Annotated in this window: 42 protein-coding genes and 3 pseudogenes (1 of these 45 running past the window's edge); 29 read left to right on the top strand and 16 right to left on the bottom strand. The window is 57.8% G+C overall.

Annotation, left to right across the window (positions count from 1 at the left end; all coding sequences use genetic code 11):
- Nucleotides 1-436, top strand: the 3' end of a protein-coding gene (locus tag AO277_RS23610; RefSeq protein ID WP_044318531.1) for a hydroxymethylglutaryl-CoA lyase. Its footprint begins 464 nt before the window's first position; the window shows 436 of its 900 coding nt (coding positions 465-900); its start codon lies off the left edge, out of view; it ends in the stop codon at nt 434-436.
- A 283-nt stretch (nt 437-719) separates the two neighbouring features.
- On the opposite strand, the pseudogene AO277_RS23605 reads toward AO277_RS23610, so the two are convergent.
- Nucleotides 720-976: pseudogene (locus AO277_RS23605) on the bottom strand (hypothetical protein).
- 206 nt (nt 977-1,182) lie between these two features.
- On the opposite strand from AO277_RS23605, the gene AO277_RS23600 reads away from it, so the two are divergent.
- From AO277_RS23600 to AO277_RS23585, 4 genes are read left to right on the top strand one after another with little or no spacing between them, the layout of a single operon-like run.
- Nucleotides 1,183-2,346: an isovaleryl-CoA dehydrogenase gene (locus AO277_RS23600; protein WP_044318530.1), complete on the top strand. Its 1,164-nt coding sequence runs from the start codon at nt 1,183-1,185 to the stop codon at nt 2,344-2,346.
- Nucleotides 2,347-2,359: 13 nt separating this feature from the next.
- On the top strand, nt 2,360-3,967 hold the full coding sequence (locus AO277_RS23595) for a carboxyl transferase domain-containing protein (protein ID WP_044318529.1): 1,608 nt from the start codon (nt 2,360-2,362) through the stop codon (nt 3,965-3,967).
- Nucleotides 3,968-3,981: 14 nt separating this feature from the next.
- The gene (locus tag AO277_RS23590; RefSeq protein ID WP_044318542.1) at nt 3,982-4,842 is read left to right on the top strand and encodes a gamma-carboxygeranoyl-CoA hydratase; all 861 of its coding nucleotides are present in this window, start codon (nt 3,982-3,984) and stop codon (nt 4,840-4,842) included.
- Complete coding sequence (locus AO277_RS23585) at nt 4,839-6,788, top strand: acetyl/propionyl/methylcrotonyl-CoA carboxylase subunit alpha (protein ID WP_044318528.1); 1,950 nt, start codon at nt 4,839-4,841, stop codon at nt 6,786-6,788. The genes AO277_RS23590 and AO277_RS23585 overlap by 4 nt, the downstream gene beginning before the upstream one ends.
- Nucleotides 6,789-6,856: 68 nt before the next feature.
- Here AO277_RS23585 and nfuA read toward each other — a convergent pair whose 3' ends face one another.
- The 3 genes from nfuA to AO277_RS23570 all read right to left on the bottom strand — a co-directional run bounded on the left by nfuA (nt 6,857) and on the right by AO277_RS23570 (nt 10,856).
- Nucleotides 6,857-7,450, bottom strand: coding sequence for a Fe-S biogenesis protein NfuA (nfuA, locus tag AO277_RS23580; protein WP_044318527.1), 594 nt, complete (start codon nt 7,448-7,450; stop codon nt 6,857-6,859).
- A 70-nt stretch (nt 7,451-7,520) separates the two neighbouring features.
- A complete protein-coding gene (locus AO277_RS23575; protein ID WP_044318526.1) occupies nt 7,521-8,543 on the bottom strand; it encodes an acyltransferase family protein in 1,023 nt (340 codons plus the stop codon).
- Between the two features lie 180 nt (nt 8,544-8,723).
- Nucleotides 8,724-10,856, bottom strand: coding sequence for a fatty acid cis/trans isomerase (locus AO277_RS23570; RefSeq protein WP_044318541.1), 2,133 nt, complete (start codon nt 10,854-10,856; stop codon nt 8,724-8,726).
- 332 nt (nt 10,857-11,188) lie between these two features.
- On the opposite strand from AO277_RS23570, the gene metH reads away from it, so the two are divergent.
- Nucleotides 11,189-14,908, top strand: coding sequence for a methionine synthase (gene metH, locus AO277_RS23565; protein ID WP_044318314.1), 3,720 nt, complete (start codon nt 11,189-11,191; stop codon nt 14,906-14,908).
- A gap of 6 nt (nt 14,909-14,914) precedes the next feature.
- Here metH and AO277_RS23560 read toward each other — a convergent pair whose 3' ends face one another.
- Nucleotides 14,915-16,015, bottom strand: coding sequence for an ABC transporter substrate-binding protein (locus tag AO277_RS23560; RefSeq protein ID WP_044318313.1), 1,101 nt, complete (start codon nt 16,013-16,015; stop codon nt 14,915-14,917).
- 554 nt (nt 16,016-16,569) lie between these two features.
- Here AO277_RS23560 and AO277_RS23555 point away from each other — a divergent pair.
- Together AO277_RS23555 and AO277_RS23550 are read left to right on the top strand one after the other, a co-directional pair.
- Complete coding sequence (locus AO277_RS23555) at nt 16,570-18,228, top strand: nitrite/sulfite reductase (protein ID WP_002553658.1); 1,659 nt, start codon at nt 16,570-16,572, stop codon at nt 18,226-18,228.
- The gene (locus AO277_RS23550) at nt 18,212-18,706 is read left to right on the top strand and encodes a DUF934 domain-containing protein (protein ID WP_044318312.1); all 495 of its coding nucleotides are present in this window, start codon (nt 18,212-18,214) and stop codon (nt 18,704-18,706) included. Before AO277_RS23555 ends, AO277_RS23550 begins: the two co-directional genes overlap by 17 nt.
- 508 nt (nt 18,707-19,214) lie before the next feature.
- On the opposite strand, the gene sohB is transcribed toward AO277_RS23550, so the two are convergent.
- A complete protein-coding gene (gene sohB, locus AO277_RS23535; RefSeq protein WP_044318311.1) occupies nt 19,215-20,237 on the bottom strand; it encodes a protease SohB in 1,023 nt (340 codons plus the stop codon).
- Between the two features lie 205 nt (nt 20,238-20,442).
- Between sohB and AO277_RS23530 the strand changes: the two genes are divergently transcribed.
- The 6 genes from AO277_RS23530 (at nt 20,443) to AO277_RS23505 (ending at nt 25,725) form a co-directional block, all read left to right on the top strand.
- Nucleotides 20,443-21,153, top strand: a complete 711-nt coding sequence (locus AO277_RS23530) for a histidine phosphatase family protein (RefSeq protein ID WP_044318310.1) — start codon at nt 20,443-20,445, stop codon at nt 21,151-21,153.
- A 55-nt stretch (nt 21,154-21,208) separates the two neighbouring features.
- Nucleotides 21,209-21,526 (top strand): SCP2 sterol-binding domain-containing protein, encoded by a 318-nt coding sequence (locus tag AO277_RS23525; protein WP_002553652.1) that lies wholly within the window; start codon nt 21,209-21,211, stop codon nt 21,524-21,526.
- Between the two features lie 213 nt (nt 21,527-21,739).
- Complete coding sequence (locus tag AO277_RS23520) at nt 21,740-22,807, top strand: phosphotransferase family protein (RefSeq protein ID WP_002553651.1); 1,068 nt, start codon at nt 21,740-21,742, stop codon at nt 22,805-22,807.
- Nucleotides 22,808-22,834: 27 nt separating this feature from the next.
- Nucleotides 22,835-23,602, top strand: coding sequence for an SDR family oxidoreductase (locus tag AO277_RS23515; RefSeq protein ID WP_099259132.1), 768 nt, complete (start codon nt 22,835-22,837; stop codon nt 23,600-23,602).
- A gap of 102 nt (nt 23,603-23,704) precedes the next feature.
- Nucleotides 23,705-24,853: a Gfo/Idh/MocA family protein gene (locus tag AO277_RS23510; protein WP_044318309.1), complete on the top strand. Its 1,149-nt coding sequence runs from the start codon at nt 23,705-23,707 to the stop codon at nt 24,851-24,853.
- Between the two features lie 92 nt (nt 24,854-24,945).
- Nucleotides 24,946-25,725, top strand: coding sequence for a TSUP family transporter (locus AO277_RS23505; RefSeq protein ID WP_044318316.1), 780 nt, complete (start codon nt 24,946-24,948; stop codon nt 25,723-25,725).
- Here the strand turns inward: AO277_RS23505 and nudC are convergent.
- Together nudC and AO277_RS23495 are read right to left on the bottom strand one after the other, a co-directional pair.
- Entirely contained in the window at nt 25,693-26,529 is an 837-nt protein-coding gene (gene nudC, locus AO277_RS23500; RefSeq protein ID WP_005732807.1) for an NAD(+) diphosphatase, read from the bottom strand. The genes AO277_RS23505 and nudC overlap by 33 nt on opposite strands.
- A gap of 39 nt (nt 26,530-26,568) precedes the next feature.
- Nucleotides 26,569-27,380, bottom strand: a pseudogene (locus AO277_RS23495) (crotonase/enoyl-CoA hydratase family protein).
- Between the two features lie 220 nt (nt 27,381-27,600).
- On the opposite strand from AO277_RS23495, the gene AO277_RS23490 reads away from it, so the two are divergent.
- A complete protein-coding gene (locus tag AO277_RS23490) occupies nt 27,601-29,085 on the top strand; it encodes an ATPase domain-containing protein (protein ID WP_044318308.1) in 1,485 nt (494 codons plus the stop codon).
- Nucleotides 29,082-31,112: a hybrid sensor histidine kinase/response regulator gene (locus AO277_RS23485; RefSeq protein WP_044318307.1), complete on the top strand. Its 2,031-nt coding sequence runs from the start codon at nt 29,082-29,084 to the stop codon at nt 31,110-31,112. Before AO277_RS23490 ends, AO277_RS23485 begins: the two co-directional genes overlap by 4 nt.
- A 69-nt stretch (nt 31,113-31,181) precedes the next feature.
- Here the strand turns inward: AO277_RS23485 and AO277_RS23480 are convergent, their stop codons facing one another.
- From AO277_RS23480 to AO277_RS23460, 5 genes are all read right to left on the bottom strand, one after another.
- Nucleotides 31,182-31,559 (bottom strand): response regulator, encoded by a 378-nt coding sequence (locus AO277_RS23480; protein ID WP_002553644.1) that lies wholly within the window; start codon nt 31,557-31,559, stop codon nt 31,182-31,184.
- A 144-nt stretch (nt 31,560-31,703) separates the two neighbouring features.
- Nucleotides 31,704-32,885, bottom strand: coding sequence for a hybrid sensor histidine kinase/response regulator (locus tag AO277_RS23475; RefSeq protein WP_099259130.1), 1,182 nt, complete (start codon nt 32,883-32,885; stop codon nt 31,704-31,706).
- On the bottom strand, nt 32,879-33,493 hold the full coding sequence (locus tag AO277_RS23470) for a chemotaxis protein CheB (RefSeq protein WP_044318306.1): 615 nt from the start codon (nt 33,491-33,493) through the stop codon (nt 32,879-32,881). Before AO277_RS23470 ends, AO277_RS23475 begins: the two co-directional genes overlap by 7 nt.
- A complete protein-coding gene (locus tag AO277_RS23465; RefSeq protein ID WP_005730077.1) occupies nt 33,490-34,311 on the bottom strand; it encodes a CheR family methyltransferase in 822 nt (273 codons plus the stop codon). The genes AO277_RS23470 and AO277_RS23465 overlap by 4 nt, the downstream gene beginning before the upstream one ends.
- A gap of 49 nt (nt 34,312-34,360) precedes the next feature.
- Nucleotides 34,361-37,879, bottom strand: coding sequence for a response regulator (locus AO277_RS23460; protein WP_002553640.1), 3,519 nt, complete (start codon nt 37,877-37,879; stop codon nt 34,361-34,363).
- 334 nt (nt 37,880-38,213) lie between these two features.
- On the opposite strand from AO277_RS23460, the gene AO277_RS23455 reads away from it, so the two are divergent.
- Both AO277_RS23455 and AO277_RS23450 read left to right on the top strand, forming a co-directional pair.
- Nucleotides 38,214-38,573, top strand: a complete 360-nt coding sequence (locus AO277_RS23455; protein ID WP_002553639.1) for a response regulator — start codon at nt 38,214-38,216, stop codon at nt 38,571-38,573.
- Nucleotides 38,566-39,900 carry a glycosyltransferase gene (locus tag AO277_RS23450; protein ID WP_044318305.1) on the top strand — a complete coding sequence of 445 codons (1,335 nt, stop codon included), beginning with the start codon at nt 38,566-38,568 and terminating at the stop codon, nt 39,898-39,900. Before AO277_RS23455 ends, AO277_RS23450 begins: the two co-directional genes overlap by 8 nt.
- Here AO277_RS23450 and cobF read toward each other — a convergent pair.
- The gene (gene cobF, locus AO277_RS23445) at nt 39,897-40,655 is read right to left on the bottom strand and encodes a precorrin-6A synthase (deacetylating) (protein WP_002553637.1); all 759 of its coding nucleotides are present in this window, start codon (nt 40,653-40,655) and stop codon (nt 39,897-39,899) included. The genes AO277_RS23450 and cobF overlap by 4 nt on opposite strands.
- Before the next feature lie 129 nt (nt 40,656-40,784).
- Between cobF and AO277_RS23440 the strand changes: the two genes are divergently transcribed.
- The 8 genes from AO277_RS23440 (at nt 40,785) to AO277_RS23405 (ending at nt 50,205) form a co-directional block, all read left to right on the top strand.
- The gene (locus tag AO277_RS23440) at nt 40,785-41,690 is read left to right on the top strand and encodes an AraC family transcriptional regulator (protein ID WP_044318315.1); all 906 of its coding nucleotides are present in this window, start codon (nt 40,785-40,787) and stop codon (nt 41,688-41,690) included.
- 240 nt (nt 41,691-41,930) lie between these two features.
- Nucleotides 41,931-43,253, top strand: coding sequence for an ABC transporter substrate-binding protein (locus AO277_RS23435; protein WP_010214724.1), 1,323 nt, complete (start codon nt 41,931-41,933; stop codon nt 43,251-43,253).
- An 87-nt stretch (nt 43,254-43,340) separates the two neighbouring features.
- Complete coding sequence (locus AO277_RS23430) at nt 43,341-44,273, top strand: carbohydrate ABC transporter permease (protein WP_002553634.1); 933 nt, start codon at nt 43,341-43,343, stop codon at nt 44,271-44,273.
- A gap of 10 nt (nt 44,274-44,283) precedes the next feature.
- Complete coding sequence (locus AO277_RS23425) at nt 44,284-45,117, top strand: carbohydrate ABC transporter permease (protein WP_002553633.1); 834 nt, start codon at nt 44,284-44,286, stop codon at nt 45,115-45,117.
- A 30-nt stretch (nt 45,118-45,147) separates the two neighbouring features.
- The gene (locus tag AO277_RS23420) at nt 45,148-46,254 is read left to right on the top strand and encodes an ABC transporter ATP-binding protein (RefSeq protein WP_044318304.1); all 1,107 of its coding nucleotides are present in this window, start codon (nt 45,148-45,150) and stop codon (nt 46,252-46,254) included.
- Nucleotides 46,255-46,271: 17 nt separating this feature from the next.
- A complete protein-coding gene (locus AO277_RS23415; RefSeq protein ID WP_044318303.1) occupies nt 46,272-47,753 on the top strand; it encodes a mannitol dehydrogenase family protein in 1,482 nt (493 codons plus the stop codon).
- Between the two features lie 9 nt (nt 47,754-47,762).
- Nucleotides 47,763-49,244 (top strand): xylulokinase, encoded by a 1,482-nt coding sequence (xylB, locus tag AO277_RS23410; protein ID WP_044318302.1) that lies wholly within the window; start codon nt 47,763-47,765, stop codon nt 49,242-49,244.
- 22 nt (nt 49,245-49,266) lie between these two features.
- A complete protein-coding gene (locus tag AO277_RS23405; protein ID WP_002553629.1) occupies nt 49,267-50,205 on the top strand; it encodes a carbohydrate kinase family protein in 939 nt (312 codons plus the stop codon).
- A 221-nt stretch (nt 50,206-50,426) separates the two neighbouring features.
- On the opposite strand, the gene AO277_RS23400 is transcribed toward AO277_RS23405, so the two are convergent.
- Nucleotides 50,427-50,981 carry a hypothetical protein gene (locus tag AO277_RS23400; protein WP_044318301.1) on the bottom strand — a complete coding sequence of 185 codons (555 nt, stop codon included), beginning with the start codon at nt 50,979-50,981 and terminating at the stop codon, nt 50,427-50,429.
- Between the two features lie 178 nt (nt 50,982-51,159).
- Nucleotides 51,160-54,042: pseudogene (locus AO277_RS23395) on the bottom strand (bifunctional diguanylate cyclase/phosphodiesterase).
- A 268-nt stretch (nt 54,043-54,310) separates the two neighbouring features.
- On the opposite strand from AO277_RS23395, the gene AO277_RS23385 reads away from it, so the two are divergent.
- The 3 genes from AO277_RS23385 (at nt 54,311) to AO277_RS23375 (ending at nt 57,257) form a co-directional block, all read left to right on the top strand.
- Nucleotides 54,311-55,387, top strand: a complete 1,077-nt coding sequence (locus AO277_RS23385) for an NAD(P)-dependent alcohol dehydrogenase (protein WP_044318300.1) — start codon at nt 54,311-54,313, stop codon at nt 55,385-55,387.
- A gap of 318 nt (nt 55,388-55,705) precedes the next feature.
- Nucleotides 55,706-56,068, top strand: coding sequence for an NUDIX hydrolase (locus tag AO277_RS23380; protein WP_044318299.1), 363 nt, complete (start codon nt 55,706-55,708; stop codon nt 56,066-56,068).
- Nucleotides 56,069-56,195: 127 nt separating this feature from the next.
- A complete protein-coding gene (locus AO277_RS23375; protein WP_044318298.1) occupies nt 56,196-57,257 on the top strand; it encodes an SDR family oxidoreductase in 1,062 nt (353 codons plus the stop codon).
- Nucleotides 57,258-57,671 lie beyond the last annotated feature (414 nt).

Raw genomic sequence — 57,671 nt, 5'->3', positions numbered from 1 at the left:
GCCGCAGCAGGTCGCAGCCGTCGCCAACGAACTCTACGCGATGGGTTGCTATGAAGTTTCGCTGGGCGACACCATCGGCACCGGCACGCCGGGGGCCACGCGAGCGCTGTTCAACGCCGTCTCTGCGCAGATCCCGCGAGGCAAGCTTGCCGGGCACTTCCACGACACTTACGGTCAGGCGCTGGTGAATATCTACGCCAGCCTGGAGGAAGGTATCCAGGTCTTCGACAGTTCCGTGGCAGGCCTGGGCGGCTGCCCGTACGCCAAGGGTGCCAGCGGCAATGTTGCCACTGAGGACGTGCAGTACATGTTGCAGGGCATGGGTATTGAAACCGGGGTAGATCTGGACCAGGTCATCGCCGCAGGCCAGCGCATCTGCGGCGTACTGCAACGCAGCAATGGCTCGCGCGTGGCCAGGGCCCGGCTGTCTGCGTAACGACTATCACCTGTCGGTAACAGGGTGCGACAACTTGTCACACAGTGTTACCCTGCCCCGCGTACAGTCGAGACAAACGGGTAACACAGAAACACTCGGCAACTGAATCAGATGGCCCGATGCCCGAAAAAGACGTTCAGCTCCCGGTATTACGGGGCTTTTAAAAAACTGGCACGGGTCCTGCTATATCCTTTGTACAACAAAAATAAAAACACGCAGCAACCCAATAAAAACAACACGTACCGGCTCTGACACAACAAGAACAACACGGACAGAGACGTAGCTAACAGATTTTTTTGAAGTGGACAGCTTTTCTGAACTGCTTGCGTTGCAAGTCGTTCTGCAGCCAGACAGAGAATAACAAAACTGCCCCGAGGCAGCTCCCGAACTGGTGGATCACATGATGAAAGCTTGATCAGCGCTCAAAAAAATACGTTTGCTCTTGGTCCCGCATGCGGACCGCTCAAAAAAGCAGTAAAGGGCCAGGTCGCCAAAAACAACAACAGGCCACCCGAAAAACAAAAAAGAGCATAGAGACATACCTTGAAACATACCTTGAAACATACCTTGAAGGGGAGCCCAGGCTCCCCTTCGTGCTTTCCAGCGTTTGCTTTTGCCTCCCGACTCTCCCCCACCCTCTGCGCACAAGCCTGATTGACAGCACACATCCGCAGGTTTACGTTAACGTAAAGGTCATAGCCAGTCCGCATAGAATCATCTCCAAGAATAAAACAGGAACGCTACCCATGAGTTACCCCAGCCTGAACTTCGCCTTGGGCGAAACCATCGACATGCTGCGCGACCAATTGCAATCCTTCGTCGCCGCAGAGCTCGCCCCGCGCGCCGCGCAGATCGACAAGGACAACCTGTTCCCAGTCGACATGTGGCGCAAATTCGGTGAGATGGGCGTGCTCGGCATCACGGTCAGCGAGGAATACGGTGGCGCAGGCCTGGGTTATCTGGCGCATGTCGTGGCGATGGAAGAAATCAGCCGTGGCTCGGCATCGGTGGCACTTTCCTACGGCGCACATTCCAACCTGTGCGTGAATCAGATCAACCGCAATGGCAGCCCGGCGCAGAAAGCCCGATACCTGCCCAAGCTGATCAGCGGCGAGCACATTGGCGCGCTGGCCATGAGCGAACCCAATGCAGGCTCGGACGTGGTATCGATGAAGCTGCGCGCCGACAAGCGTGGTGATCGCTATGTGTTAAATGGCAGCAAGACCTGGATCACCAACGGGCCTGACGCCAATACCTACGTGATCTACGCCAAGACCGATCTGCAAAAGGCTGCGCATGGCATTAGCGCATTCATCGTCGAGCGTGACTGGAAAGGCTTCTCGCGCGGCAGCAAGTTCGACAAGCTGGGCATGCGCGGTTCCAATACCTGCGAGCTGTTTTTCGATGATGTCGAGGTGCCCGAAGAGAACCTGCTGGGCGCGCTTGATGGTGGTGTCAGAGTCCTGATGAGCGGCCTCGATTATGAACGCGTCGTGCTCTCTGGCGGGCCGACCGGAATCATGCAGGCCTGCATGGACGTGGTGGTGCCCTACATTCACGACCGCAAGCAGTTCGGCCAGAGCATCGGCGAGTTCCAGCTGATTCAGGGCAAGGTCGCAGACATGTACACCCAGCTCAACGCCAGCCGGGCCTACCTGTACGCCGTCGCCCAAGCCTGTGATCGTGGCGAGACCACGCGCAAGGACGCAGCGGGCGTGATCCTCTACAGCGCCGAACGCGCCACGCAGATGGCGCTGGATGCCATCCAGATTCTGGGCGGCAATGGCTACATCAACGAATTCCCGGCCGGTCGACTGTTGCGCGACGCCAAACTCTACGAGATCGGTGCAGGCACCAGCGAGATCCGGCGCATGCTCATCGGTCGCGAACTGTTCAACGAAACCCGTTGATTGCGGAGCTACCATGACCATTCTGCAGACTCGCATCAACGCCCGCTCGCCGGAATTTGCCCTTAATCGCACCACGCTGCTCAAGCAGGTCGAAGAGCTCCGTATGTTGCTGAGCATCGTTCGCCAAGGCGGCGGGCCCAAGGCACAGGAACGTCATACGTCACGCGGCAAGCTGCTGCCGCGCGAACGTATCAACCGTTTACTGGACAGCGGCTCGCCGTTTCTGGAGATCGGCCAACTGGCCGCCCATGAGGTATATGGCGAAGAGGTTCCGGCCGCCGGGGTAATAGCCGGTATTGGCCGGGTCGAGGGCGTCGAGTGCATGATCATCGCCAACGACGCGACGGTCAAAGGTGGCTCCTATTACCCGCTGACCGTCAAAAAGCACCTGCGCGCGCAGACCATCGCCCAGCAAAACCGCCTGCCGTGCATTTACCTGGTGGACTCCGGTGGTGCCAACCTGCCGCGCCAGGACGAAGTGTTTCCGGACCGCGAACACTTCGGGCGAATCTTCTTCAATCAAGCCAACATGAGCGCACAAGGCATTCCCCAGATTGCCGTGGTCATGGGTTCCTGTACCGCAGGCGGGGCCTATGTTCCGGCCATGGCCGACGAAGCGATCATGGTGCGTCAGCAAGCCACCATCTTCCTCGCAGGCCCGCCACTGGTAAAAGCTGCCACCGGAGAAATAGTCAGCGCTGAAGACCTGGGCGGTGCCGATGTGCATTGCCGCACCTCCGGGGTGGCCGATCACTATGCCGACAGCGACGAGCACGCGCTGGCATTGGCGCGACGCAGCATCGCCAATCTGAACTGGCGCAAGCAGGGTCAACTGAACACTGTCACACCGATTGCGCCGTTGTACGCAAGCGATGACCTGTACGGCATTATCCCGGCCGACACAAAGCAGCCGTTTGACGTACGCGAAGTCATCGCGCGGTTGGTGGATGGCTCGGTACTGGATGAATTCAAGGCGTTGTTTGGCACCACGCTGGTCTGCGGCTTCGCTCGCCTGCATGGCTACCCGATCGCGATTCTAGCCAACAATGGGATTCTGTTCGCAGAAGCTGCGCAAAAAGGCGCGCACTTTATCGAACTGGCCTGCCAAAGGGGAATTCCCCTGCTGTTTCTGCAGAACATCACCGGTTTCATGGTCGGTCAGAAGTATGAAGCCGGGGGCATCGCCAAGCATGGTGCCAAGCTGGTGACCGCCGTGGCCTGCGCGAAGGTGCCGAAATTCACGGTCATCATCGGCGGCAGTTTCGGCGCAGGAAATTACGGCATGTGCGGCCGCGCCTACGACCCGCGCTTCCTGTGGACGTGGCCCAACGCGAGAATCGGCGTGATGGGCGGCGAGCAGGCAGCGGGCGTGCTGGTGCAGGTCAAGTGCGAGCAGGCGGAACGTGCCGGCCAGGCCTTCAGCGCCGAGCAGCAGGCTGAACTGAAGCAGCCGATTCTCGATCAGTACGAGCATCAAGGGCATCCTTATTACTCCAGCGCCCGACTGTGGGACGACGGAGTCATCGACCCGGCACAAACCCGCGACATTCTTGCGCTGGCCCTGTCCGCCTCGCTCAATGCGCCCATCGAACCTACCACCTTCGGCCTGTTCCGGATGTGAGGCGGGAAATGACCATGACTTCGACCTCATTCGCGACCATAGAGTTGATCACCGACCCACGTGGTTTCGCCACGCTGTGGCTAAATAGACCGGACAAGAACAATGCCTTCAATGCGCAGATGATTCGCGAGTTGATCCTCGCGCTGGACCAGGTGCAAAGTGATGTCGGCCTGCGCTTTCTGCTGGTGCGCGGGCGTGGCAGGCATTTCAGCGCCGGTGCCGATCTGGCCTGGATGCAGCAGGCCGCAGAGCTGGACTACAACACCAATCTGGATGATGCCCGTGAACTGGCAGAGCTGATGTACAGCCTCGCCAAATTGAAAATCCCGACGCTTGCGGTGGTGCAAGGTGCAGCGTTCGGTGGCGCGCTGGGCCTGATCAGTTGCTGCGACATGGCCATTGCGACGGCAGATGCGCAGTTCTGCCTGTCAGAAGTACGCATAGGTCTGGCTCCAGCGGTTATCAGTCCGTTTGTGGTACAGGCCATCGGCGAACGCGCCGCGCGGCGCTACGCCCTGACCGCCGAGCGTTTCGATGGCCAGCGAGCGCAGCAGATGGGGCTGATAGCTGAGTGCTACCCGGCTGCCGACCTGCAAGCCCGCACGCAGGAGTGGATCGACAACCTGCTGCTTAACAGCCCGCAGGCCATGCGAGTCAGCAAGGAGTTGCTGCGCGAAGTCGGTAGCGGCGAACTCACACCCGCATTGCGTCGCTACTGTGAAAGCGCCATCGCGCGCATCCGCACCAGCGCCGAAGGCCAGGAAGGCCTGCGCGCCTTCCTGCAAAAACGTACACCCGGCTGGCAGCCACACGGCGATCAAACGCCAGCAGCGCTTGCAGCCCGGCAAGAATCACAGAAGGACTCGCAATCATGAGTACCCCAGAGCTGACCACGCTGCTGATCGCCAACCGCGGTGAAATTGCCTGTCGCATCATGCGGACCGCGAAAACCATGGGGCTCACCACAGTCGCCGTGCACAGTGCCATTGACCGTGACACACGGCATAGCCGAGAGGCTGATATCCGTGTGGACCTTGGAGGCAGCAAGGCAGCAGAAAGCTACCTGGCGATCGACAAGCTTATCGATGCGGCCAGGGCAAGCGGTGCACAAGCGATGCACCCCGGCTACGGTTTTTTGTCCGAAAATGCCGACTTTGCCCGTGCCATTGAAGAGGCAGGGCTGATTTTCCTCGGCCCATCCGCCTCGGCCATCGACGCCATGGGCAGCAAATCTGCCGCCAAGGCGCTGATGGATCAAGCTGGCGTGCCATTGGTGCCTGGCTATCACGGCGACGCACAGGACATCGAGACGTTCCGCAGCGCCGCTGAACGCATCGGTTACCCCGTGCTGTTGAAAGCCACGGCAGGCGGTGGCGGCAAAGGCATGAAGGTGGTGGAGCACAGCGGCGAAATGGCCGAAGCGCTGGCCTCTGCGCAACGCGAGGCGCTCTCATCGTTCGGCGACGCGCGAATGCTGGTGGAGAAATACGTCCTCACTCCGCGCCACGTCGAGATTCAGGTGTTTGCCGACCGCCATGGTCACTGTCTCTACCTCAATGAGCGCGACTGCTCCATTCAGCGCCGACACCAGAAGGTCGTCGAAGAAGCACCTGCGCCCGGCCTGACACCCGAACTGCGCAAAGCCATGGGTGAAGCGGCGGTCAAGGCCGCACAGGCAATCGGCTACGTGGGTGCAGGCACGGTGGAATTCCTGCTGGACGCGCGCGGCGAGTTTTTCTTCATGGAGATGAATACCCGCCTGCAAGTCGAGCACCCGGTGACCGAGTACATCACGGGCCTGGATCTGGTGGAATGGCAGATTCGGGTGGCCAGAGGCGAACCGCTGCCTATTACTCAGGAACAAGTGCCACTGATCGGTCACGCCATTGAGGTCCGGTTATACGCCGAAGACCCGGCCAACGATTTTCTGCCTGCGACCGGCACGCTGGAACTCTACAGAGAATCCGCGTCCGGCCCCGGCAAGCGTGTGGACAATGGCGTTAGCGAGGGTGACAACATTTCACCCTTCTATGACCCCATGCTCGGCAAACTGATTGCCTGGGGCGAAAACCGTGAGCAGGCCCGTTTGCGCCTGCTCGCTATGCTGGATGAGTTTGCAGTGGGCGGTGTCAGAACCAACCTCGCATTTTTGCGCAGAATCATCGCCCATCCGGCGTTTGCCGCCGCGGAACTGGACACCGGCTTCATCCCCCGCTATCAGGATCAATTGCTGCCGCAAGCGGGTGAACTGTGTGAGGAATTCTGGCAGGCCGCCGCCGAGGCCTTCAGCCAGAGCGAAACGGCACGCGTCGATCAAGCCGACCTGCACTCGCCCTGGGCGGTCACGACAGGCTTTCGCGCAGGCCTGCCTGCAGAGACGGATCTGCGACTGAGCTGCAATGGTCAAACCCGAACCGTCTACCTGCGCAACAGCAGCGACTCACCGTTCAAACTCAGCAACGAACATCTGGCTGTCGAGCACAACGGTGTGCGCCGCTCGCATCTGGCGATACGCCGTGGCAATGCGCTTTACCTCAAATGGCAAGGCGACCTACACACCATCACCCGACTTGACCCCATCGCGCAGGCCGATGCCAGTGATAGCCAGCATGGAGGCCTGACAGCCCCCATGAATGGCAGCATCGTGCGCGTGCTGGTTGAAGTGGGTCAGACGGTCGAGATCGGGGCGCAACTGGTGGTGCTGGAGGCCATGAAGATGGAACACAGCATCCGCGCTGCCAGTGCCGGCGTTGTCACAGCGCTTTACTGCCATGAGGGAGAGATGGTCAACGAAGGCGCAGTACTGGTGGAACTGACCTGACCACCAGCGACGGCCGCACACGAAAACGCCCTGAACAGTCAGGGCGTTTTTGCGCAGCAGAGAAAGGCTTAGTAGTAAGCGTTTTCTTTCTGCGTATGGTCGGTCACATCGCGAACACCCGACAGCTCGGGAATGCGCTCAAGCAACGTACGCTCGATACCTTCCTTCAACGTGACATCGGCCTGACCGCAACCCTGGCAACCGCCACCGAATTGCAGAACGGCAATGTTTTTCGCTTCTTCTTCAACCACATCGATCAGCGTGACCTGACCACCGTGACTGGCAAGGCCGGGATTGATCTCGGTTTGCAGATAATAATTGATGCGCTCGTTGATCGGGCTGTCGGCGTTGACCATCGGCACCTTGGCGTTTGGTGCCTTGATGGTCAACTGGCCGCCCATGCGATCAGTGGCGTAGTCAACCACGGCATCATCCAGAAACGCTTCGCTGAAACCATCGATCCAGGCGGTGAAGCTCTTCAGGCCGATAGCCTTGTCTTCCGGCGTTTCTTCACCCGGCTTGCAGTAGGCAATGCAGGTTTCAGCGTACTGAGTGCCGGGCTGGGTAATAAATACGCGGATGCCAATGCCCGGGGTGTTCTGCTTTTCCAGCAGATCGGCCAGATAATCGTGGGCGGCATCGGTAATAGTGATAGCGGTCATGAAAATTCCTCGCAGACGTGCCAGCAGTTTACGCCAATCGGCACCGTCACACAAAGTCCTAGTATTTTTGTCAGGTTAATGCCTGCGCCCGGCTGACCGCTCGGCGCCCGTCCAGCCAGCTCTTCATCCTTCGGTAAAGGCCCTTCTCGATCCATTCATAACTCACCCAGGCACCTATGGCGATGATCGGCACGCAGAACGCGAACACCACATAAGGACTGAGGCCAAAGCGTTGCGCCATCAGCAACCCGCCGTACAGCACCAGAACGTGCAGCAGGTACACCGAATACGAGCAGTCACCCAGCACCTTGAGCAGGCGGTTGCCCTGGAAATACGGTTCCAGCGAGATGCACGACAGCACGATCAATGCACTCGGCAGGCCCCAGTTGAGCAGACGCTGCTCATTGGTCAGGTGATTGATCGCATACAGCCCTACCGCAATACCCGCCAGCGGCAGCCATAGCGCCTGTTTGATCCAGCCACGGCGATAGAGGATGCCGATGCCGATACCCAGCAGGAATTCGTAAATGATGTCATTGCCGTAGAAGCGGCTGATCAGCCCGGCGCGAGCCAGAACCTCACTGACCGCAAACAGCGCTGCGGCAATGATCAGCGGCCGGTGACGCTGTTGGAAGAGGAATACCACCGAGAACAGCAGGTAGAAAAACATCTCATAGTTGAGCGTCCAGCCGACGTTAAGCGTCGGGTAAAGGCCATAACCACCGGGGTTTTCGGAAGGAATGAATACCAGTGACAAGAGGAAGTTCTGCCAGCCGATGACCTGATGCGGGAGCATCGGTGCTGCAATCAGCAACAACAGAGCCATGGCGGCGGTGTACAGCCAATAGGCCGGAACAATTCGAATCAGACGATGCAGAATGAAGCGCCGTGCAGGCATATCGCTGTTCTGCGTCGACAAAAAGATAACCAGACCACTGATGACAAAGAAGATATCAACGCCGACCGCGCCCTTCGACACAAAGAACTGTCCCACCGGGCCGCTGGCCTTGAAATCGAAAAAAATCTGCATGAAGTGATGACACACCACGACCCACGCTGCGAACGCCCGTAGCGCCTGAACTGAAATCAACATCACAAAAAACCTCTACTGCCTGACTTTCAATCATGGGTCGTTTGATAAACCGGCCTATGACGCGCACCATTTCGGACCACCTTTTTGGAAAAAAGATCGCACGAGATACATTTCGTTCAGGAAGTAAAGATGGCCGCAGGCCATGTTGCACAAGGGCCTGCGGCGTGAAGCCCCGGTTTTTCAGAGGTTCTCGTAGCGATTCATGTCCAGCACACCCGCTTCGCGTGGTTCAGTTTCCTGAACGTAGCGATTCAGATCGTGGAAGTAACTCCAGAACAGTGGATGAGTACGACGGATGCCCCAACGCTGGACGATTTTTTCGAAACTCGCCTGATCCTTGCTCTGCTGCATGGCATCGACAAAGGCCGGCACCTGTGCGACCGGAATATTGAAGATGAAATTCGGATAACTGCTGAGCACGCCCGGGTAGACGGTCAGTGTGTCCAGCCCCGGTATATAGCGATAAGACTCGCCCAGCAGAAACGCGACGTTACTGTGCGCACGGTTGCGCAGCATGCTGTAGATCATGCGTTTGCCGTCGCTGCCCTCGATGCGCAGCATGCTTGCTTCCGGCAATTGATCGATGACTTTCAGGCCCGCCGCCGGGCGTGAGGTCAAACGGCTCAGTGCCTGTTCCGCCTGGGCAAAACTGCTGTCGAGGTTTGGCCGAGAACAATACGCCCCGCTACAGCGGTTGATTGGATCAGGCGCGGCATTCAGGCTTCCGGAACGCTCGATCAGCTTGAACGCAAAGTCACGCTGCGGGGCCTTTTCATCGAGTTTGATACCGGTTGGCGTATCGTCATCGATCTTCTGGTAATCCAGCCACATCTTGATCTTGCCGCCATCCTGATAAAGATTGCTGAGTATGTCTTCCCGGCGATCGGCGGGCATCAGGCGCAGGAAGTTGATCTCGGCACCGTTGCGGATCAAATCGAAATACAGCCGGGTCTGTGCCTGATGTGAAACGTTGCCATAGACATCGAAGTTCACCGCCAACTGGTAATAGGTACGCTCCAGCAACGGGAAGTCGAACAACCACATGGAGTGCGGCACGTCGCCAATCAGGCCTTTATTGACCGAAGCGCTGTCGAAATGACGGAAAACGGTCAGCAAGGCATTGTCGTTGCCAGCCCACAGCGTGCTCCACCCCGGTGCCGGCATTTTTGCGTAACTGTCGCGGCGCATGTCTTCATATTGATTACGCCGGTCCCGGTACGACAGCCACAGGCTGAGCACGCTGCCGACGTCATCGTTCTGCCCCGGCATGGCCAGTAAAGGCGTGGCCTGCCCGCGATAAGCCGCATCGGTGATGTAGTGGTCGTGCGCCGGGGCCTGGAACAGTACCCAGAACTGATCGCGAATCACATCGGTCGCGATCTGCCCGCGACAGACCGGCCCGCGAATGAAGGTGCGGACGAAATACTCGGCGTTGTCGAGCATGAACTGATAACGCGCCGCTGCCGGGATCGCTTCAAAGGTCAGGAACGGATTGGCCCGATGGCCAGGGCCATAGCCAGGCAGTGCGTTGACCTTCCAGTCTTTACCGTAGAACAACTGCCTGACCCGCATCAGTTTCTGTGGGCTCATGGCATAGGTAATGTGGGTCTTGTGAACGATCACGCCCTGCACAGGGATCAATCGATAATAGAAGTCACTGCCCGGATCATCGTCGGGGCGACGAGTAGCGATCAGGTCCACAGGCTTGCCGCTTGGAGTTCGCGAGCGCACCCACTGGAAGAAGTGCCCCGCCTCACCGCCTTCGAAATAGATGTGCGCCAGGAACAGGTGCTCGAACAGCCAGCGACCGACCAGCGCCTGATTCGCGCCAGGCTCGTTGAGCTGCGCCTCCCAGGCATTGATCTGCGCGGCCTCGGTGACACTCGGGGTAATGGTCTGCTGCTCCACCGGCGCACCGGCAGCCAGCCAGCGCTGCAGCGTCTGGTATTCGGCATCGGTCAGGCCATCCACCGCCAGTGGCATGCCTTGTTGCGCATGAGCTGCGGCATAGGCGTTGAATTCGCCGGGCAGCGGGCAGACATTTTCGCGATTGATGCCCAGCGCGATCTCGTCCGGAATTTTGCTGTTGGCCGGCAACGGCGCGCTGCGCCCCAGATCGAGCATGCGCGCCATCAGGGCAGCCTGACTGCCCTGGGCCTCCAGCACTGAGTAAAACCCCTTGCCGCGCCAAGCCTCGGTATCACGCGCATCATAAAACAGTCGGGTCGGCGCTACCGCCTCACTGCGCTCGCCCTGGTAAACCGGGATCTTGCTGGCACCACGGCTCACGCCTTCCCCGCTGCCCAGGTTCAGCTGGCAGGGAGCGTCGTTGCAGGCATGGCAGGCAACGCATTTCTCGGTAAGGATCGGCTGAATATCCTTTACGTAGGAAATAGCCGGGCTTGCGGGTATGGCTGAGGGTGTCTGGGCCTGTGCAGCACAGCAGATAAAAAGCAAGGCGATGCTTGCCAACAAACGGTGCGGCATATCCCGTAGGCTCTGTCATTAAGAATGGCACAATTCTACTAGGCCGTAATTGCCTCCAACATGAATGATTTTCATGCAAAAGCCGCAGCACCACCAAAACCGCTCCAGTTTGCTATCATCCCGTCCTTTAAAGTATCGACCTTCTCAAGGTAGCCCCCATGTCTGACCGCAGCGCCCGCCATCAAGCCTTTCTCACTGCTCTGAAACAGAGGATTCTAATCCTCGATGGCGGCATGGGCACCATGATTCAGAGCTACAGGCTTGAAGAGCACGATTATCGGGGCAAGCGCTTCGCCGATTGGCCAAGCGATGTCAAGGGCAACAACGACCTGTTGATCCTGACTCGGCCTGACGTGATCGGCGCCATTGAGAAGGCTTATCTGGATGCCGGTGCCGACATTCTCGAAACCAACACATTCAACGCCACCCAGGTGTCTCAGGCCGATTACGGCATGGAATCGATCGTCTACGAGCTGAACGTCGAAGGCGCGCGCCTGGCGCGCAAGGTCGCAGACGCCAAAACCCTTGAAACGCCGGACAAGCCGCGCTTCGTGGCGGGCGTGCTGGGCCCTACCAGCCGCACCTGCTCGCTGTCGCCGGACGTCAACAACCCTGGCTATCGCAACGTCACGTTCGACGAGCTGGTCGAGAACTACAGCGAAGCCACCAAGGGGCTGATCGAGGGCGGTGCCGACCTGATCCTGATCGAAACCATTTTCGACACCCTCAACGCCAAGGCGGCGATCTTTGCCGTGCAGGGCGTGTTCGAAGAAGTGGGTTTTGAACTGCCGATCATGATTTCCGGGACCATCACCGACGCTTCGGGACGTACCCTGTCGGGACAGACCACAGAAGCCTTCTGGAACTCGATCAGCCACGCCAAACCGATCTCGGTCGGTCTGAACTGCGCGCTGGGTGCCAGCGAGCTGCGCCCTTACCTGCAAGAGCTGGCCAACAAGGCCAACACCCATGTATCTGCGCACCCCAACGCCGGTCTGCCCAACGCCTTTGGCGAATACGACGAGCTGCCGAGCCAGACGGCGAAGATCATCGAAGAGTTCGCGCAAAGCGGCTTCCTGAACATCGTCGGCGGTTGCTGCGGTACGACGCCAGCGCACATCAAGGCGATTGCCGAGGCTGTTTCGGGCTACGCGCCACGCGAAATTCCGGACATTCCAAAAGCCTGCCGCCTGTCGGGCCTGGAACCGTTCACCATTGATCGTCAGTCGCTGTTCGTCAACGTCGGCGAGCGCACCAACATCACCGGCTCTGCCCGCTTTGCCCGTCTGATTCGTGAAGACAACTACACCGAAGCGCTGGAAGTCGCCCTGCAGCAGGTCGAAGCCGGTGCCCAGGTGATCGACATCAACATGGACGAAGGGATGCTCGAATCGAAGAAGGCCATGGTGACCTTCCTCAACCTGATCGCAGGCGAGCCGGACATTTCCCGCGTACCGATCATGATCGACTCCTCCAAGTGGGAAGTGATCGAGGCCGGCCTCAAGTGCATCCAGGGCAAGGGCATCGTCAACTCCATCAGCATGAAGGAAGGCGTCGAGCAGTTCATTCATCACGCGCGGCTGTGCAAGCGATACGGCGCGGCCGTGGTGGTCATGGCCTTCGACGAACAGGGTCAGGCCGATACCGAGGCGCGCAAGAAGGAAATCTGCAAGCGCTCCTACGACATTCTGGTCAACGAAGTGGGCTTCCCGCCGGAAGACATCATCTTCGACCCGAACATCTTCGCCATCGCTACCGGTATTGAAGAGCACAACAACTATGCCGTGGACTTTATCAACGCCTGCGCCTACATCCGTGACGAGCTGCCGTATGCCCTGACCTCGGGTGGGGTGTCCAACGTTTCGTTCTCGTTCCGCGGCAACAACCCGGTGCGCGAGGCGATCCACTCGGTGTTCCTGCTGCATGCGATCCGCAATGGCCTGAGTATGGGCATCGTTAACGCCGGGCAGCTGGAAATCTACGACCAGATTCCCGCTGAACTGCGTGACTGCGTCGAAGACGTAGTGCTCAACCGCAATCCCGAGGGCACGGATGCATTGCTGGCAATTGCCGACAAGTTCAAGGGCGATGGCAGTGTCAAGGAAGCCGAAACCGAAGAATGGCGCAGCTGGCCGGTCAATCAGCGGCTGGAGCATGCGCTGGTCAAGGGCATCACCACTCATATCGTGCAGGACACCGAAGAGTCGCGTCTGGCATTCACCCGCCCCATCGAAGTGATTGAAGGCCCATTGATGGCGGGCATGAACGTGGTCGGTGACCTGTTTGGCGCAGGCAAGATGTTCCTGCCTCAGGTGGTGAAGTCCGCACGGGTCATGAAACAGGCAGTTGCGCACCTGATCCCGTTCATCGAGCTGGAAAAAGGCGACAAGCCAGAGGCCAAGGGCAAGATCCTCATGGCCACGGTCAAGGGCGACGTCCATGACATTGGCAAGAACATCGTCGGCGTGGTGCTGGGCTGTAACGGCTACGATATCGTCGATCTCGGGGTGATGGTGCCTGCCGAGAAAATTCTCCAGGTGGCGCGCGATGAAAAGTGCGACATCATTGGTTTGTCCGGCCTGATCACGCCGTCGCTGGACGAAATGGTCCATGTTGCCCGGGAAATGCAGCGCCAGGACTTCCATCTGCCCTTGATGATCGGTGGCGCGACCACCTCCAAGGCGCACACGGCGGTCAAGATCGAGCCTAAATACAGCAATGATGCAGTCATCTACGTCACCGACGCTTCACGTGCGGTGGGCGTGGCGACCCAGTTACTGTCGAAAGAACTGAAACCGGCCTTCATCGAAAAGACCCGCCTGGAATACGTGGAAGTACGTGAGCGTACCTCGGCACGCAGAGCGCGCACCGAGCGCTTGAGCTATGGCGCGGCGGTGGCGAAGAAGCCGCAGTTCGACTGGGAAAACTACACCCCTGCCCAACCGACCTTCACCGGCACCCGGGTTCTGCAGGATATCGACCTGAACGTGCTGGCCGAATACATCGACTGGACACCGTTCTTCATCTCCTGGGATCTGGCCGGTAAATACCCACGCATCCTGACCGACGAAGTGGTCGGTGAAGCGGCCACCGCGCTGTATGCGGACGCCACTCAGATGCTGCGCAAGCTGATCGACGAGAAACTGATCAGCGCCCGTGCAGTATTCGGCTTCTGGCCAGCCAATCAGGTCAACGATGATGATCTGGAAGTCTATGGCGACGACGGCAAGCCGCTGGCGAAGCTGCATCACCTGCGCCAACAGACCATAAAGCCTGACGGCAAGCCGAATTTCTCGCTGGCCGACTTCGTCGCGCCGAAAGACAGTGGCCTGACCGACTACATCGGTGGCTTCATCACCACAGCCGGCATTGGTGCCGAAGAAGTTGCCAAGGCGTATCAGGACAAGGGCGACGACTACAACTCGATCATGGTCAAGGCGCTCGCCGACCGTCTGGCCGAGGCCTGTGCCGAATGGCTGCACCAGCAGGTGCGCAAGGAATACTGGGGTTACGCGAAAGACGAGGCGCTGGACAACGAGGCGTTGATCAAGGAGCAATACATGGGCATTCGTCCGGCTCCCGGCTACCCGGCCTGCCCGGATCACACCGAAAAAGGCACCCTGTTCGCCCTGCTCGATCCACTGCCGGAAGGCACACCCGAACATACGCCCGGCAAAAGCGGCATGTTCCTGACCGAGCACTACGCAATGTTCCCGGCTGCGGCCGTCAGCGGCTGGTATTTTGCCCATCCTCAGGCGCAGTACTTTGCGGTAGGCAAGGTGGATAAGGATCAGGTCGAAAGCTATACCGCCCGCAAAGGCCAGGACCTGAGCGTCACCGAGCGCTGGCTGGCACCGAACCTGGGTTATGACGAGTAAGCCCGACTACTTGCCGCCTGGGCGATCAGGCGGCAACATGTTTTTCAGGGAAAACGGTGAGTCCTCGCCAAAAGCCCCCACGTTGAATGCCTGGATATCAAGCCGGTAGCGCTCCTCGCGGGTTGCGTTCAGAAAGCGTTGCGTGTCCTGCGGCTCGACCAGGTGCAACACATCGATAGTGCGTGCGCCGACCTGTTGCCGGGCTTGCCGCTGGGCAGTGTCATAGCGATGCAACAGGATGATTGCCCATCCACCCAGGTTGAAATGCCCGGTGGCCACTACGCTCAGGTTGCCATTGAGCTGGGCCTGCAATGACAGTGACGTGCCATTGATAGCACTGAACAATACATCTTCACCCGGTTTGCCGCCTTTTTCCCGCAATGCATCCATCGCACCAAACGCCATTTGCTCGTTGGCAGCCCATACCAGGCGTGTCTGCGGGTAGCGTTTGAACAACACGCGCGCCTGCTCGAGTGCGCGATCCCGACGCCATCCTCCCAGCGCAACTTGCCGCAAATGCACCTCCGGGTGCTCTGACAAGGCGCGCAGCATGCCTTTTTCACGCAACAGGGACACAGGCGTGGTGTTGGTGCCCGAGAACGCGAGCATTTCAACCTCCTGCCCGTCCATGACCGGGTAAGCAAGGCTGATAAGCCTTTTCGCCGTCAGGTAACCACCCTGCTCGTCGTTGCCGACCAGGCTGCCAATGAAATCCGGATAGCGCGACGGCAGATCACCCAGAATACGAATCTGATCCGCCGTCAGTGTATTGTTGACGGCGAACAGCTTGACCCCGCTGCCTGTAGACATACGCAGGATTTCAGGGGCGACATTCAGCTCATTGGAAAACATCAGGTAGTCCGGACGCACATACCCTTGCAGCGTATCGCGCGCCATGGCCAGCAACTTGCGGGTGTCGCGATCGGTATAGAGAATTTTGAGTGACATACCGGTGGTATCGGCGGCCGTCTGCATCACCCGGGCATGGCTCTGCCAATAGCCATCGGTCTCTGTACCGGGACTCAGAAATACCACCGAGGCGGCAAATGCGGATCCTGCCCACCAAAAGCCGAATAGCATTAGCCAGCCAACAAATAGCGCCTTCATATCAACGAACCTTGAGGTAGCAGGAATTTATCGCTACACGCGAGTTATCGGCTGCTACAGCAAGGTTCTGGAGACTCAGGCAAATTCTTTGTTCAGCCTGTCACTGGCTGCTGGCCCAGAACATCGCCGCGCCCACGGCCAGTATGACAATGAATAAAATGGCCAAGGTGTCCACGGATCTGCCCGGTTTGGTTACTTTCGGGTGCTTGCTCATCGCATCGCCTCTTGTCGGTCTTATGGGTGATTGCATATGAAAGGAAGGGTTACGACACTCATTCGGCATCGGTCAATGCACAGTTAAGTCGAGTCTTGCCCACACGGCAAGCAGGGATATGATCAAACCTTTTTTGCTTATCGCTTTTAGTGATTTGCATATATATAAACATCACTTTTATCGATATCTGCAAACTGCTATCGTCGCCTTCGCTCCCGACGGAGTGCGCGGCCGTGCGCGCAGAATTGACCAGATGAAGCAGGCTACCGCGAGTGACGAGCGTGTGCCCGGACTGACGCAACTGCCCTGCTTCATGACGAAGCCTGAGAACAGGACCTATATGTACGTATACGACGATTACGATCAGAAGATCATCGAGGACCGCGTCAAGCAGTTCCGGGATCAGACCCGACGCTATCTGGCCGGGGAACTGAGCGAAGAAGAATTTCGACCGTTGCGCCTGCAAAACGGCCTTTATGTGCAGCGCTTTGCGCCGATGTTGCGTGTGGCGGTTCCATACGGCCAGCTGACCTCGCGTCAGGCGCGCATGATGGCCAAAATTGCCCGTGACTACGACAAGGGCTACGCGCACATCAGTACTCGCCAGAACGTACAGTTCAACTGGCCTGCGCTTGAAGATGTACCGGATATTCTCGCTGAACTGGCGACCGTGCAGATGCACGCGATCCAGACCAGCGGCAACTGCCTGCGCAACGTGACCACCGACCAGTTTGCCGGTGTTGCTGCAGACGAGCTGGTGGACCCACGCCCATGGTGCGAAATCGTCCGCCAGTGGACCACGTTCCACCCGGAGTTCGCCTACCTGCCGCGCAAGTTCAAGATCGCAATCAACGGTTCGACCAGTGATCGCGCCGCCATCGAAGTACATGACATCGGTCTTGAACCGTTGCGCAACGAAGCCGGCGAGCTGGGTTTCCGCGTCCTGGTGGGTGGCGGCCTTGGCCGTACGCCGGTTGTAGGTGCCTTCATCAACGAGTTCCTGCCGTGGCAGGACCTGCTGAGTTACCTCGACGCCATCCTGCGGGTCTACAACCGTTATGGCCGTCGCGATAACAAGTACAAGGCGCGGATCAAGATTCTGGTCAAGGCACTGACGCCCGAGGTGTTCGCCGCCAAGGTCGACGCCGAAATGGCGCACTTGCGTGGTGGCCAGACCACCCTGACCGAAGCCGAAGTGCAGCGCGTTTCCCGGCACTTCGTCGACCCGCAATACAAGGCTCTCAGCGACCAGCACGCCGAACTGGCAGCACTGGACGCTCAACACCCAGGTTTCGCTCGCTGGCGTCAACGCAATGTGCTGGCCCACAAAAAGCCTGGCTACATTGCTGTGACCCTGTCGCTCAAGCCCACCGGCGTTGCGCCGGGCGACGTGACCGACAAGCAGCTTGACGCCATCGCCGATCTGGCCGATCGCTACAGCTTTGGTCAACTGCGCACTTCCCACGAGCAGAACATCATCCTGGCCGACGTCGAGCAGGCCGAGCTGTTCACCCTGTGGAACGAGCTGCGCGACAATGGTTTTGCCACACCGAACATTGGTCTTCTGACCGACATCATCTGCTGCCCTGGCGGTGATTTCTGCTCGTTGGCCAACGCCAAGTCGATTCCGATTGCAGAATCCATCCAGCGCCGCTTCGACGATCTGGACTACCTGTTCGATATCGGCGAGCTGGACCTGAATATTTCCGGCTGCATGAATGCTTGCGGCCACCACCACGTCGGCCATATCGGCGTGCTGGGCGTGGACAAGAAAGGTGAAGAGTTCTATCAGGTCTCACTCGGCGGCAGTGCCAGCCGTGATGCGAGCCTCGGCAAGATCCTCGGCCCTTCCTTTGCCCAGGAGGCGATGCCGGACGTGATCGAGAAGCTGATCGACGTCTACGTTGAAAAACGTACAGAAGACGAGCGCTTTATCGACACCTACCAACGTATTGGCATTGACCCTTTCAAGGAGCGCGTCTATGCAGCGAATCATTAAGAACAACGAAGTCATTGATGAAACCTGGCACTTGTTGCCGAAGGAAACCACCTTTGACAGCCTGTCGAACTGCGACGACCTGATCGTGCCGCTGGGACTGTGGCGCGAACACGCGCATGCATTGAAGGCACGCGATGGCGGTTTGGGCGTATGGCTGGACAGTGATGAAGAAGCCGAAGAGATTGGCGCAGATGTGGACCAGTTTCAGGTCATCGCCCTGAACTTTCCGGCTATCACTGACGGTCGTAGCTTCTCGAACGCGCGCCTGTTGCGTGATCGCTTTGGCTACAAGGGCGAATTACGTGCCATCGGCGACGTGTTGCGCGATCAGTTGTTCTACATGCGCCGCTGTGGCTTCGACGCCTTTGCAGTGCGTGCCGACAAGGACCCGTACGAGGCGCTGGAAGGCCTCAAGGACTTTTCGGTGACCTATCAGGCTGCAACCGACGAGCCGCTACCGCTGTTCCGGCGCCGCTGATTCAGGCGACCTGCATTATCGTCTCTGTGCTCACTTGAGATGACTATCGTGCCTGCGCTCCGCGTAGGCATGCAGTTCGTGGTTCTGTGGTGTCAGGTGATTGGCGTTCGGCTCAGATTCTCGTTCCCACGCTCCGCGTGGTAATGCCTTTCGTGACGCTCTGCGTCACACGGTCGTCCTGCGAGATCAGGCGCCCTGTCACTAACGTCGCACTCTGCGTCGACAGTGCCATCGTGATAAAAAGCGCTTTGGTTTATGTGCCGTGATTACGGGCAAGGCATGACGTTACGCGGCAGCCCAATTGTGACGCAGAGCGTCACGAGACAGCGTGACGACGCGGAGCGTCGCACGATAGTTGGAGATTATCGTTCCGCACGCTCCAGCGTGGGAACGCGGCTCTGGACGCTCTGCGTCCGATCTTGATGTGCGACGCAGAGCGCCGCACGATAGTTGAGGTTATCGCTCGCACCGGAGCATTGGCACAAGTCGTTACCCCCCTAAACAATGCCTACCAGAACCGCTGCTGAGTCAAACGTCCCCACCACTTAGCAGCCAACTGATCCGCCGAGGTGGCTGCAGCCATACCCATGCGCTCTTGCAGGCTCTTGCGTTGCACGTAGTGCAGGTGGAACACGTCTGCATCCTTGGCGCGCTCGGCCAGGTACTCGTCGCTGGTCTTGAGTTCGTCGACCAGCAGTTTGTCGACCGCTGCCATGCCCAGCCATATCTCACCCGTCGCCACTTCGTCGATAGACAACTGCGGGCGGTAGCTGGCAACGAAGTTCTTGAACAGGTCGTGGGTGATGTCCAGGTCCTGCTGGAATTTCTCGCGACCCTTCTCGGTGTTTTCGCCAAACACCGTCAGGGTGCGTTTGTATTCGCCTGCGGTCAGCACTTCAAAATCGATGTCGTGCTTCTTCAGCAAGCGATTGACGTTCGGCAACTGCGCCACGACGCCGATGGACCCGAGGATGGCGAAGGGTGCGCTGATGATCTTGTTGCCGATGCAGGCCATCATGTACCCGCCACTGGCCGCAACCTTGTCGATGCATACGGTCAGTGGAATACCGGCCTGCCGAATGCGTGCCAGTTGCGAGGACGCCAGACCATAGCTGTGCACCATGCCGCCACCGCTTTCCAGACGCAGGACCACTTCGTCCTTGTCGGTGGCCAGCGTCAGCAGAGCGGTAATTTCATGACGCATGCTTTCAGTAGCCGAGGCCTTGATGTCACCGTCGAAATCCAGCACATAGACACGGGATTTTGGCTCGGCCTGCTTTTTTTCTTTTTTCAGGGCCTTGCCCTGCTCCTTGCGCAGCGTCTTGAGGCGCTCTTTGTCGAGCAAGGATTGCTCGAGCCGCTCACGCAGGCCTTTATAGAAATCATTGAGCCGGGTGACCTGCAGTTGCCCGGCCGTTTTGCGACGCCCCTTGCCACGCATGGACGCAATGGCAACCAGCACCACCACGATGGCGATCACCAGCGTCACGGTTTTGGCCAGAAAACTTGCGTAATCGACAACGAAATCCACGAATATCCCTCATTTGCGTCAGGCCTTTACCAATCAAGGGCCGCAATAAATGCAGCATACCGACGCCCCGTGCGACGCACCAGCTATCGAGCCGTTACAAACCATTAAAACGATGATTTCAAACGAGCGTATGTTTTTTCATTGACAGTCGCCCGGCATCCCTCATAACCTCGACCCACCTTCAACGTACCGAGACAACACGGACGTGGGCAGCATCTATCTGATACGACATGGCCAGGCCTCATTTGGTGCAGACAATTACGACGTCCTGTCGCCCATGGGCATTCGTCAGTCACAAGTGCTGGGTGCTCACCTCGCGCAGTCGGGCGTGACCTTTGACCGGTGTGTATCGGGTGAGCTCCTGCGCCAGAAAGACACGGCACAGCATGTGCTGGGCCAGTACACAGAAGCAGGTATTGAAACGCCTCCCGTACAGCTCGACAGCGCCTTCGATGAATTCGACGCTGAAGGCGTGATCAGGGCGTTGATACCGGCGATGCTTGTCGATGAACCGCAAGCACTGGATATTCTGCGCGACGTGGCTGGCAACCCCGCAGGGTTTCATCGGTTGTTCAACCTGATTACCAAACGCTGGCTGAGTGGCGAGCAGGACACGCCGGGGCTGCAAAGCTGGCAAGGTTTCTTAGACCGCGTCAAGGCAGGCCTGGACAGAATTCTTCAGGACGCAGGTCCGCATGAGCGTATTGCCGTGTTCACCTCCGGCGGCACCATTACTGCCCTGCTCCACCTCGTTACCGGAATGCCTGCAGCAAAGGCACTGGAGCTGCACTGGCATATCGTCAACACTTCTCTGCATCAGCTCAAATTCAAAGGCAACGACGTTACCCTGGCTTCCTTTAACGGTTACACACACTTGCAACTGCTGAAGACGCCGACGCTCATTACCTATCGCTGAGCCCGGCCAATCGCGTCCTTGCGGACGCAAGTACTCACCACAAAAGGATCAAGACATGACCTCAGTAGCAGACGCCGTACAAACCATGAAGAACAAGTTCAACCCGGCTGCTGCTGCCGGTCTGGACCTGGTCTTCGGTTTCCATATCACCGACGAAGACAAACACTACGCCCTGATCGTCAAGGACAGCACCTGCGAATTGCAGGAAGGCGAAAACCCGGACGCCAACGTGACCCTGGTCATGGACAGCGAAACCCTCAAGGGCATTGTCAGCGGCGAGACCGATGGCATGCAGGCATTCATGGGCGGCAAGCTGCGCGCCGAAGGCGACATGATGCTGGCCATGAAGCTCAGCGAACTGTTCCCGGTTTAAACACCTGACACTTTGCAAGCTGCACCAAAAAAACCGAAGCCCCGCCGGCTTCGGTTTTTTTGTCTGTGCCGTTCTGTACAAAGCAGCAATCAGAGCCGCTGATTGCCCGGCAACACGCTAGTCTATAACGCTGCCGCGAGCTTGCTCGTGGTTCAGACGATCATTAGATTAGTCAATAGTTTGAGCTGACCATAATAAACACAAGGTATACGTATGGCACTGACTGACCAGTCCACCGGGATTCGCAGCGGCGAAGAACTGGACGCCTCCCTGATAGATCCGTACCTGAAGGCGCATCTGGCGGATCTGCATGGCACCCCGGCGATCAGTCAGTTCCCCGGTGGCGCATCGAACCTGACTTATCTGATTCAGTACCCCGAGCGCGAGTTAGTGCTGCGGCGCCCGCCGTTCGGACACAAGGCGCGATCGGCACATGACATGGGTCGTGAATACCGCATTCTCAATCAGCTCAAGAATGCCTTCCCCTATTGCCCGCAAGCGTACCTGCACTGTACGGATGAGTCGGTGATCGGCTCGGAGTTTTACGTGATGCAGCGCGTCAAGGGGATCATCCTGCGCTCTGACCTGCCGCCCGAATTGGCGCTGGATGCACGACAGACTGAAGACCTGTGCAAGAGCTTCATCAACAAACTGGTGGACTTGCACCGCGTTGATTACCAGGCGTGCGGCCTGGGTGATCTGGGCAAACCCCAGGGTTACGTGCAGCGGCAGATTTCGGGCTGGTCGGAGCGTTATGAAAAAGCGCGAACCCCGGACGCTCCGGCATGGGAGCAGGTCCAGGCGTGGCTGGCAGACAAAATGCCCGCCGACTCGCCCACCTCCAGCATCGTGCATAACGACTACCGCTTCGACAATGTGATCCTCGATCCGGATAACCCGATGAACATCATCGGCGTGCTGGACTGGGAACTGACCACGCTCGGTGATCCGCTGATGGACCTGGGCAATACCCTCGCCTACTGGGTCCAGGCTGACGACCCGCTGCCGGTTCAGTTGACGCGTCGCCAGCCGAGCAATGCCCCCGGCATGCTGACGCGCCAGGCGTTCGTCGACTATTACGCCGAACGTTCGGGCATCCGTATCGACAATTTCGACTTCTACTACACCTACGGCCTGTTTCGTCTGGCCGGTATCGTGCAACAGATTTACTACCGTTTTTTCCATGGACAGACTCAGGACAAGCGCTTTGCCCGGTTCATTGACATGAACAGGCTGCTGGAGCAGATGAGCCTGAATGTAATCACCAAATCCAGCCTTTGACCGCCAACGCCAAGACAAGGAAACGACATGTCCAGAACCCAGCTTTTCGACCTTGATGGCAAGGTTGCTTTTGTTTCAGGTGCGAGCCGGGGAATCGGTGAAGCCACTGCCAGGCTGCTCGCTCAACAGGGCGCGCACGTTGTTGTGTCGAGCCGCAAGCTCGACGGGTGTCAGGCGGTTGCCGACGCCATCATCAGCGAGGGCGGCAAGGCCACAGCCATTGCCTGCCATATTGGCGAGATGGAGCAGATAACCAGCGTTTTCGCCCAGATTCGCGAGCAATTCGGGCGCCTGGATATACTGGTCAACAACGCAGCCACCAACCCGCAGTTCTGCAATGTGCTGGACACCGACCTCAGCGCGTTTCAAAAGACTATCGACGTTAACATTCGCGGCTATTTCTTCATGTCGGTGGAAGCCGGCAAGCTGATGCGCGAAGGCGGCGGTGGCAGCATTATCAATGTTGCATCCATCAATGCGGTGTCGCCGGGTGCCTATCAAGGTGTCTATTCAATGACCAAAGCGGCGGTGGTCAACATGACCAAGGTGTTCGCCAAGGAATGCGCCGAGTTCGGAATTCGCTGCAACGCTTTGCTGCCCGGCCTCACAGATACCCGATTTGCATCGGCGCTGGTCAAGAACGATGCGATTCTCAATATGGCCCTGGCGCAGATTCCGCTGAAACGCGTCGCAGCGCCCAGCGAAATGGCTGGGGCGGGCTTGTATCTGGCGAGCGCAGCATCCAGCTACACCACCGGCGTTGCGCTTAATGTCGACGGCGGATTTTTATCCTGATGTCTGGAACTTACTACCACGCTGAAAAATGAATTAATTTTCCATATTTTATATTTATGGAATATATTTTCCGCACAACAACAATCCTCTCTGGAGAATGTCATGCGGGAAAACCCTTCTACGTCTCAGGCGCAACTGGGCATCGGGCTGATCGGCACCGGTTTCATGGGCCGTGCCCACGCCCTGGCCTTCGGCAATGCGAATGCCGCCCTTGATCTGCCGGCACGCATTCGGCTGACCGCCCTGGCGGATGCGGACAGCGTCAGGGCCGAGCAGTGCGCTAGCGCCTGGGGCTTCGATCACAGCCACGCTGACTGGCAGCACCTGATCAGTGATCCGCAGGTGCAGATCGTGGCGATCACAACGCCCAATCATCTGCATTTCCCCATGGCCATGGCCGCCATCGCCGCAGGCAAGGCAGTGTATTGCGAAAAACCGCTGGCGGTGAGCCTCGCCCAGGCCGACGACATGCGCCGTAGCGCCAAGGCCGCCGAGGTTGTTACTCAGGTTGGCTACAACTACCAGCACAACCCTATGATCGGCCTTGCCAGGGAAATGATCGACGCGGGCGAACTGGGCGATATCGTCAGTTTTCAGGGTGAGTTCAGCGAGGACTTCATGGGCAACCCGTCGTCCCCTTGGTCGTGGCGTTGCGAAGCGGCGCATGCGGGCGGCGCGCTGGCCGATCTGGGCAGTCACTTGCTGGCGATGGCTCGCCATTTGCTGGGCGATGTCGAAGCGGTCTGCGCAGACTCCAGCACCGTACACCGCCAACGCCCTGCGAGGAACGGAAGCCAGGAAATGCGCAGCATCGCAGTGGATGACCAGACCCACGCACTGCTGCGTTTTGCCAATGGTGCGCGCGGAACGTTCAGTAGCAGTTGGCTGAAACACGGCTACAAAAACCACCTGAGTTTCGAAATCAGCGGCACCAAGGGCACATTGGCATTCGATCAGGAGCGCCTTAACGAACTGCGCATCTATCGCACTGGCGCAGCTGGGCGCGATGGTTTTCAGCGTCTTCTGGCAGGCCCTGCGCAACCCGGTTACGCGGCATTCTGCCCGGCACCAGGCCATCAGCTGGGTTACAACGAACTCAAGGCACTTGAGGTACAGGCACTCATTCTTGCGGTATGCGGCAAGGGCAGCCGTGGTCCGGACTTCGAAGAAGCCTGGCAGATCGAGCGTCTGGCGACTGCCATTCGCCTCGCCGCCGCCGAGCAACGCTGGGTCGCGCTCAGCGATATCTGACTTCCTGCAACGCTTGGCAAGGGGGTAGAATGCGCCACATTCAGGCAGCCATTCTGCCCCCTCCCGCCTCCCCTATAAGCACGCTTGCCACCATGCCTTTTGAACTCAGCGTCGACCTGACCACCCTCGCCATTCTTGCTGTCGTTGCGTTCATCGCGGGTTTTATAGACGCCATCGCCGGTGGTGGCGGACTGCTTACTACACCCGCCCGGATGACAGCCGGTCTGCCACCGCATCTGGTGCTGAGCACTAACAAGCTCAGTTCGACGTTCGGTTCGGCAACCGCCAGTTTTACGTTCTATCGCCGCAAACTGTTTCATCCCAGACAGTGGATACACGCAGTGGTCGGCACTGCGGTGGGTGCCGCAGCCGGCGCGGTCATTGCTCATTACCTGCCAGCCGAATGGCTGAACCAGATGTTGCCGGTCATTGTGTTCGGTTGCGGGCTGTACTTGCTGTTTGGCGGCACGCCCAAGGCACCACTGGATAGCAATGCTCCGATCAAAAAGAAATGGCAACTGCCACAAGGGCTGGGGCTGGGCTTCTATGACGGTGTTGCCGGGCCCGGTACCGGCGCCTTCTGGACGGTCAGCACGCTGCTGCTCTACCCGGTGGATCTGGTCAAGGCCAGCGGCGTGGCGCGCAGCATGAATTTCGTCAGCAATGCCGTGGCGCTTTCGGTATTCATATTTTCCGGCCAGGTGGACTATATCATCGGCCTGAGCATGGGCCTTGCGGTAATGCTGGGTGCCTACTTCGGCGCAGGCACTGCAATCAAGGGCGGTGCCAAATTCATCCGCCCAGTGTTCATCACCGTGGTATTGGGCCTGACCGTGCGCCTAGCCTGGCAGCACTGGTTCGGGGGCGCCTGAGCGCTCGGCCAGATACGCCTCGATAAGATAGCGGGCGATAGAACGGTTGGCCGGTAACGGCGGCAAGTCATCAACATGAAACCAGCGTGCGTCCTCGATTTCTTCCGCCTGGGGCACTATGTCACCGCTATCATATTCGGCATGGAAGCCAAGCATCATCGAGTGCGGAAACGGCCAGCACTGGCTGCCCATGTATTTCAGGTTCTTGATGCGCACCTGCACTTCTTCCATCACTTCGCGGTGCACGCAGTCTTCGGCAGACTCGCCCGGCTCTACAAACCCTGCCAGCGCGCTGTACATGCCGGTGACAAACCGTGGTGAGCGGGCCAGCAGTATTTCATCGCCCCGCGTGACCAGCACGATCATGCTCGGGGAAATACGCGGGTACAGACGCAGGTTGTCGTGCTCGCAGAACATCGCCCGCTCTCCACGGATCTGCACCGTCGCACGACCGCAGGCTCCGCAAAAGCGATGTTCTCTGGCCCACGTACTGACTTGCGCGGCGTAGCCGAGCATCTGGAAGACCGCAAAATCGCCTTCCAGCATGAACTGACGCAAGCCTTGCCACGAACAGCCCTCCACCGCAACCGAGCGCTCAAGCACCAGCAGGTAGACAGGCTCACCCTCAAAATAGCCGATGCCGTGCTCGCTCTGCACTGGCAAATCCAGCCCCGCCAGCCAGCCTCTGGGGAACATTGCCCCATTGGTATCCAGCAAAAACCCCTGATCACTCTGGACCACAGCCAAACCACCACCGGCCTCGACATCCAGAACTGCAGTTGTCCAACGCTCCGGGTGCGCCATGGAAAAACTCCTTTGCTCAGATTCGAGCTCTATCATGAATCAATTATCGAAGACCGGCTTGTGCTTGTTCATCTGCGCAACCATCGCCAGCTTCAGGTCAGGTGATTGCAGCATGGCTGCGTTCCAGATGGCAACGTGTTCCAGGCCGTCCTCCACTCGGTGATCGCGCATGTAGCTGATCATTTGCTTGGTGCCTTCGATGGCAATGGGTGATTTGCCGGCTATCTCCCGGGCCACCGCGAAGACGCCCTGCAACAGACCTTCCAGGTCATCGAAGGTGCGATTGACCAGCCCGATCCTCTGCGCCTCTTCAGCTCCCACGGTACGCCCGGTATAAGCCAGCTCACGCAGCACGCCATCGCCGATGATTCGCGGCAGACGTTGCAGAGTCCCTACATCCGCTGCCATGCCCATGTCGATCTCGCGAATGGCAAACTGGGCGTCGGCGGCGGCGTAACGCATGTCACAGGCCGAAATCAGGTCTATGGCACCACCCAGGCAATAGCCCTGAAAGCAGCCAGAACCGGCTTTCGGCAATTTGCCACTGCAGTGAACGAAGCCTGCATGTCACGGATCTTGCGCCTCAACAGCCGGGCATTACGGCCTGGATCCTTGCCCATCTGGTTGGCAACAGAAGCCAGCAATGCCAGATCGATACCCGACGAAAAATGTTTACCCGCTCCGCTGAGTATTACTGCCCGCACTTCGTCATTGCGCTCAATCCAGTCGAATATGCCGATTATTTCAGTCCAGAACGCCTCGTTCATTGCGTTGAGCTTTTCAGGCCGGTTGATCTGTACGTGAGCAATGCTGTCAGCCAGCTCGACCCGGAAACTTTGATAATCGGTCACGACGTGATCCTCAGGGCATGTTGAGTATTCAGGCGCTGGACTATAACAGCAGCGACGCAATCATCGTAACCGGGCTTAAGTAACATTTGCCGGACCGACCGCCAGCCGCGTTTATATATTCGCTGTACCCGCTACCGTTAAATAGTGTGAACGGTCAGAATGCCGGGAGGTCCAGTAATCAGTGATAGCAAAACCTATATGGGTTATTAGAGGGCGATACTTGAATACGTCAAAAGCGGCAACCGGGATTGAAGGTCTGGATGACATCCTTGCGGGTGGTCTTTCACGCAGTCATGTTTTTCTCCTTGAAGGAGAACCCGGAACCGGCAAGACAACCGTGGCACTGCAGTTCCTGAAGGCAGGCGCAGCAGCGGGTGAAATATCGCTGTACATCACCCTTTCCGAGACTGAAAGCGAGCTACGCTCGGGTGCTGCCTCACACGGCTGGGAGCTTGACGAGCAGATCAATATTTTCGAGCTGACGCCGCCTGAAAGCTTGCTTGATGCGGATCATCATCAAAGCCTGCTGTACTCCTCGGATCTGGAGCTGGGCGAAGCGACGCGGCAGATATTCGAGGTGGTGGAGCGGGTCAAACCCTCTCGCGTGGTGATCGACAGCCTCTCGGAAATTCGTCTTCTGGCGCAAAGTTCATTGCGCTACAGACGCCAGATTCTGGCCATCAAACATTACTTCACGCGTTATAACGCGACGGTATTGCTGCTCGATGACCTGACCACCGAAGCGCTGGATAAAACCGTACACAGTGTGGCCCACGGGGTTATCCGTCTTGAAGCGCTGACACCCACCTACGGTGCCGAGCGTAGACGGTTGAAGATCGTCAAATACCGCGGCCAGAAATACCGCGGCGGTTTCCACGACTTCACCATCGCCGAGAACGGCATCCATGTATTCCCACGCCTGGTAGCGGCCGAACACCGCTCCAATTACGCCCGTACTCAGGTCAGCAGCGGCATCACAGAACTGGACGACCTGCTGGGCGGCGGCATAGAAAGCGGCTCCAGCACGCTGATTCTGGGCCCTGCCGGGACCGGTAAATCGCTCATTTCACTGGTTTTCGCGGCACAGGCAGTGGCACGTGGCGAGCGCGTGGGGCTGTTCGTATTCGATGAAGAAATGGGCCTGCTGTTCGAACGCATGCTCAAGCTCGGGATTGACCTGCGGGCGCTTCAGGAAACCGGCAATCTGGTGGTCGAGCAGATCGACGCGGCTGAGCTTTCTCCTGGCGAATTTGCGCACCGCGTAAGGCGCGCAGTGGACCGCAAGCAGATAAAGACCGTGATCATCGACAGCATCAACGGTTATCAGGCGGCAATGCCGGAAGAGAGCGCACTGGTTTTGCACATGCACGAGCTTCTGCTCTACCTCAATCGCCAGGGCGCATCGACCTTCATGACCGTTGCACAACACGGGCTGGTCGGTGACATGCGCTCACCGGTCGACATTACCTACCTTGCCGACAGCGTTATTCTGTTGCGTTATTTCGAAGCTTTGGGTCAGGTGCGTCGCGCGATATCCATCATCAAGAAGCGCACGGGCACTCACGAGTCCACTATTCGTGAATACCGCATCAGTGCCAACGGTCTGAAGATCGGTAAGCCGCTTGAAGCCTTCCAAGGCGTACTGCGCGGGGTGCCGTCATACTTTGGCGACAAGAAACCGCTGCTTGAGGATGACGACCTGTGAGTATTCCAGGACTGTTGTCGGAGCGCGCAATCATTCTGGCGCCCAGAGGTCGAGACAGTCAGATCGCTATGCGGATCCTCGATGAAGCCGGCTACCTGGCAACGGTGGCCCATGACTTGTTCGAACTGGTCAAAGAGTTGAGCTCGGGCGCTGGCCTGGCAATCATCGCCGATGAGGCGTTGCGCAATAGTGACATTAAACCGCTGCTGGACCTCATCAGTCGCCAGCCAGCGTGGTCGGATCTGCCGATCGTCCTGATGACTCATCATGGCGGTCCGGATCACAATCCGTCTGCACGGATGGGTAATCTACTGGGCAATGTGACCTTTCTCGAACGCCCCTTCCATCCTGCGACTCTGGTCAGCCTGGTCGTCACGGCCGTGCGCGGGCGCAGACGCCAGTATGAAGCACGAGCGCGCATGGAGGACCTGCACGAAAGTGAAGGCCGTCTGCAGAATGCGCTCAAGGCCGGCAGGCTGGGCTCCTGGTTGCTGGAAGCGGAATACCTCAAACTGACTTGTTCGGATATTACTAAAAGTCACTATGGCCGCAACGAACAGGACACGTTCAATTACGACGACTGGCTCGCCGCTGTGTATTTCGAAGATCAGCCCAGAATGCAGTCGGCGCTTCAGCGCAGCCTGGACACCGGTGTTGATCTGATCATCGAATACCGCAACGTCTGGCCGGATGGCTCACTCAGTTGGGTGGATGTGCGCGCCCGCGCCATTTGCGGCAAGAACGGTCTGGTCAGTTCTCTGGCAGGCGTGACCTCTGACATCACCGAACGCAAGCAAGCCGAGTCGCAATTGCGACGCCTCAATGAAACACTCGAGCAACAGGTTGAAGAACGCACCTCGCAGTTACGCCATAAGGAAGACATTCTTCGTCAGTCACAGAAAATGGAAGCAGTCGGCCAATTGACCGGCGGTATTGCGCATGACTTCAACAACATGCTGACCGGGATCATCGGCAGCCTGGAATTGATAAGAAGACGCCTGGCGCGCGGCAACATAGAGGACCTCAACAGCCTGATCGACCTGGGTGTGACCTCGGCGAATCGCGCCGCAGCACTTACCCATCGCTTGCTGGCATTCTCGCGGCGCCAGTCACTGGACTCAAAGCCGGTGGAGATGAACCATCTGGTCAATGCCATGGACGAACTGTTGCAGCGCAGTGTCAACGAGAGCATTCATTTGCAATTGCGCATGGCCAGCGATCTGTGGACTGCAGAAGCGGACCCTAACCAGCTGGAGAGCGCCCTGCTCAACCTGGTGCTCAACGCACGCGATGCAATGCCCGACGGCGGCACGCTGGTGGTCGAAACCTTCAATCAGCAGCTGGACAGATCGTTTACCAATGCCCATGAGAACCTGCTGCCCGGTGATTACGTGGTGCTGAGCGTCAGTGACAATGGCTGCGGCATGCCGGAAACAGTGATCAGCCGTGCGTTTGACCCGTTCTTTACCACAAAGCCTATCGGTCAGGGCACCGGTTTGGGTCTTTCAATGATCTATGGTTTCAGCAAACAGTCGCATGGTCATGTTTCAATCAAGAGTGAAGTAGGCCGAGGCACTACCGTACAGCTGTTACTGCCGCGCTTTAAGGGGCTTGCAGATGAAGCCGAGCAGAGTTTCCAGAGCAATGCCGTTTACGCCGAAAATGGCGAAACCGTGCTGATCGTCGAAGACGACCCGGCTGTTCGGACGCTGGTCAGTGAGGTACTCAGCGAATTGGGTTACACCTTCATCGAGGCCGGCGAAGCACTGGACGCCGTGCCGATACTGGAATCAGGCCAGCGTATTGATTTGCTGATCAGCGATGTAGGGCTGCCGGGCATGAATGGCCGGCAGCTTGCAGAAATCGCCAGGCAGCTGCGACCGGAACTCAAAGTGTTGTTTATCACCGGTTACGCAGAGCATGCCGCCGTCCGCGGAGGCTTTCTGGAGAACGGTATGCAACTGATTACCAAACCCTTTGCGTTCGACCACCTGACCTCGAAAGTGCGGGAAATGATAGAAGCCTGAGAAACGCTCAGGCTTTGCATGACTCCGGCCTGTAAGACGGCCTGCTCACTCGACGGTTAAAGCGCGTCTTCAGGCCAGCAGTTCCTGAATACGCGAATGCAGCGTTTCCATGGTGAACGGTTTGGCGAGAATGGGTGCCTTCAGCGCAATCGGGCTGCCTGAATCGAGTATTTCCGCCGGATAGCCGCTGATGAAGATCACTTTCAACTCCGGTCGAAGCATCACCGCAGGCTCGGCAATCTGTACACCCGAGACACCACCCGGCAATCGATAATCGGTGATCATCAGGTCAAGGTGGGGTTTGGTCGCCAGAATCTCGAAAGCCTGCTCACCATTCTCGGCTTTCAGGACTCGATAACCCTCACCAGACAGATAATCGGCCAGAAGCATCAGGATCAGGGGTTCGTCTTCGACGATTAATACGACGTTTTCTGCATCAGCGCTCATTGAACTGCCTTTGATCTTATAAATAGCTGCCATTACGACCACGGCATGCATGGGAGGTTGCGCCGATGTGTGATTAAACTTGATTGCCAGTGGCTATCATCTACATCGCCAACGGCTGTCACCTGTATCGACAGCAGCTGTCATCTATAAAGGCAGGCAGATACGAAAGACGGAACCCTTGCCTTCTTCGCTCTCCCCCTCGATACGACCGCCGTGAGCCATGACGATCTGATCGGAAATGAACAACCCCAGGCCAAGCCCGGCAACAGCGTGATTGCTCGATACTCGCTCGAATTGCTGAAAGATGCGCTTCTGGTTTTCAGCAGTAATACCGATGCCTTGATCCCGAACCTCAATGAAGGCTTCGCCCTCCCTGCTGTACACATGCACTTCAATCGGTTTGCGCGCACCGTAGCGCAGCGCATTGGTCAACAGGTTGGCAACCACTTGCTCGATACGGAACTCATCCCAGACGCCGATCACGGGCTCTTCGGCAAACCGGGTGACCGTCGAATCGGCGGCGGCAATCTGTGCGGCAAAGCTTTCCAGCAACTGACAGACCAGTTCGCTCAAGTCAAACGGGCTCGGCCTGATAGACAGCTTGCCGGTACGAATTCTGGAGACATCAAGCATGTCTTCTATCAGGCGGATAAGGCTCTGAATCTGCCGCTCGTCACGGTCGACCATTGCCCGCAGCTTTTCCATGGTGAACGCTGAAGCGTTGTCTTTGGCCAGGTGAAGTTTGCGCAGCTGGGTCTCCAGAATCAGACCGTTGAGCGGCGTACGCACCTCGTGGGAAACGATGGACATGAAGTCATCACGCATACGGATCGCGTGTTCCAGTTCGCCCTGGGTCGACTGCAGACGCTTGAGCAAGGCTTCCTGCTCCTGGCGACTGCGCTCCAGCTCTTCGACCTGTAGTTTCATGGCCTTGCGCTGCCGATACAGATCAACGAAAACATTGACCTTGCTCTTTACCGCATGGATATCCAGCGGCTTGTGCAGGAAGTCCACGGCACCACTTTCATAGCCCTTGAAGGCATAATTGAGCTCGCGACCGGCAGCGCTGACGAAAACGATCGGTATGCTCTTGGTCTTCTCGGTGCTGCGCATCATCTCGGCCAGCTCGAACCCGTTCATTCCAGGCATCTGGACGTCGAGGATGGCCAGCGCGAACTCGTGCTGCAACAGCAGTGACAACGCTTCGTCCGCCGAGAGTGCCTTGTAGACGAGTCGATCACCGCGCTTGATCAGCGCCTCGAGGGCCAGCAGGTTTTCCGGCAAATCATCGACGATGAGCAGTTTTGCCTGAATTTCACTTAACATGCGGTTCGTTCCAACTCGACCAGCAAGCGGCCAATATCGTTCAGGGAAAGAAGGTAATCCGGCGAGTGCAACGCCAGGCCCGCCTCGGGCATGGTCGACGCCTGGGCCTGCGAGGGGTCTTGAATCACCGTGAAACCACCATACTTCTTGATCTGCAGCAAACCTTGTGCGCCGTCATTATTGGCACCAGTCAGCAATACGCCAGCCAGTCGCGGGCCGTAGGCATCCGCGGCCGAACCGAACAAAATGTCGATACTGGGCCTTGAGTAAAACACCCTGTCTTCCTGACTCAATGACAGTGAAAAGTCAGACTCCACCGAGACGTGGTAACCCGCTGGCGCAACGTACAAAGTCCCCGGCACGATATCTTCCTTGTCATCGGCTTCCTTGACCGGGATCGCCAAGCGATTCTGGAATACATGGGCCAACTGGCTGCGCCGGTCATCCGGCAAATGCAACACCATCAATATAGGCAGACTTAAACCCGGCCGCAGGTTTCTGAATATTTTCAGCAGGGCCTCTACACCACCCGCTGACGCGCCTACGACAATAGCATCGACCACGGGCAACGGGCCGCAGGACAGGTCATCGTCAAAGGTGGTTCTCATAATTTCCGGTAGATCCGCTCGGGTTTCACCAGCGTCTCGAACGCCCCGCCGTAGGCAGAGAAATCCAGGGTTTCCTTACTGCCCAGCGCCAGAAAGCCGCGATGACACAGCGAGTCATGAAACAACCCGAAAGCTCGATCCTGAAGTTTTTTGTTGAAGTAAATCAGTACGTTACGACAGGAAATAAATTGCGTTTCGGAGAATACACTATCTGTGGCCAGACTGTGATCGGCAAAAGTGACGTTCTCGCACAGTGTCTTGTCGAAGATCGCGTAATCGTAGGCAGACGTGTAGTAATCGGCGAAATTGCGCTGCCCTCCCGAGTTACGGTAGTTCTCCGTATAGGTGCGCAGGTTATCCATGGAAAAGATGCCCTGCTTGGCCTTCTCCAAAGAGCTGGGATTGATATCGGTCGCATAAATGATGGTCCGCTCCAGCAGCCCCTCTTCGCGCAATAGAATAGCCGTTGAATAAACCTCCTCACCCGTACTGCAACCGGCAATCCACACCTTGATCGACGGATAAGTGCGTAGCACCGGCACGACCTCGTTGCGGATCGCCAAAAAGTGCGAGGGGTCACGGAACATCTCACTCACCGGGATGGTGAGAATCTGCAGCAGCTGCATGAATGCTGCCGGGTCATGAAGCACACGCTCCTGCAGGGCCGAGATGGTCGCGCAATCGAACTGACGCAACGCATGGATCACGCGGCGCTTGATCGACGCACCGGAATAGTCGCGGAAATCGTAGCTGTACTGGAGGTAGATAGCCTCTATCAGCAGGCGCAGCTCGATCTCTATGCTTCGATCAAGGTGCATGATGCCATCCGTTTTTGCGCCCCGGAAAGCACGGCCAGTGACCCCTCATTCAAATGCGCTCCATCTTCGGCAGCCAGACGCGAATCAGTGAAAACAGTCGATCCAGGTCAATGGGCTTGGCCAGGTAATCGTTGGAACCTGCCTGCAGACAACGCTCCTGATCATCTTTCATGGCCTTGGCAGTAACGGCGATGATCGGCAGCTTGCGCCAGCGCGGGTCTTTGCGGATCTCGATGGTGGCTTCGTAACCGTCCATTTCAGGCATCATCACGTCCATCAGGACCAGATCGATGTCTTCGACCTCATTGAGCTTTGCAATCGCTTCAAGACCATTGCGGGCAATTTCCACCACTGCCCCCTTGTGCTCTAGGGCGCTGGTCAGGGCGAAGATGTTACGCACGTCGTCATCGACCACAAGGATTTTGCGCGCTTCAAAGACCTTGTCACGGCTGCGCGCGGTCTTGAGCATCTTTTGTCGCTCGTTGGACAGTTGCGACTCGACCTTGTGCAGGAACAGCGTGACCTCGTCCAGCAGGCGTTCAGGCGAGCGTGCGCCCTTGATGATGATAGAGCGCGAATATTTCATCAGCTCGGCTTCTTCATCACGGGTCATGTTGCGCCCGGTATAGACAATCACCGGCGGAAAGGCGCAGATGTCTTCAGTGGACATGCGCTTGAGCAGCTCATTGCCGAGCATGTCCGGCAGTTTCAAGTCGATGATCATGCAGTCGTAGACATTCTCGCGCAGCAGGTCCAATGCCTCCTGGGCAAAACCCACCGCAGTGATTTCAATATCATCGTCGCCGATAAGGCGAGCAATGCTGTCACGTTGCAGCGCATCGTCTTCGACCAGCAGGATGCGTTTGACCTTCTGGGTCAGTTTGGCCTCCAGCTTGGCAAATACATCCTTGAGCTCTTCGCGGGTGGTCGGCTTGACGGCGTAGCCAATGGCGCCCATGTGCAGCGCAGCTTCCTGGCGATCCTCGACCGAAATTACATGCACCGGAATGTGTCGGGTAGGTGCCAGCTCCTTGAGACGCTGAAGCACGGTCAGGCCCGAGTGATCCGGCAGGCGCATGTCCAGCAGGATCGCGTCCGGCGTGTAGCGTGACGCCAGGTTGAACCCTTCATCCGCAGCATGCGCGACCAGACAGTCATAGCCCAGCTCATGGGCCAGATCGAAGAGGATCTGAGCGAAGCGCACTTCATCTTCGATGACCAGAATGCAGCGCCGCTGAAACGGTGCCTTGTCACGATCATCGGCAAACACGGCTACAGGTGTTTCCACCGGCACCGGGGCCGGGGCCGACTGCTGGATGACCGGCGCGGCAGGAACCGGCAATGAAGGCGCGGGAGGCGCAAGCATGACCGCAGACTCATTGCCTGGCTCTTGAGGGCCTTGCTCGACATAGCTTTCCGGCAACACCAGGCTGAAAATACTGCCCTGCCCTGGCGCGCTGGTCACACTGATGGATCCGCCCAGCAATGCCGCCAGATCGCGGGAGATCGACAACCCCAGCCCGGTACCGCCATAACGCCGGTTGGTGGTGCCATCTGCCTGACGGAATGCCTCGAATATACCCTGCTGATGCTCCTCGGCGATGCCGATGCCCGAGTCGCGCACGATAAACACGATGCCTGCACCCGGCTGGCGCGAAACGACCATGCTGACGGCGCCCGCTTCGGTGAATTTGATCGCGTTGGACAGCAGGTTCTTGAGAATCTGTTCAAGACGCTGGCGGTCCGTGAACAGCATGGTCGGCGCGCCTGCCTGTATGTCGACCGTGAACGCCAGCTTTTTCTCGGCGGCAAGCGGCTGGAACATGCTGCGCAGGCCTTCGACAAGGCGAGATACGCTGCTGTTTTCCGGGCGCATTTCGAGCTTGCCGGCTTCAACCTTGGAAATATCCAGAATGTCGTTGATCAGGTTCAACAGGTCATTACCCGCCGAATAGATCGACTCGGCAAACTTGACCTGTTCGGCGGTCAGATTTTCGCCCGGATTTTCGGCCAGCAGCTTGGCCAGGATCAACGAACTGTTGAGCGGCGTGCGCAGCTCATGGGACATGTTGGCAAGGAACTCGGACTTGTACTTGCTGGCGCGCTGCAGCTCGTCCGCACGCGCCTGCAACTCGGCCTGAGCGATGCTCAGTTCCTCGTTGTTGCGGTCCAGCGCATCACGCTGATCGGCCAGTGCCTGACTCTGATCGGCCAGCTGCTCGTTGGTCTGTTCCAGCTCGGCCTGCTGAGTTTCCAGGTGTGCCTGAGACTCCTTGAGAATACGCGACTGCTCTTCCAGCTCTTCGTTGGCCGTGCGTAATTCTTCCTGCTGCACCTGCAATTCTTCGTTGAGTTGCTGGGTCTCGGCCAGCACCTCTTGCAGACGCTGGCGATAACGGGCCGCTTCAATCGAAGTGCCAATGTTGTCCGCGATCAGCTCAAGAAACTCTAGATCCTGCTCGGTAAGCGGGCGCAGAAAGCCCAACTCGATCACCCCGTTGACCTGATCGTCATTGCTGGTAGGCACTGCCACTATGCTGCGCGGCGAGCCTTCACCCAGACCGGAAGCCACTTTGAAGTAGTTTTCGGGCAGTTCATCCAGCGTGATGATCCGGTCCTGTTGTGCGGCCTGCCCCACAATGCCTTCATCGCTGTGAATGGTCTGATCCTGCTGCTCCTGTTCGCGAGAGAAACCGTAGGAAGCAGCACGCGTCAAGCCGCCGTGATCCTGGCGAATATAGACCGCCGCCACCGACGCGCCCAGATAATGAGTCAGAAACTGAAGGATGTTTCGACCCAGCATATTGAGTGTCAACTGACCCAGTACCTGTTCGGCCAGTTCGCTCTGACCGTTGCGCAACCAGGCGACTTTTTGCAGACGCTCGGCATTGATTTCCTGCTGCCTGAGGTTTTCGCTGTAGGTGGCCGAAAGCGACAGCAAATCACGTCGTCCGATATACGCCAGGATAGCGCTGACAATCACCACGAATATCAGATACAGGCAGACGGAAAGAATGGTACTGCGCGTGACCTCTGCGTTACGGGTCAACCGAAGTTGCTGTTCCATTTCGACAGCCTGATCGTACTCGGTGCGGATCTGATCAGTAATTCGCTTGCCACGTCCGGCCAGCACAGCAGTTTGATAGTCGCCGTTGTTGCGCCGCAGATTGATCATCTCCTGAGCAAACGCATTCCACTCCTGCTGCATCGTGGACAGACGCCTGAACCGGTCCTGTTGCGTCGGGTTGTCTTCGACCAGACTCTTGAGTCCGTCCAGCTCGGCAACCAGCAACGGTTTGGCGATTTCATAGGGGTCGAGAAAGTGTTGATCGCCGGTCAGCAGAAAACCGCGCATGCCGGTTTCCATGTCTATCGACAGTTTCATCGAACGGTTGGTGTTATTGATCACCCGGTCAGTATGCTCGACCCACTGTATGGCCGTGAGCAGATAACTGATCAGCAAAATGAAGAAAACGGCGCTCAGTACCCCCACACCCAATGGCAAGCCGACGTTACGCCCCAGCAGTTTTCGAAAGCGTTGCTCATCGACAACAGACGTCCGATTCATGAAATATCCCTGACGAGTGGATCAAAACCGTAGAGTTTGCCGTAAACCCACGAAAAACACTCTTATTTCTGACATAGAGGATTGAAATTTCACACATAAATCGGTGATAAGCTCACGCACATATCGCGTTCATTACGTAAAGCCATCAATCACCCTCACAATTCACCGTATTTGTGCGCCGATTGAACTTCCACCCGGTTTTTATTTACTGATACAGGGACAGTATCAACAGTGGACAGGACGGCGCTCGGTTACTCTGAGCTGCCGGAATAAGGAAGCATCGCATTCCATGCTGTCTGCGCTATCACCATTTTTCAGGTTTAAGGAGTCAACAATGCCGGACACAGCCCGCACCATTCTCGTGGTCGAAGACGACGCCATTGTGCGCATGCTGATTGTCGACGTGCTCGAAGAGCTGGAATACAAGGTACTGGAAGCCGAGGACGCCACTTCAGCCCTGACTTTCGTTGTTGACGATACCAGGCACATCGACCTGTTGATGACTGATCAGGGGTTGCCCGACATGAAGGGCACCGCGTTGGCTAAAAAGGTCATCGAACTGCGGCCTCAATTGCCGGTACTGTTCGCCAGCGGTTACTCCGAGAACATCGATGTGCCGCCAGGCATGCATTCGATCGGCAAGCCTTTTTCAATCGACCAGTTGCGTGACAAGGTAAAAAGCATCCTTGACTGACATCAAAGCTGCTTTCAGTCACACCGACACGCACGCCACCACACGTGTATTGATCATCGGCTACGTATGGCCCGAGCCACGCTCTTCGGCTGCCAGCGGGCACATGATGCAACTGATCCAATGCTTCCTCGAGCAGAACTGGCAGATTACCTTTGCCAGCCCTGCCACTGAAGGTGAACATAGGGCCGATCTGGTCAGCCTGGGCATCGAGGAAGTACGAATCGCGCTCAATGACAGCAGTTTTGACCTGTTTGTCAGCAAATTGCAGCCCGATATCGTTGTTTTTGATCAGTTCATGATCGAAGAGCAGTTCGGCTGGCGCGTCGAGCAACAATGCCCCGACGCCCTGCGCATTCTGGAAACGTCGGATTTTCAAAGCCTGCGCCATGCACGCCATCAGATGTTGAAGGACTCGCTGAACAGCGATTCCGCGGGTGATCCGAGCGATATTTGCGACACTTCAACGCCGGGGCTTTTCAAGCAGATCGCCTCCAGTGAGCTGGCGCAGCGCGAGGTCGCATCGTTGTATCGCTGCGACCTGAACCTGATGACATCCGACGTTGAAATGGCATTACTGACCGGTTCGTTTGGGCTGCCCGCCTCGCTGCTGCACTGGTGTCCGCTAATGATTGACGGCGTTCCCGACAGCGTTCGGCCTTTTGCAGAACGCGCGCACTTCCTCAGCATAGGTAATTTCCGTCACGCCCCCAACTGGGATGCGGTGCTATGGATGAAAACCGCACTCTGGCCGCTGATCCGTCAGCAATTGCCTGAAGCGCAGCTGCATATTTACGGTGCCTACACGCCACCCAAGGCAACAGCGCTGCACAATGGCGCTCAAGGGTTTCATGTGAAGCACTGGGCTGAAGATGCGTTGCAGGTCATGTCATCAGCACGCATTTGTCTTGCGCCGTTGCGTTTCGGTGCCGGCATCAAGGGCAAATTGATGGATGCCATGCTCTGCGGCACTCCGTCAATCACCACTGTGATCGGCGCAGAAGCCATGAGCGGCGGGCTGCAGTGGCCTGGCGTCATCGCCGATAACCCGAAAGACATCGCTGATGCTGCGGTCAGACTCTATCAAGACCAGACCCGCTGGCTAGAGGCGCAAAACGCCGGGCTGGCGTTGCTGCAGGCGCGTTACCAGCATCGGCAACACTGTGCGAGCCTGATCGAGCGCATTCAGACCCTTCGTAACCAGTTGCCCGAGCATCGTCTGGCGAACTTCACCGGCGCCATGCTTCGCCATCATCACCACAAGAGCACCAAGTACATGGCGCAGTGGATCGAAGCCAAGAACCGTAACAAGGCTGAAGATACGGTCTAAGCTGGTTTGCGCAGCAGATAGGTATCCATGATCCACCCCCTGCGGTCGCGCGCTTCGGCGCGCAACAGCTTGATCTGCTCACACACGTCATCGAGCCTGCCAGACACCAGTATCTCGTCCGCGGTGCCCAGATAAGCGCCCCAATAGATATCCAGCCCGTGCCCGACGTAACGCTCGAATGTGCACTGTGCATCCAGCATCACCACGACATTGCTGTGTTGCTCAAGCGCTGCCGCCGCCAGGCGTCGCCCTGTGGTGATGTGAATCGACTCACCAATACGATTGAGCGGTATCCGGTGTTGCGCCACCAGGCTCTGGACACTGGTGATGCCGGGAATCACCTGATATTCGAATGTTTCCCTGCCGCGCGCCAATACGCGGTCAAGGATGCGCATGGTGCTGTCATACAGTGACGGATCGCCCCAGACCAGAAATGCACCAACCTGATCTGCGCCAAGCTCATCGGTCAACAGCCGTTCGAACAATGCAGCGCGCTGCTCGTGCCAACTCTCGATACCCCGCTCGTAGACGTCAGGGTCGCCTTCGCGCCGTGGGTCCTGAACCTGTACCAAACGGTAGCCCTGATGAGTGATATGGCGCTGGCAAAGCGCTTTGCGCAGGCGCAGCAGCTCATCGTCGACATAGCCCTTGTCGAGGATGAAGATCACGTCGGCACGGTTCAGCGCGGCAATGGCCTGCAAGGTAATCTGCTCGGGATCACCGGCCCCCATGCCGATCAGCAGGATCTGTTTCATCGGATAACCACTCCACTGTGGCAAATCATGTGAGACGCGTGATCGTAGGTGATTTTTGTCAGCGACCGGGCATTGAAGCTGAAAATCAGGCACATTATCGTTCTGGCAACTGCTGAACACGACATAGCCATGAGTAAAACAACAAGAATCGCCGACCCTTCCTACGAATTGATGGACGACCACAACGGGCTGTCGATCATTTATCGCGAGCACGGATTCCCCTGTCCGCTGGTGCGCTGGCACTTTCACAAGGAATACGAGCTGCATTTGATTGTGGCCAGCTCAGGCAAGGTATTTGTCGGCGATTACATCGGCAATTTCAACCCTGCCAGCCTGTTTCTGACCGGCCCCAATCTGCCGCATAACTGGATCAGCCAGATCGATGAGGGTGAAGTTGTGGCCAAACGCGACATGCTGGTCAACTTCACCGATGAACTGCTGGAAAGTGGCAATCAGGTGTTTGCCGAACTAAAAACCCTGACGCCATTACTGGAACGCGCCCGCTACGGCATCGAATTTCGCTGCAAACGTACGATTCGTCAGGCCATGAAGCTGATGCAGAAGATTGCCGACTCACGGGGCATCACCCGCCTGGGTCATTTCTTCATTCTTCTCGAGTTGCTGGCAGCCAGCGACGACTATCAGTTGCTCTCTGGCACTGCGGTCGCCCATACGACTGACGAGCACAGCGTCGATCGCACCAACCGGGCGGTGGATTACATCTTTGCCCACTATGGCCGGGAGCTGCCGCTGGAGGAAGTGGCCGAGTATCTGGGCATGAAGCCAACCTATTTTTCCAGAGTGTTCAAGCAGGCCACGGGGCGATGCTTTGTAGAGTTCGTCAATCGACTGCGCATCAGCAAGTCGTGCGAATTGCTGGCTGATGGCGACAAACCGGTCACTGATGTGTGCTTTGAATCCGGGTTCAACAATATCTCCAACTTCAATCGGCGCTTCCAGCAACTCAAGGGCATGACGCCCTCGCATTATCGCCGCCTGGCCGTGCAGCGCCTGACCGAACAAAACCTGTACTGATTCACCCTGCCCTTGCGCCTATCGTCTACGCTGCAGTTGCGGCGAAGCCAGCCTATGGGCGATTCGGCTCTATCGGCCTTTCGTGCATCAGTGCAAAAAAGTATCAGTCAGAGTGCGGCGCAGGATTTGTCTTTCCGACCGAACGCCGGTGTAATCAATCCACATCTTCCTGACCTCCGGAAGAGAAAAAAACAATAACCATCCTTCTACTGCTCACTGGGCGTGGAAGAGGAGTGATCAATGAAGAACTCAGCAAAACTTCTGCTCGCCAGTTCCGTGCTCAGCACCTGTTTCGTCTTCAGTGGCAGCGCCACGGCAGGCACCGTGACCATTGCCACGGTCAACAACAGCGACATGATTCGCATGCAGCGCCTCTCCAAGACCTTCGAAGAAAAGCACCCCGACATCAAGCTCAACTGGGTCGTGCTGGAAGAGAACGTCCTGCGCCAACGACTGACCACCGACATCGCCACCAAGGGCGGCCAGTTCGATGTGCTGACCATCGGCATGTACGAAGCCTCACTCTGGGGCAAGAAAGGCTGGCTGCAGGAAATGAAAGACCTGCCTGCCAGTTATGAACTGGACGATGTCTTCCCCTCGGTGCGTGAAGGCCTGTCGGCGGATGGCAAACTGTTCGCCCTGCCGTTCTATGCTGAAGCTTCGATCACTTACTACCGCACCGACCTCTTCAAGGCCGCCGGCCTTACCATGCCCGAGCGCCCTACCTGGACACAGATTGCCGAATTCGCTGGCAAACTGACTGACAAGTCCAAGGAACAGTACGGCATCTGCTTGCGTGGCAAGGCTGGCTGGGGCGAAAACATGGCGCTGATCACCACGCTGGCCAACGCTTATGGTGCAAGCTGGTTCGATGAGCAGTGGACGCCACAGTTCGATCAGCCAGAGTGGAAGAATGCGCTGAATTTCTACGTCAACACCATGAAGCAGTCCGGCCCTCCGGGTGCCTCCAGCAATGGCTTCAACGAAAACCTTGCGCTGTTCAATAGCGGCAAGTGCGCCATCTGGGTCGACGCCAGCGTTGCCGGTTCGTTCGTGACCGACAAGAAGCAGAGCAAAGTGGCCGACAGCGTCGGCTTCACCTACGCCCCGCATGAAGTAACCGACAAGGGCTCGTCGTGGCTGTATTCGTGGTCGCTGGCGATCCCGACCAGCGCCAAGAACACCAAGGATGCTGCCGAGTTCACCCAGTGGGCCACCTCGAAAGAGTACGCCAAACTGGTTGCCGATACCGACGGTGTGTCCAACGTGCCGCCAGGCACCCGTGCCTCGACCTACACCGATGAGTACAAGAAAGCCGCACCATTCGCCAATATTACGCTTGAGTCGCTGAAGAAGGCCGATCCCAAATCGCCATCGCTCAAAACAGTGCCTTACGTAGGTATTCAATTGGTCACCATTCCTGAGTTTCAGGCCATCGGTACCAGCGTCGGCCAGCAGTTCTCCGCAGCACTTATAGGCCAGTCCACTGTGGATCAAGCCTTGCAGAATGCGCAAACAGCGACTGCACGTGACATGAAACGAGCGGGTTACCCGAAAAAGTAACCGTCACGCACCAGGGCGAAAGCCGATGCTTTCGCCCTGCCGCTCAACTGCGCAACAACTCTGGTGCAATCCGGTTCGGAGCTCTCCATGAATACCTCAGCCTCCCCTGAACGCACGGACCTGTCCGGCGAACAGCAACCGCTCAAAAGCCGTCGATTCAAGCCGGGCTGGTTTCTGGTCAGTCCTTCAGTGGCGCTTCTGCTGGTGTGGATGATCGTGCCGCTGGGCATGACCATTTATTTCTCGCTGATCCGCTACAACCTGCTCTCCCCCGGCGAAAACGAGTTCGTCGGGCTGGAGAACTTCCAGTATTTCGTCACCGACAGCGGCTTTCTGCCCGGTGCCGGTAACACCTTGCTGCTGGTCGGCAGCGTGCTGGCGATCAGTGTAATCCTCGGCGTGCTGATCTCGGCGCTGCTCGAAGCCAGTGAGTTTTTCGGCCGCGGCATCGTCCGCGTTCTGCTGATCTCGCCCTTCTTCATCATGCCCACGGTCAGCGCGCTGATCTGGAAAAACCTGATTTTCCATCCGGTGTCCGGCGTACTCGCGGCGGTGTGGAAGTTCTTCGGTGCGCAGCCCATCGACTGGTTTGCCCATTACCCGATGCTGTCGATCATCATCATCGTGTCCTGGCAATGGCTGCCGTTCGCGATTCTGATCCTGATGACCGCCATGCAGTCGCTGGATCAGGAACAGAAAGAGGCGGCGCGTCTGGATGGAGCCGGCCCCATCGCGATCTTCTGGCACCTGACCCTGCCGCACCTGGCACGGCCGATTGCCGTGGTGGTCATGATCGAGACGATCTTCCTGCTCTCGGTGTTCGCTGAAATATTCACCACCACCAATGGCGGCCCCGGTTTTGCCTCGACCAACCTGGCATACCTGATCTACATCCAGGCGCTGCTGCAGTTCGACGTGGGTATGGCCTCGGCGGGCGGACTGATCGCCGTAGTAATCGCCAACATCGCGGCGATCATCCTGATCCGGATGATCGGCAAAAACCTCACCGACAAGTCATGAGGACCTTGCCATGATGACCCTCAAACAATCACGCCGCCTGCAAAGCCTGCTACTCGGGAGCCTGTCCTGGCTGATCGCTGCGCTGGTGTTCTTCCCGATCTTCTGGATGGTGCTGACCAGCTTCAAGACCGAGATCGACGCATTTGCGACGCCGCCGCAATTGTTCTTTACCCCAACACTGGAAAACTACCTGCACATTCAGGAGCGCAGCGATTACTTCCACTTTGCCTGGAACTCGGTGCTGATCTCCTTCAGCGCCACCGCCCTGGCCATGCTGATCGCCATTCCTGCGGCGTATTCCATGGCGTTCTTCGAAACCAAACGCACCAAAAGCACCCTGCTGTGGATGCTCTCGACCAAGATGCTGCCGCCAGTGGGCGTGCTGATGCCGATCTACCTGCTGGCCAAGACCTTTGGCCTGCTGGATTCGCGGCTGGCGCTGATCATCATCTATACGCTGATCAACCTGCCGATCGTGGTCTGGATGATCTACACCTATTTCAAGGATATTCCCGGTGAGATCCTCGAGGCCTCACGGCTGGACGGAGCCAGCACCCGCCAGGAGATCTTTCGCGTGCTGATGCCGATCTGCAAGGGCGGGCTGGCCTCTACAGCACTGCTATCGCTGATCCTGTGCTGGAACGAAGCGTTCTGGTCACTGAACCTGACCTCGTCCGCAGCGGCACCGTTGACGGCACTGATCGCCTCCTACTCCAGCCCCGAAGGGCTGTTCTGGGCCAAGCTGTCGGCGGTCTCGACCCTGGCGTGTGCGCCCATCCTGATTTTCGGCTGGATCAGTCAGAAGCAGCTGGTTCGCGGCCTGTCGTTCGGCGCTGTCAAATAGCCCGCCTCAAAGAACAAGAAGGAATCCAACATGGCTAACCTGAGCATCCGCAACCTGCAAAAAGGCTTTGATGGTCATCAAATCATCAAGGGTATCGATCTGGACGTGAATGACCGCGAGTTCGTGGTCTTTGTCGGGCCTTCGGGCTGTGGCAAATCCACCCTGCTGCGGCTCATCGCCGGGCTTGAGGAGGTCACCTCGGGGACCATCGAACTCGATGGCCGCGACATTACCCAGGTCACGCCGGCCAAACGCGATCTGGCGATGGTGTTCCAGACCTACGCGCTTTACCCGCACATGACGGTAGGCAAGAACCTGTCATTCGCGCTGGACCTGGCGGGTGGCGACAAGGCCGAGATCAAGAAGAAGGTCGATGAAGCCGCGCGTATTCTGGAGCTCGGCCCGTTGCTGGAACGCAAACCCAAGCAGTTGTCCGGTGGACAACGACAGCGTGTTGCGATTGGCCGGGCCATCGTGCGCAATCCGAAGATTTTTCTCTTCGATGAACCATTGTCCAACCTCGACGCCGCGTTGCGCGTGCAAACCCGCCTGGAGCTGTCGCGCCTGCACAAAGAGCTGCAGGCCACGATGATCTATGTGACCCACGACCAGGTTGAGGCAATGACCCTGGCCGACAAGGTGGTGGTGCTCAACGGCGGCAAGGTCGAGCAGGTCGGCTCGCCGCTGGAGCTTTATCACCACCCGGCCAATCTGTTTGTCGCAGGCTTTCTCGGCACGCCGAAAATGGGCTTCCTCAAGGGCAAGATCAATCGAGTGGACAACGCCGGCTGTGAGGTCGAGCTGGATGCAGGAACGCGCATCAGTCTGCCGGTCAACGGCGCAGGGCTGAGTGTCGGAGCGCCGATAACGCTGGGCATTCGCCCGGAACACCTGAATCTTGCCCAAGGCGAAGATTGCCAGTTGCAGGTGATTGCCGATGTCAGCGAACGCCTCGGCAGCGACACCTATTGCCATGTGCGCACCCGCTCGGGCGAGGCGCTGACCATGCGTATTCGTGGCGACCTGGCCAGCCGATACGGCGAGACGCTGAACCTGCACCTGGACAGTGCCCAATGCCACCTGTTCGACGATCAAGGTCTGGTGATTGCCAAAGCCTTGCAGACTGTCGCCGCCTGAGTTCCGGAGAGCCCTTCATGAAACTGACCAAAAACAATCTGTCCCGACTGGACACCGACATTGCCCTGCCCGCCTACACCGTCGACAGCACTCGCCAGGGCATTGCCCATATCGGCGTTGGCGGCTTCCATCGGGCGCATCAGGCGTTTTACACCGATGCACTGATGAACAGCGGCGAAGGCTTTGAATGGAGTATATGCGGCGTCGGTCTGCGCCCTGAAGACAAAGCCGTACGTGACGCACTGGCGCAGCAGGACTATCTGTACACGCTCTACGAACTGGGCGACACGCCAGATACCGAAACCCGCGTCATTGCCTCGATCAGCGGCATGCTGCTGGCCGAAGACAGCACTCAGGCGTTGATCGACAAGCTAGCCAGCCCGGACATTCGCATCGTCTCGCTGACCATCACCGAAGGCGGCTATTGCATCGACGACAGCAATGGCCAGTTCATGGCGCATCTGCCACAGATCCAGCATGACCTGGCAAACCCGGACCAGCCAAAGACGGTATTCGGCTTCCTCTGCGCTGCACTGGCGCGCCGCCGTGCCGAAGGTACGCCAGCCTTTACCCTGATGTCCTGCGATAACCTGCCGCACAATGGCGCAGTCACTCGCAAGGCGCTGCTGGCATTTGCCACCTTGCGCGCTGCCGACCTGCATGACTGGATCAAAGACAACGTCAGCTTCCCCAACGCGATGGTCGACCGCATCACCCCCATGACCAGCGCTGCTCACCGGCTGAAGCTGGCAGACGAAAAGCACATCGACGACGCCTGGCCGGTGGTCTGCGAACCGTTCGTGCAATGGGTGCTGGAAGACAAGTTCGTCAACGGTCGCCCGGCCTGGGAAAAGGTCGGCGTGCAGTTCACCGATGATGTAACGCCCTATGAGGAAATGAAGATCAAGCTGCTCAACGGCAGCCACCTTGCCCTGACATATCTAGGCTTCCTCAAGGGTTATCGTTTTGTCCACGAAACCATGAATGACCCGCTGTTCGTGCGCTACATCCGCGCTTACATGGACCTGGACGTCACGCCGCAGCTGGCGTCGGTGCCGGGCATCGACCTGGAAGGCTATAAAGACACACTGATCAAGCGCTTTTCCAACCAGGCGATCGCCGATCAGCTGGAACGGGTCTGTTCGGACGGTTCGTCCAAATTTCCCAAGTTCACTATTCCGACGATCAATCGTCTGATCGTCGATCAGGGTAATTTCGAACGCGCCTCGCTGGTCGTTGCCGCGTGGGCGCTGTATCTGAAGGGTGTCGACGAGAACGGCACGACCTACAAAATTCCAGACCCGCGCGCCGAGTTCTGTCAGGCACTGGTGGCCGACGACGCGCTGATTACCCAGCGGCTGTTGCAGGTTGAGGAAATATTTGGCGTTGCCATTCCGAAATCAGCCGAGTTTGTCGCAGCGTTCGAGCAGAACCTCAATGACCTGCGCACGCTGGGCGTCAGTGGCACGCTGGAAAAACTTCTGGCCAACCGCCTTTGAGGTGCGCCCATGTTTCTTGGAATTGACTGCGGCACCCAGGGCACCAAGGTGCTGGTGCTCGATACCGAAAGCGGTACTGTGCTGGGCGAGGGTTCGGCCTCGCATAGCCTGATCAGCGACCATAACGGCCGCCGCGAGCAGGACGTAGGGCAATGGCTGAATGCGCTGCAACAGGCCACCCGCGATGCCTTGGCACAATCTGGCGTGTCGGGGCAGCAGATTCTCGGCATCGGCGTATCGGGCCAGCAACATGGTCTGGTGCTACTCGATGCTCAAGGTGAGGTGCTGCGCCCGGCCAAACTGTGGTGCGACACCGAATCGGCTCCTGAAAACCAGCGCTTGCTGGATTACCTGGGCGGCGCGCAGGGTTCCCTGCAACGCCTTGGCCTGGTCATTGCGCCGGGCTATACCGTGTCCAAACTGCTGTGGACCAAGGAACAGTACCCGCAGCTGTTTGAGCGTATAGACAAGGTGCTGCTGCCCCACGACTACCTCAACTATTGGCTGACCGGCCGCTGCTGCACTGAATTCGGAGACGCATCGGGCACCGGTTATTTCAATGTGCGCACCCGTGAGTGGGACCTGCCGCTGCTCGCGCACATCGACCCGAGCGGCCGTCTGGGCAAGGCGCTGCCGCAATTGGTGCAAGCACACGAAGCGGTTGGCGTGCTGCATCCTGAAATCGCCCGACTGCTGGACCTGAACCCCGCAGCACTGGTGTCCAGTGGTGGCGGCGACAACATGATGGGCGCCATTGGCACGGGCAATATCCAGCCCGGTCTGATCACCATGAGCCTGGGCTCGTCAGGCACTGTCTATGCCTACGCCGATGAGGCGCGGGTCAGCGAGCATGAGTCGGTCGCTACCTTCTGCTCATCCTCTGGTGGCTGGCTGCCATTGATCTGCACCATGAACCTGACCAATGCGACTACGGCAATTCGTGAGCTGTTCGCTCTGGATATCGCTGGTTTCAACCAGACCGTCGCCGAGGCTCCGATAGGGGCCGAAGGCGTGCTGATATTGCCTTTTCTGAACGGTGAACGCGTGCCCGCCCTTCCTGATGCCACTGGCAGCATCGTCGGGCTGGACAGTACCAATCTGACCCAGGCCAACCTGTCCCGCGCCGTGGTCGAAGGCACCACCTTCGGCCTTCGCTACGGATTGGATCTGCTGCGCGACAGTGGTATCAAAAGCGAGAAAATCCGCCTGATTGGCGGCGGTTCCAAAAGTGCGGTATGGCGGCAGATCGTAGCTGACATCATGAATACTCCGGTGATCTGTACCGACCACGCAGAAGCCGCCGCGCTGGGCGCGGCCATTCAGGCCGCATGGTGCTGGTCGCATGCCGACGGCAAGGCTGAGGGCCTGCAGCAACTGTGCGAACGCTGTGTAAGTCTCGATCAAAACAGTGAGACGCACCCCGTGGTGCATAATGTGGCCGCCTATCAGCAGGTCTATCAGCGTTATCAGGCGCAACTGCGCAAGTTTTGAACCGTTTTTTCATGGAGCTCTTATGTTTCTGGTTTGTGGCGAAGCACTGTTCGATATTTTTACCCGCGCTGATGACAGCGGTTCCCTGAACAGATTGGGGTTTGATGCGATTGCCGGCGGCTCTCCATTCAACGTTGCGATCGGACTGCGCCGCCTGGGTGTGGAGGCAGGCTTCTTTGCCGGGCTGTCCACCGATTACCTGGGCCGCCGTCTGCGTGCCGTGCTGGAAAAGGAAACGGTCAATACCGATCACCTGGTTGAGTTCGACGCGCCCACGACACTGGCCATGGTCGCCGTGGGCAGCGACGGCTCGCCGACTTACAGCTTTCGCGGCGACGGCTGCGCGGACCGGCAGTTGCGCCTTGAACATCTGTCGGAACTCGATGCGCAGGTACGCGGCATTCACGTCGGCTCGTTTTCGCTGGTGGTGCAGCCGATTGCCGACACACTGCTGGCGCTGGTCGCCCGCGAAAGTGCGACGCGCCTGATTTCACTGGACCCCAACGTGCGCCTCAACCCGGCACCGGACATTCAGCGCTGGCGCAGCCAGATCGCAGCGTTCGCCGAACATGCGCACCTGATCAAGGTCAGTGACGAAGATTTGCACCTGTTGTACCCGGACAGCGATCCACAAAAAATCGCCGAAGGCTGGCTCGGCAAGCGTACGCAACTGGTCATCGTCACCCGCGGCACGCAAGGTGCCAGCGTCTTTACCCGGCAGCATGGTACTTGGTCAGTGCCGGCAAAAACGGTGGTCACCGCCGATACCGTCGGGGCCGGGGATACTTTTCAGGCGGCGCTGCTGACCTTCCTCAGCGAGCGTCAGCTCGATACGCCAGAAGGCTTGTCGACGCTGTCACGGGAAACCCTGGACGAGATGCTGAATTTTGCCGTCGGCGCAGCCGCGCTGACCTGCACAAAGGTCGGACCGGATCTGCCGTATCGGCATCAGTTGGGGTGATTCAGTTTTCGACGAGAAACAAAAACAGCGGTACATCCGCAACATGTAACGCATGAAATAAAGTCTTCGTGAGCAAGCTCACTCCCACATTCCGAACCTGTTCCAAGCGGGAGAAGTTTCAGGATTCACTCCCATTTGGAAAGCATTCCATTTGTGGGAGTGAGCTTGCTCACGAAAGAGCCATTACAGTCGCCGAACAAGCAACCGAACCCACTGCCTGGTCAAGCCACCATCCCGGCCTTGATACCTCTGATGCGGGTGTTGATGTCATCCGCAACGTTGTTCTGCTTGTCCTTGAGCGCGTCCTGGACTTTCTGGTCAATGGCCAGTTGGTCCTGAGGTGCCATGGCGTCGTAGTCTTTCTGGGTGACGCCCGTCAGCTTCTCGCGCACTTTCTCTTCGGCCGTCTGCTTCAGAGAGTCCATGAACTTCTGTTCTACCGAACCCGTCGATGCAGTGTCAGTGGTGCTGGTGGCGCTGGCCACTGAACCGATGACACCGTTGTCGCGATCAGCCGTCTTTTCCGACAGTGACGAATCACCGGCAGACTTGAGATTGATCATCATCCGCGCGAAGGATTCGTTGTAACCGCTGTTGTCCTGCTTGCTGTCTTGCGATGTTGAATTGCTGACCGGCATGGTAACCGGTGCCGAACCTGATGTCAGGCCAGCGGCGGCAACCGAGCTGAATGCGTCCTGAGACACCTCATCTACGGTTTTGCGCCCAACCACAGCCCGGGAAACAAGCTGCTCAAGCGCACTCGTGCCAATAATCATCTTTCACCTCCTGATGAACCTGTTGCGCAGGTTCAACAGCAAGTCCAGTGCCAAGTGCACAGTAAATCCATAAGTTACTGATTTTTATAACTTAAATTCAGATACTCATGATCGGCACTGTCAAAAAAACCCATACATTCTGCCGTTTGCGGCAAACATTCACCGACACAGGCTGATTTCAGCCTGCCGCACGACCGGTATTGACGTTCAACAGCTCGATCGGCAAAGGTTCAGAGAAGTAGTAACCCTGCGCCTGGGTCGCGCCGATCTCGCGCAGCAACTCGAGTGTTTCCAGATCTTCGACACCTTCGGCGACGACGTTCAGATCAAGGGATTCGGCCATGCGTACGATGGCCCGCACGATGGCCCGGCTGCGTATGCTGGAGGCCAGTCCGAAGATAAACGATTTGTCGATTTTCAAGCCGCTGAAATGGTACTGATGCACATAGCTGAGCGAAGAAAACCCCGCGCCAAAATCGTCCAGCATGACCGACATGCCCTGCTCGGCCAGTTGCTTCATTGACAGGCGTGCCTGCTCGGGGTCGGCCACCAGTGCCCCCTCCGTAAGTTCCAGGCACAGACGCCAGGGCGCAACATTCTGTTCAGCAAGCATCGCCAGCACTTCTGCAGCGAATGCCGGGCGGGTGATGCTGTAGCTGGAGCAGTTCACATGCACTGGCGGCCAGTGGCCGTTCTCGGGTTGCGCCAGGATGTTCACCACGCATTTGAGCATGTAGATATCCAGACGACCAATCAGGCGCAAACCCTCCAGCGCGGGCAAAAAGCTTTCCGGCCCGACGATCCGTCCATCCGGCATGCGCCAGCGGATCAACGCTTCGAACGCCAGTAACTCTCCGGTCCTGACACAGATGACCGGCTAAAAATAGGGGATCAGTTGATCAGTACGCTTCAGGGCCGTGCGCAACGCTCCCTCTTGCTCGACCTGATCCGACACCTCCCGACGCAGAGCCTGATTGAACACGGCGAAGCTGTCACGCCCACCATTCTTGACCCGGTACATGGCGGTGTCGGCATCACGCAAGAGGTCTGCCGGCTCCTCATGAAAGCGGCTGTCAGCACCCACCACGCCGATGCTGCAAGAAGAAAAGACACTGTGATCGTCAATCACGAACGGTTGCTCGAAGGCGGTCAGGATCCGCTGGGCTATATCCGTACCGGCCTGTAACGGTGCATCGATGCTTAGCACCGCAAATTCGTCACCTCCAAGCCTGGCCAGCAGATCCCCTTCACGCATGCAACTGCGCAGCCGCTCGGCGGCCTGCACCAGAAGGATATCGCCGCAGTGGTGGCCAAGGCTGTCATTGATCATCTTGAAGCGATCCAGATCGATGAACATGACAATCAGCTGCTGGCCGTTCAGGCAAAAGTCTTGCCATGCCTGTTTCAGGCGATGTTGCAAGTGACTGCGGTTGGGCAACCCGGTCAACGAGTCGTGGGAGTTTTCATGCTGCAACCTGGCGTTGGCCTGGTCCAGCTCCCGGGTCCGGTCGCGAACCCGGGCTTCCAGGAGCACATTGGCGGTATGGATCGCTTCTGCCGCACTGCGCCGGGACAGTGCCGTGTCGATGTGGCGAGAGACAAAGGTCAGCAGTTCCTGATCACGCAAGGTATAGCTGACATCCTTCGAATAGCTTTGCACCACCAGGACGCCGCGCACTTGCTCGCCATCGAACAACGGAATGCCCAGCCAGGAAGAAGAACGACCAGTGTTTTTTTGCACCTCGATTTCGCCGAGGCTTTCCAGCCTGCGGGCATCGTCGTAATCGATCAGACAGGGTCGCCGCTGGCCTATCACATACTCGGTAAAGCCACGCTGCCCACGCCGTGAACGTGGCGGCGTGTGCTGGTATTCGTCGATGTAGTAAGGAAAGGTCACTTCGCCTGTAGCGCTGTCGTAAAGGGCGATGTAGAAATTGAGTGCTACCAGCAGCTCGCCGACAATCATGTGCAGGCTGCGAAACAGCTCATTCATATCGCCCGGCTGGCTGGAAAGCTCGGCAATCTGGAACAGAGCACTCTGCAAGTGCTCGGCGCGTTCACGGTCGCGCACTTCCTGGCGCAGGGCGTCATTGGCTGCCGAAAGCTGTTGTGTGCGCAGTGCCACAATCTGCTCCAGGTCGGTACGGCGCAGCAGCCGGTCCAGGGCCATCGCCACATGCCGCGACACCACGGAAAACAACGCGCGATCCTGAGCACTGTAGACGCGGGACACGTCATAGACCTGCATCGCAACCATGCCGAATACTTCGTCCGAGGCGTTTTTCAGGGGCGCGCCCATCCAGAACTCCGGCAGACGCCCCACCCAGAAAAAACGACCTTCGGCTTTTGCTCGCTCGATACAGGCAGCTTCCAGAAACAAGGGTTGCCCGGTGCTCAAGACATACCCGGTGAGCGACATTCGATCGGCGTCGATGAATTCGAACGTCTCGTGGCCCATCGCTTCGTCATCGAAACGGTCGATGTAATACGGATAAGTGATCTTGCGGCTTTGCTGGTCATACAGCGCGACGTAGAAGTTCTCGGCATCGATCAGCGCACTCAACTGCTCATGAATACCCTGCAGAAAAGCCCCGAGATCCAGCGTGGAGCTGGCCAGCAGGCTGATTTCATAGAGAACCCGCTGGGTGTTCTGCGCCCGGATCAACGCAGCGGTCTGCAACAGTGAACCCAGTCTGGCAGCGAGATCCACCAGCGCGGGATGGTCTTTTTCAGCCATTGGCGCCAGCACCCAGCCCAACACGCCCTCGCCCTGCCCGGCGACTCGGCAATGAAGCTGCAATTGAGCACAGTATGTGTCGAAGTCTTCAGCAGCGATGTGCGCAGGCCAGACGACTGCAGGGTCGCCCTGCCCGAGCAGACATTTCAGCTCGCCTGCAGCGTAGGCCGCCCAGGCGATATCCGGTATCTGTTCCCGTGCAGCGCTCAAAAGTGCGTCGATGGGCGCGTGACTGGCGAATCTGTCATGGTTGGCAGCCAACGTGGTGTCTGGACTGAACGCTACGCTTGGGCATATACCCGTGGCCAGATGTGAGACTGTCATGGAAACACCAGATGCATGAGCCGACGACGGTCATCCGTAAAAATCATGACCAAAGGTAACAAGTGTGCTGCTGCATTGTTGCAAAGTTCATACCTTATTTGGCAGACCCTTTGCCTGTCAGATAACATCCATGTGACGTGGGGCACTACCCGGCTGCCATACGGGTCAGATTCAGGTGTGTCGCGAGACCGCCAAGGTGAATGAGCAGGGCTCGGCTATGCTTGCTCGCGGCGTTACATATTCTTCCCCCACTGAACAGGTGACAGTCATGGTCAAGACTTACAGTTACGCAGCGCAGTCTGCTCAGGAAGTGCTCAAACCATATCAGTTCGAACGCCGCTCACCCGGTGCCGAAGACGTTCAGATCGACATTCTCTACTGCGGTGTTTGTCACTCGGACCTGCATACCGCACGCAATGAGTGGCACAACACACTCTATTCTTCGGTTCCGGGCCACGAAATCGTTGGCCGGGTAACGGCAGTCGGTGCAGACGTCAAACATTTCAAGGTCGGCGACCTCGCGGGTGTCGGCTGCATGGTAGACAGTTGCCAGCAATGTACATCCTGCGCAGAGGGTGACGAGCAATATTGCGAGAGCGGCTTCACAGGTACCTACAACGGCCCGGTATTTGGCGGCGAGAACACCTTCGGCGGCTACTCCGACAAGATCGTGGTCAAGGAGAAGTTCGTCCTGCGCATCTCTCACGACGCCAATCTGGCCGCCGTCGCGCCGCTGTTGTGCGCAGGTATCACCACGTACTCGCCATTGCGCCACTGGAAGGTCGGCCCGGGCAAAAAAGTGGGCATTGTCGGGCTCGGAGGGCTCGGCCACATGGGCGTCAAGATCGCGCACGCCATGGGCGCTCATGTGGTGCTGTTCACGACATCGCCCGACAAGCGTGAAGATGGCTTGCGGCTGGGTGCCGACGAAGTTGTTGTATCCAAAGATGCTGCACAGATGGCAGCCCAGGCCAATAGCCTGGATTTCATCCTAAATACAGTCGCAGCACCGCATGATCTGGATGCATTTCTGTCCCTTCTCAAGCGTGACGGCACCATGACGCTGGTCGGCGCACCGGCAGAGCCGCACCCGTCTCCGGCAGTCTTCAATTTGATCTTCAAACGCCGCAGTCTGGCAGGCTCGTTGATCGGCGGCATTCAGGAAACCCAGGAAATGCTGGATTTCTGCGCCGAACACGGAATCGTTTCAGACATTGAAATGATCGCCATGCAGGACATCAACGAGGCTTATGAGCGGATGCTCAAAGGCGACGTGAAATATCGTTTCGTCATCGACATGGCCAGCCTCAAGCAGGAAATTCCTGCTGACTCAAACGCCGCATGATGCGGGCTGAATGCACCTGAAGAGCCTGGCGCTGCCATGGATGGCGGCGCGCACTAGACATGCCGTACGTCGCAAGGCATGAACTGACTACAGACAATAACCCACTGATACTCATACTCACTGTAAGTGTCGGCAACGGCTTGAAGCCCGCACTTGCGCCTGGCCCACCCTGCTTCATGCTGGCATGAGCTTGTCCTGGCCAGAAAAATGAACTATTTATTACATTTTAGTGACTATCATTGACTGCCTTTGGGTCTCAAGTTCACGAAGTCCTTGCAGATACTCATGTCAACGGACGTTTTAACAGGTTAACAAATCATGAAACAACGAGCGACAGTCATCTGCAAACGCGACGGCCAGGTCCTCTACGTGCGCAAACCAAAATCCCGCTGGGCATTGCCTGGTGGCAAGATCGAGGCTGGTGAAACGCCTGCTCAGGCCGCCAGGCGTGAATTGTGCGAGGAAACAGGCCTGAAAAATCTTGATCTGCTCTATCTCGAGGTTTATGAGAAAGATCAGGTTACTCACTACGTGTTCACTACGCAGGTCCCGACCTCAAGCGAGCCTTCGCCACAGAATGAGATTGCCGCTTGCAAATGGCTGGCTCCGAAGAAACTCGCAGACTTGAAGGCCAGCAGTGCGACCAAGACCATCGTCAAGTCATATGCCCAGCGGGCCTGAGAGCATTTCGAGCATCTGGCGCAACGCCAAAGGGTGATCAGCCAGATCGGGTTGAACGGTCAGGCCTGAAGCTGTTCTGAGAGAGCAGACGGTTTATTACCTTCATCCCCGTCTCAGGAGATCCCCTATGACTCAGACCGCCCTGGTTGTTGGCGCAAGTGGCATTGTCGGCAGTGCAATCACACAGCTGTTACTGGAAAACGATTGGCAGGTTGCCGCCCTCTCCCGTAGTCCGTCAGCGCGGCCCGGCGTAATTCCGGTGGCTGCAGACCTGCAGAACCCGGAGTCCGTCAGTGCGGCCCTGGCTGATTTGAAGCCCACCCACGTTTTCATCACCACATGGTCGCGTCAGGCCACTGAAGCAGAGAACATCCGCGTCAATGCTGCGATGGTGCGCAATGTGCTGGATGCTGTACGGCCCGCTGGCAGTGTGAAACACGTTGCGCTGGTCACCGGGCTCAAGCATTACCTTGGCCCGTTCGAAGCCTACGGTAAGGGCACACTGCCACAAACGCCGTTCAGGGAGACGCAAGCGCGCCTGGATATCGAGAACTTCTACTACGCGCAGGAAGATGAAGTCTTCGCTGCCGCCGAGAAAGACGGTTTTACCTGGAGCGTCCATCGCCCGCACACCGTGACAGGTGTCGCGGTCGGCAATGCGATGAACATGGCGACCACCCTCGCCGTCTATGCCTCGATCTGCAAGGCAACCGGCCGACCTTTCGTGTTTCCGGGCTCACGCGTGCAGTGGGACAGTCTGACCGACATGACCGATGCACGTCAGCTCGCCCATCAGCAACTGTGGGCCGCCACGACGCCTGCTGCGGCAAATCAGGCGTTCAACATCACCAATGGCGACGTATTCCGCTGGAGCTGGATGTGGGGGCAGATCGCCGAGTACTTCGACCTGCAGCCAGCCGATTTTCCGTGCGAGCCAGCCCCGCTGGAAACGCAGATGGCCGATGATCAGGCTGCCTGGACCGATATTGTCCGCGAGCATCAACTCAAGGAAGGCGATATCAATCGCCTGATTTCGCCATGGCACACCGACGCCGACCTGGGTCGCCCGATCGAAGTGGTTACGGATATGTCGAAAAGTCGCAAACTGGGCTTCACGGCTTTTCAGGCGAGTCACGACGCGTTTTTCGAAGTATTTGAAAAGCTGCGCCGTGACCGACTGATTCCCTGAAGCTGCTTGTCCTCTTGTGTCAACGCTTTGCGTTGGCACAAGAGCGGGCACTTGCTTCGGGTGAAACAGACGCAACAAAAAAGGGTCAACCTCTCGGTTGACCCTTTTTTTACCGCCCAGCAGAGCGGATTTTATCTGGTAGGCGCGATTGGACTCGAACCAACGACCCCCACCATGTCAAGGAGAGGAGCAATACCCACTAGCCCATACAGGCTATGGCCTTGAGAGAACGCCCATTCACATCATGAGGCGTCAACATGGCTAACATCCGCTCCCTACCATCAGGCAACTGGAACGCTCAGGTCAGATTGAAAGGGAAACCCCCTCAGTCGAAGACATTTTCAACACAGGCTGAACCGCCCCGGGTTTCTCGGAGACCCTTTTGTTTGAGTCATGCCACCTGGGCAGACTCGG

This window comes from Pseudomonas amygdali (assembly GCF_002699855.1).
GTDB lineage: Bacteria > Pseudomonadota > Gammaproteobacteria > Pseudomonadales > Pseudomonadaceae > Aquipseudomonas > Aquipseudomonas amygdali.
Note: the sequence above shows the minus strand (reverse complement) of the source record. Positions and strands in the feature narration are given on the sequence as shown.

What these genes read in the sequence shown, in the direction of transcription:
- AO277_RS23405 (WP_002553629.1), top strand. Translation starts at nt 49,267, where the DNA reads ATGTTTCTGGTTTGTGGCGAAGCACTGTTCGATATTTTTACCCGCGCT.
- AO277_RS23425 (WP_002553633.1), top strand. Translation starts at nt 44,284, where the DNA reads ATGATGACCCTCAAACAATCACGCCGCCTGCAAAGCCTGCTACTCGGG.
- AO277_RS23380 (WP_044318299.1), top strand. Translation starts at nt 55,706, where the DNA reads ATGAAACAACGAGCGACAGTCATCTGCAAACGCGACGGCCAGGTCCTC.
- AO277_RS23435 (WP_010214724.1), top strand. Translation starts at nt 41,931, where the DNA reads ATGAAGAACTCAGCAAAACTTCTGCTCGCCAGTTCCGTGCTCAGCACC.
- AO277_RS23515 (WP_099259132.1), top strand. Translation starts at nt 22,835, where the DNA reads ATGTCCAGAACCCAGCTTTTCGACCTTGATGGCAAGGTTGCTTTTGTT.
- AO277_RS23510 (WP_044318309.1), top strand. Translation starts at nt 23,705, where the DNA reads ATGCGGGAAAACCCTTCTACGTCTCAGGCGCAACTGGGCATCGGGCTG.
- AO277_RS23415 (WP_044318303.1), top strand. Translation starts at nt 46,272, where the DNA reads ATGAAACTGACCAAAAACAATCTGTCCCGACTGGACACCGACATTGCC.
- AO277_RS23600 (WP_044318530.1), top strand. Translation starts at nt 1,183, where the DNA reads ATGAGTTACCCCAGCCTGAACTTCGCCTTGGGCGAAACCATCGACATG.
- AO277_RS23525 (WP_002553652.1), top strand. Translation starts at nt 21,209, where the DNA reads ATGACCTCAGTAGCAGACGCCGTACAAACCATGAAGAACAAGTTCAAC.
- AO277_RS23475 (WP_099259130.1), bottom strand. Translation starts at nt 32,885, where the DNA reads ATGTTAAGTGAAATTCAGGCAAAACTGCTCATCGTCGATGATTTGCCG.
- AO277_RS23420 (WP_044318304.1), top strand. Translation starts at nt 45,148, where the DNA reads ATGGCTAACCTGAGCATCCGCAACCTGCAAAAAGGCTTTGATGGTCAT.
- AO277_RS23400 (WP_044318301.1), bottom strand. Translation starts at nt 50,981, where the DNA reads ATGATTATTGGCACGAGTGCGCTTGAGCAGCTTGTTTCCCGGGCTGTG.
- nudC (WP_005732807.1), bottom strand. Translation starts at nt 26,529, where the DNA reads ATGGCGCACCCGGAGCGTTGGACAACTGCAGTTCTGGATGTCGAGGCC.
- AO277_RS23560 (WP_044318313.1), bottom strand. Translation starts at nt 16,015, where the DNA reads ATGAAGGCGCTATTTGTTGGCTGGCTAATGCTATTCGGCTTTTGGTGG.
- xylB (WP_044318302.1), top strand. Translation starts at nt 47,763, where the DNA reads ATGTTTCTTGGAATTGACTGCGGCACCCAGGGCACCAAGGTGCTGGTG.
- metH (WP_044318314.1), top strand. Translation starts at nt 11,189, where the DNA reads ATGTCTGACCGCAGCGCCCGCCATCAAGCCTTTCTCACTGCTCTGAAA.
- AO277_RS23555 (WP_002553658.1), top strand. Translation starts at nt 16,570, where the DNA reads ATGTACGTATACGACGATTACGATCAGAAGATCATCGAGGACCGCGTC.
- cobF (WP_002553637.1), bottom strand. Translation starts at nt 40,655, where the DNA reads ATGAAACAGATCCTGCTGATCGGCATGGGGGCCGGTGATCCCGAGCAG.
- AO277_RS23455 (WP_002553639.1), top strand. Translation starts at nt 38,214, where the DNA reads ATGCCGGACACAGCCCGCACCATTCTCGTGGTCGAAGACGACGCCATT.
- AO277_RS23460 (WP_002553640.1), bottom strand. Translation starts at nt 37,879, where the DNA reads ATGAATCGGACGTCTGTTGTCGATGAGCAACGCTTTCGAAAACTGCTG.
- AO277_RS23440 (WP_044318315.1), top strand. Translation starts at nt 40,785, where the DNA reads ATGAGTAAAACAACAAGAATCGCCGACCCTTCCTACGAATTGATGGAC.
- AO277_RS23595 (WP_044318529.1), top strand. Translation starts at nt 2,360, where the DNA reads ATGACCATTCTGCAGACTCGCATCAACGCCCGCTCGCCGGAATTTGCC.
- AO277_RS23375 (WP_044318298.1), top strand. Translation starts at nt 56,196, where the DNA reads ATGACTCAGACCGCCCTGGTTGTTGGCGCAAGTGGCATTGTCGGCAGT.
- AO277_RS23480 (WP_002553644.1), bottom strand. Translation starts at nt 31,559, where the DNA reads ATGAGCGCTGATGCAGAAAACGTCGTATTAATCGTCGAAGACGAACCC.
- AO277_RS23470 (WP_044318306.1), bottom strand. Translation starts at nt 33,493, where the DNA reads ATGAGAACCACCTTTGACGATGACCTGTCCTGCGGCCCGTTGCCCGTG.
- AO277_RS23430 (WP_002553634.1), top strand. Translation starts at nt 43,341, where the DNA reads ATGAATACCTCAGCCTCCCCTGAACGCACGGACCTGTCCGGCGAACAG.
- AO277_RS23520 (WP_002553651.1), top strand. Translation starts at nt 21,740, where the DNA reads ATGGCACTGACTGACCAGTCCACCGGGATTCGCAGCGGCGAAGAACTG.
- AO277_RS23465 (WP_005730077.1), bottom strand. Translation starts at nt 34,311, where the DNA reads ATGCACCTTGATCGAAGCATAGAGATCGAGCTGCGCCTGCTGATAGAG.
- nfuA (WP_044318527.1), bottom strand. Translation starts at nt 7,450, where the DNA reads ATGACCGCTATCACTATTACCGATGCCGCCCACGATTATCTGGCCGAT.
- AO277_RS23385 (WP_044318300.1), top strand. Translation starts at nt 54,311, where the DNA reads ATGGTCAAGACTTACAGTTACGCAGCGCAGTCTGCTCAGGAAGTGCTC.
- AO277_RS23590 (WP_044318542.1), top strand. Translation starts at nt 3,982, where the DNA reads ATGACTTCGACCTCATTCGCGACCATAGAGTTGATCACCGACCCACGT.
- AO277_RS23505 (WP_044318316.1), top strand. Translation starts at nt 24,946, where the DNA reads ATGCCTTTTGAACTCAGCGTCGACCTGACCACCCTCGCCATTCTTGCT.
- AO277_RS23575 (WP_044318526.1), bottom strand. Translation starts at nt 8,543, where the DNA reads ATGTTGATTTCAGTTCAGGCGCTACGGGCGTTCGCAGCGTGGGTCGTG.
- AO277_RS23585 (WP_044318528.1), top strand. Translation starts at nt 4,839, where the DNA reads ATGAGTACCCCAGAGCTGACCACGCTGCTGATCGCCAACCGCGGTGAA.
- AO277_RS23550 (WP_044318312.1), top strand. Translation starts at nt 18,212, where the DNA reads ATGCAGCGAATCATTAAGAACAACGAAGTCATTGATGAAACCTGGCAC.